This window comes from Rhodanobacter terrae (assembly GCF_042657005.1).
GTDB lineage: Bacteria > Pseudomonadota > Gammaproteobacteria > Xanthomonadales > Rhodanobacteraceae > Rhodanobacter > Rhodanobacter terrae.
Genome location: NZ_JBHSNG010000004.1, coordinates 1 through 57,671 on the forward strand (window position 1 = coordinate 1; position 57,671 = coordinate 57,671).

The window sequence follows — 57,671 nt, forward strand, 5'->3', positions numbered from 1 at the left end:
GACCTGCTTCAGCGTCGCGACGATCTGACTTTCGGTGAACTTGCTCTTGCGCATCGTGGGTCTCCTTGGGGCTAGTTTGCCCGGAGACCTCTGCTTATGCCTGGATCAAGTTTACGGGGAGTCGACAAAGGTACGGATCCCTTGCAGATATTCAACGCGGTGGCGGCGACCCCAATCGCACGCCGGCTTTTGCGCCAGTTTTCCCGTCGGCATGGTTGGAGCGCCGCCGCCTAAAAGGGGTTTTCGCGTTCAACCGCGCAGACGGCGGGCAATCGAGTCGCGCGAAACCAGCGCAAACACCAGGCCGAACAGAAAGCCGCCGATGTGTGCCCACCAGACATAGGCGCCATAGCTCGGTCCTGCGTAGCTGAACAGCAATTGCAGCAGCACCCAGATGCCGATCAGCAGGAACGCCGGCACGCGAACGAACTCCAGGTACAAGCCCAGCGGCAGTACCAGACCCAGCTTGGCTCTCGGAAACAACGCAACATACGTGCCCACAACTGCTGACACGGCACCGCTGCAACCGATAATGGGAAGGCGCACGCCCGTCAGCGACAGCGCACCGATCAAGTTCGCTACAACGCCACCGATCACGAACAGCAACAAGAACCGCAGAGAGCCCAGCGCGCGCTCGCCCGGCAATCCAAAGATCACCAGGAATAGCAGGTTGCTGAGCAGGTGCAGCCACGTGACGTGGATGAACAGCGCGGTGAACAATCGCAGCAGTGCCGTGTCGGTCAACTGCGGCAGCAGCGCCTCATGCGGGTCGAAGATGTTCGCCGGTACCGTACCCCATTCCAGCAGAAATGAAATCCGTTGCGGCGGCGGGGTCAACGCCAAGCCAACAAAGCACAGTACACAGACAGTCACCACCAGCAAGGTGGCCCAATGCCAACGAGGACGACGACGCGTTTCGACGTGAACAAACAAGAGCCGCTCCCTCAGGCGCCGACTGGACGCAGCGCACTCGTCATCATAGGCGATGACGGACAGCCCGGGTTCTTAGACGCGGCCTGCAAGAGCAAACCCCGATGAGCGTGAGGGATGTCCTGGATTGAAAGCCACCGGGCAGGCAGAGCCGTCGCGACCGTCGACCGCCGCGGGAATATCCGGACAAGAAAAAACCCCCACCGTTTCGGGTGGAGGTTTTTAGGAATAAAGCCCCTGGCGGTGACCTACTCTTGCATGGCAAAGCCACACTACCATCGGCGCATGCGCGTTTCACTTCTGAGTTCGGGATGGGATCAGGTGGTACCACGCCGCTATGGCCGCCAGGGAAGGGGTGGGAGCAGCGCGTAAGCGCCGGCTCCACATACTTTGAAGAGTCCGGCCACGGATGGCCGGTTGTTGACTCTTCCGTGAGAGGGATCTCACGTGGAATACATCGTAAACGAGTGACAAGCGTCGAGGTGAATGTGAATCGAGACGGTGTCAAGGAGATCGCTCTTTCGAGGAGTCCAGCCAAGGATGGCCGGGCTCTTCGCAGAGGGATCTGCAAACAAAGCGTCTTGGGGTTATATGGTCAAGCCTCACGGCTCATTAGTATCAGTTAGCTCAACGCATTGCTGCGCTTCCACACCTGACCTATCAACCACCTGGTCTTGATGGTGCCTTAAGGAGAGTCAAGCTCTCGGGAGATCTCATCTTGGGGCGTGCTTCCCGCTTAGATGCTTTCAGCGGTTATCACTTCCGTTCGTAGCTACCGGGCAATGCCATGGGCATGACAACCCGAACACCAGCGGAACGTCCACTCCGGTCCTCTCGTACTAGGAGCAGCCCCCCTCAAATCTCCAACGCCCACGACAGATAGGGACCGAACTGTCTCACGACGTTCTGAACCCAGCTCGCGTACCACTTTAAATGGCGAACAGCCATACCCTTGGGACCGGCTACAGCCCCAGGATGTGATGAGCCGACATCGAGGTGCCAAACACCGCCGTCGATATGAACTCTTGGGCGGTATCAGCCTGTTATCCCCGGAGTACCTTTTATCCGTTGAGCGATGGCCCTTCCATACAGAACCACCGGATCACTATGACCTACTTTCGTACCTGCTTGATCCGTCGATCTCGCAGTCAAGCACGCTTATGCCATTGCACACAGTGCGCGATGTCCGACCGCGCTGAGCGTACCTTCGTGCTCCTCCGTTACTCTTTGGGAGGAGACCGCCCCAGTCAAACTACCCACCATACACGGTCCCTGACCCGGATTACGGGTCGAGGTTAGAACGTCAAGCACTTCAGGGTGGTATTTCAAGGATGGCTCCACGCAAACTGGCGTCTGCGCTTCAAAGCCTCCCACCTATCCTACACAGAAGAACTCAACGTTCAGTGTAAAGCTATAGTAAAGGTTCACGGGGTCTTTCCGTCTTGCCGCGGGAACGCTGCATCTTCACAGCGAATTCAATTTCACTGAGTCTCGGGTGGAGACAGCGCCGCTGTCGTTACGCCATTCGTGCAGGTCGGAACTTACCCGACAAGGAATTTCGCTACCTTAGGACCGTTATAGTTACGGCCGCCGTTTACTGGGGCTTCGATCAAGAGCTTCGCCTTGCGGCTGACCCCATCAATTAACCTTCCAGCACCGGGCAGGCGTCACACCCTATACGTCCACTTTCGTGTTTGCAGAGTGCTGTGTTTTTGATAAACAGTCGCAGCGGCCAGGTTACTGCGACCCATCGACGCTCAGTCACGCACGTGACCACGCCAATGGGCGCACCTTCTCCCGAAGTTACGGTGCCATTTTGCCTAGTTCCTTCACCCGAGTTCTCTCAAGCGCCTTGGGATTCTCACCCTGCCTACCAGTGTCGGTTTACGGTACGGTTTTTCTTAAGCTGAAGCTTAGTGGCTTTTCCTGGAAGCGTGGTGTCAGTCACTTCGCCCAATAGGGCTCGTCTCGGTGCTCGGCATAAAGCATCCCGGATTTGCCTAAGATGCATGCCTACCTCCTTTCCCCGGGACAACCAACGCCCGGTAGACCTAACCTTCTCCGTCCCCACATCGCACTTAAGAAAAGTGCAGGAATATTAACCTGCTTCCCATCGACTACGCATTTCTGCCTCGCCTTAGGGGCCGACTCACCCTGCGCCGATGAACGTTGCGCGAGGAAACCTTGGGCTTTCGGCGTGGGGGCTTTTCACCCCCATTATCGTTACTCATGTCAGCATTCGCACTTCCGATACCTCCAGCAGACTTTACAATCCACCTTCACAGGCTTACGGAACGCTCCTCTACCGCGTACACATAAATGTGCACACCCCGAGCTTCGGTGCATAGCTTAGCCCCGTTAAATCTTCCGCGCAGACCGACTCGACCAGTGAGCTATTACGCTTTCTTTAAAGGGTGGCTGCTTCTAAGCCAACCTCCTGGCTGTCTATGCCTTTCCACATCGTTTTCCACTTAGCTATGACTTTGGGACCTTAGCTGCGGGTCTGGGTTGTTTCCCTTTTCACGACGGACGTTAGCACCCGCCGTGTGTCTCCCGTGTAGTACGTGTTGGTATTCGGAGTTTGCCATGGTTTGGTAAGTCGCGATGACCCCCTAGCCATAACAGTGCTCTACCCCCAACAGTATTCGCACGAGGCGCTACCTAAATAGCTTTCGAGGAGAACCAGCTATCTCCGAGTTTGTTTAGCCTTTCACTCCTATCCTCAGCTCATCCCCATCTATTGCAACAGATGTGGGTTCGGTCCTCCAGTGCGTGTTACCGCACCTTCAACCTGGCCAAGGATAGATCACTCGGTTTCGGGTCTACTGCCAGAGACTATGCGCCCTATTCAGACTCGATTTCTCTTCGCCTCCCCTATACGGTTAAGCTTGCCACTGACAGTAAGTCGCTGACCCATTATACAAAAGGTACGCAGTCACCCTTGCGGGCTTCCACTGCTTGTACGTATACGGTTTCAGGGTCTATTTCACTCCCCTCTCCGGGGTTCTTTTCGCCTTTCCCTCACGGTACTAGTTCGCTATCGGTCAGTCAGTAGTATTTAGCCTTGGAGGATGGTCCCCCCATGTTCAGACAAGGTTTCACGTGCCCCGCCTTACTCAATTTCACACAAAGTGCCCTTTCGTCGACTGGGCTATCACCATCTATGGCCGGCCTTTCCATGCCGTTTGACTAGAACACAATGTGCTTTTGGGCTAGTCCCCGTTCGCTCGTCGCTACTCAGGGAATCTCGGTTGATTTCTTTTCCTCCGGGTACTTAGATATTTCAGTTCCCCGGGTTCGCCCTGCATGGCTATGTATTCACCATGCAGTACTCCTTGCGGAGTGGGTTTCCCCATTCGGACATTGCCGGATCAAAGCTTGTTGCCAGCTCCCCGACACTTTTCGCAGGCTGCCACGTCCTTCATCGCCTCTGACTGCCAAGGCATCCACCGTATACGCTTAGTCGCTTGACCATATAACCCCAAGTCGCCTCGGGATCACACGTCCAAACCACTTCGTTACTTGCCTTAACACTTGTCTCGGTTCGGTTCGAACCAAGACGCTTGTCACTCGTTTACAAATTTTCAAAGAACATCATGCCGGCCTCAATGCCGGTTGATTTCAAAATCTTTTGTGTGCTGGTTATTTCACGCGTTCGACGATCCATGGTGGAGCCAGTCGGGATCGAACCGACGACCCCCTGCTTGCAAAGCAGGTGCTCTCCCAGCTGAGCTATGGCCCCAAGGAATACCTGGGATAACTGGTGGGTCTGGGAGGACTCGAACCACCGGCCTCACCCTTATCAGGGGTGCGCTCTAACCACCTGAGCTACAGACCCGGAACGTCGTCCAGCGCACTCCACTCGAAGCGGCTGTCATTGAAGAGTCCGGCCATGGATGGCTGGTTTTGCTCTTCGCGAAATGGATTTCGCGTGAAATACAGGTGTCTTGTGTGGACGTCTTGCGAGGAGAGCTCGCGACCGTCTTTCTCGAAAGGAGGTGATCCAGCCGCACCTTCCGATACGGCTACCTTGTTACGACTTCACCCCAGTCATGAACCACTCCGTGGTCGTCGTCCCCCTTGCGGTTAGACTAACGGCTTCTGGAGCAACTCACTCCCATGGTGTGACGGGCGGTGTGTACAAGGCCCGGGAACGTATTCACCGCGGCATAGCTGATCCGCGATTACTAGCGATTCCGACTTCACGGAGTCGAGTTGCAGACTCCGATCCGGACTGGGATCGGCTTTCTGGGATTGGCTCCACCTCGCGGTATTGCAACCCTCTGTACCGACCATTGTAGTACGTGTGTAGCCCTGGCCGTAAGGGCCATGATGACTTGACGTCATCCCCACCTTCCTCCGGTTTGTCACCGGCAGTCTCCTTAGAGTTCCCGACTTTACTCGCTGGCAACTAAGGACAAGGGTTGCGCTCGTTGCGGGACTTAACCCAACATCTCACGACACGAGCTGACGACAGCCATGCAGCACCTGTGTTCCGATTCCCGAAGGCACTCCTGCATCTCTGCTGGATTCCGGACATGTCAAGGCCAGGTAAGGTTCTTCGCGTTGCATCGAATTAAACCACATACTCCACCGCTTGTGCGGGCCCCCGTCAATTCCTTTGAGTTTCAGTCTTGCGACCGTACTCCCCAGGCGGCGAACTTAACGCGTTAGCTTCGACACTGATCTCCGAGTTGAGACCAACATCCAGTTCGCATCGTTTAGGGCGTGGACTACCAGGGTATCTAATCCTGTTTGCTCCCCACGCTTTCGTGCTTCAGCGTCAGTGTTGTCCCAGATGGCCGCCTTCGCCACTGATGTTCCTCCCGATCTCTACGCATTTCACCGCTACACCGGGAATTCCACCATCCTCTGACACACTCTAGCTAGCCAGTTTCCATCGCCATTCCCAGGTTGAGCCCGGGGATTTCACGACAGACTTAACTAACCGCCTACGCACCCTTTACGCCCAGTAATTCCGATTAACGCTTGCACCCTTCGTATTACCGCGGCTGCTGGCACGAAGTTAGCCGGTGCTTATTCCTCAGGTACCGTCAGCCCCACAAGTTATTAACCCGTGGTATTTCGTTCCTGATAAAAGTGCTTTACAACCCGAAGGCCTTCTTCACACACGCGGCATTGCTGGATCAGGCTTGCGCCCATTGTCCAATATTCCCCACTGCTGCCTCCCGTAGGAGTCTGGGCCGTGTCTCAGTCCCAGTGTGGCTGATCATCCTCTCAGACCAGCTAGCGATCGTCGCCTTGGTAGGCCATTACCCTACCAACTAGCTAATCGCACATCGGTCCGTCCAACCGCGCGAGGCCCGAAGGTCCCCCGCTTTCTCCCGTAGGACGTATGCGGTATTAGCGTAAGTTTCCCTACGTTATCCCCCACGTCTGGGTAGGTCCCGATGCATTACTCACCCGTCCGCCACTCGCCACCCATCGTATTGCTACGACCGTGCTGCCGTTCGACTTGCATGTGTTAGGCATGCCGCCAGCGTTCAATCTGAGCCAGGATCAAACTCTTCACTTAAGTTTTCGACAACCTCACCCTCGCGGGCTCGGCCATCTATCTTTCCGAAGCGTATGTCCCAACCGGATAAAACTCATTACTGACTTTTTCTCTAGTTGGACGCTTGCATTGCTTGGACAGGTCGTAACCCTCCAGCGCAAGACGTCCACACAATTCACCTGCGCACACTGTCAAAGATCAACCACTTGCCACCGATTCCTCGATCGCGTCCAGAACGTTTCGTCCTAGGTGAGCCGCCCATTCTACATCGCTTTTCCTGACCGTCAACACCTGCGAAGAAGAAATTCTCGTCGTGGTTTGTCGTGGGGCTTTCGCGAAAGCGACGTTTCGTCGAAGGGGCGAGAATCATAGCGCCGTGGCGATCTTCTGTGAAGAGGGCGCGAGGATTTTATTTGTGACGAAGGCCCGCACAACTGCGGCGCTACACTTCCCGGCCATCTATCCACACGTGATGAGCGCTCATGATGAAACGATGGCTTGTGCCGATGCTCTTCCTGCTGGCCGGTGGCACCGGCGCTGCGCCGGTGATAGCCGCGGCGCCCGCCGTGGAACTGCACGGACACCGCTTCTCGGTGGAATTCGCCACTGACGACGCCAGCCGCGAACACGGCTTGATGATGCGCACCACGCTGGCGTCCGACCACGGCATGCTGTTCGTCTTTCCCTACCAGGCCTCGCAGGGGTTCTGGATGAAGAACACGCTGATGCCGCTCGACATCCTGTATTTCAATACGGATCGTCGTCTGGTATCGATCCGGTCGAATGTGCCGCCATGCAAGGCCGATCCCTGCCCGGTCTATCCCAGCAACGCGCCCGCGCGTTACGTGCTGGAGCTGTCCGCGGGCACGGCGAATCGCATAGGCGTGCGGGTGGGCGATGAGCTGAAGATCGACGGCGACGTCGGAACGGTGCGCTGAGCGACCGGGCCGGATTTGTCCAGCAGCCCGACGCGATAAGGAATCAGATCTTCAGGACGCAGATTTTCCAATGCGTCCCAGTCGTCTTCGAACGGAATGAACTGTTGCATGGGATGCTCCTTGTATAGCGTGGCACTTGATAGTGCACAGGAACATCAGAGCAGACGGCCCGGTCATTACGGTGACGGGATCGGGCCGTTTGCGGGCAGGAATCGGCCTTCAGTCGATTTCGATCATCTCGAAATCGTCCTTGGTGGTACCGCAGTCCGGACAGGTCCAGGTTTCGGGCACATCCTCCCAGCGCGTTCCGGCGGCGATCCCTTCGTCGGGCACGCCGATGGCTTCGTCGTAGATATAGCCGCACACGACGCACATCCATTTGCGCAAGGCTGCGGGGGTTTCGGTGGAACTCTGGCTCATGGTCGGACTTCTTCGGATCGCTGTGGAGTGGCACATTCTCGCAACTCGCCCGGCAATGCGAAAGCATTGCAGCGGCGCCGGGTATCTCAATACATGCAACTGAGATCATGATTTGAATACGCTCGCCACATGGCCAGGCCGCGGCCTGTATGCCGTTACCGATGGACCGCGCACCGATTTGCTGGAGGCCGTCGCGCAGGCTCTGGCCGGCGGCGCGCGGCTACTGCAGTACCGCGACGAAAGTGGCGATGCGCCACGCCGCCATGCCGAAGCGACGGCACTCCTGCAGTTGTGCCGCACCCATGGCGTGCCCTTGATCATCGACGGGGATGTCGATCTGGCGCGGGCCATAGGTGCGCATGGCGTGCATCTGAGCGGGATCGAAGACGACATCGGCGCCGTCCGTGCCGAGCTCGGCGAGCACGCGATCATCGGTGTGTCGTGTCGCGGTTCATTGCCATGCGCTCGGGTGGCCGCCCGTGCCGGGGCAAGCTACATTTCGTTCGGCACGTTTTTTCTCTCGCCCACCAAGCCGCTGGCGCCTCGCGTTTCGATCGATCTGCTGAGGCAAAGCGCCGCGCTGGGTGTACCGCGTGTAGCGATCGGCGGCATCACGCCGGACAATGGCGGATCGCTGGTTGAAGCCGGCGCGGAATATCTGGCCGCGATCTCCGCCGTATTCCGTGCCACCGACGTACGCGCCGCCGCGCAACGCTTTACCGACATGTATTCCTCCGATTAAGAACATCCCCATTGAGAACATTCCCATTGAGAGCCGCACGATGACAAACCACGAACTCTTCCAGCGCGCCCGGCAACTGATGCCCGGCGGCGTGAATTCGCCGGTACGCGCGTTCAAATCGGTCGGCGGCGAGCCGTTCTTCACGGCACGCGCCGATGGGGCCTATCTGTGGGATGTCGAAGGTACGCGCTATATCGACTACGTCGGCTCATGGGGACCGATGATCGTCGGCCACAACCACCCGGCGGTGCGCGAGGCGGTCGAGCGGGCGGTCAAGCATGGACTGTCGTTCGGCACGCCCTGCCCGGCCGAAGTCACCATGGCCGAAACGATCATCCGGCTGATTCCGTCGATCGAGATGGTGCGCATGGTCAACTCCGGCACCGAGGCGACGATGTCGGCGATCCGGCTCGCCCGCGGCGCCACCGGACGCAGCAAGATCGTGAAGTTCGAAGGCTGCTACCACGGCCACGGCGACAGTTTCCTGGTGAAAGCCGGCTCGGGCGCACTGACTTTCGGCGTGCCGACCTCGCCGGGCGTGCCGAAAGCGAATGCCGATCTCACGCTGACCCTGCCATACAACGATATCGACGCGGCGAAAGCCTTGTTCGCCGAACAAGGCCATGACATCGCCGGGCTGATCATCGAGCCAGTCGCCGGCAACATGAACTGCATCCTGCCCGTGGACGGATATCTGCAGAGCCTGCGCGAACTGTGCACGCGGTCCGGCGCGCTGCTGATCTTCGACGAGGTGATGACCGGCTTCAGAGTCGCACTCGGCGGCGCGCAGGCGCATTACGGCGTGACGCCGGATCTGACCACGTTCGGCAAGATCATCGGCGGCGGCATGCCGGTAGGTGCTTACGGCGGCCGCCGCGATCTGATGGAGCAGATCGCACCGAGCGGTCCGATCTATCAGGCCGGCACATTGAGCGGCAATCCGGTGGCGATGGCGGCGGGCCTGGCCATGCTGGAACTGATCCAGGCTCCCGGCTTTCACGACCGGCTCGCCGCACGCACGCGTCTGCTGGCCGACGGTTTCCAGTCGGTGGCCGACGGCGAGAGCGTGGCGTTCAGTACCAATCGCGTCGGCGGCATGTTCGGCTTGTTCTTCAGCGCCGAAGAGGTCCAGACCTACGCGCAGGCTACCGCGGCGGACACCGCGCTGTTCAACCGCTTCTTCCACGGCATGCTGAAACGTGGCGTGTATCTGGCGCCATCCGCGTTCGAGGCCGGCTTCATGTCCGGCGCGCACAGCGAGCAGGACATTGCCGACACGCTGGAAGCCGCGCGCGGCGCCTTGCGCGACGCGAAAGGCTGATTCACCACTGGCCGGTATTGGGCATCGACGCCCACGGTTCGCGCGGCGGCATATGCCCGTCCTGCAGCAGCTCGATCGAGATCAGATCGGGCGAGCGCACGAATGCCATGTGGCCGTCGCGCGGCGGGCGATGGATGGTGCAACCCATCGCCTGCAGCCGGGCACAGGTCGCGTAGATGTCTTCCACGCGAAACGCCAGATGGCCGAAGTTGCGCGCCGAACCGTAGTCCTCCTGCGAACCCCAGTTCCAGGTCAGCTCGATCTCGGCTTCCGGACTGTCCGGTGCGGACAGGAACACCAGCGTGTACTTGCCCTCGGGGACCTCCGTCCGGCGCACCTCACGCAGTCCAAGACCTTCGCAGTAGAAGCGCAGCGAAGCATCCAGGTCGTGCACGCGGACCATGCTGTGCAGATATTTCATCGTGGTCGCTCCAATGGAAGGATTTTCTCCGGTTTATTCCGCGGTGAGGGCCTGCAATGCGGCGCGTAGGCGCGCAAGGCCCTCGGCCAGCTCTTCATCGGTGATGTTCAGCGGCGGCACCAGCCGCAACACGTCGGGACCGGCCTGCAGCAACAGCAGTCCATGAGCCGCCGAAGTATCGAGCATTTCGCCGGCACGGCCCTTGTATGCTTCGGCCAGCACCGCGCCGAGCATCAGGCCACGGCCTCGCACCTCGGTGAACAGGCCGAACTCCGCACCCAGCCGTATCAGTGCCGCCCGCAGCACCGCCGACTGGCGTTCCACATTCGCCAGCAGCTCCGGCGAACCCAGCTTGTGCAGCGCCACCCGGGCCACGGCCGCCGCCATCGGATTGCCGCCGAACGTGGTGCCGTGCGCGCCGTATTGCATCACTTCGGCCACTTTCGGCCCGGCCAGCATCGCGCCGATCGGAAAGCCGCAACCTAGCGCCTTGGCCAGGGTCACGATATCCGGCGTCACTTCATCCTGGGTGTGCGCGAACAGCGTGCCGGTGCGGCCCATGCCGCACTGGATTTCGTCCATCACCAGCAGCGCGTCGTGTTGATCGCACAGCTCTCGGACGCGTTTGAGAAAGCCCGGTGCAGCGGGCAGCACGCCGCCCTCGCCCTGCACCGGCTCCAGCATCGCCGCGGCAATATCGCCCGCGGCGAAGGCCTGCTCCAGTGCCGCCGCATCGTTGAAGTCCAGGTAGCGGAAGCCGGCCGGCAGCGGCTCATAGCCTTCCTGGTACTTCGGCTGCGCGGTGGCGGTGACCGTCGCCAAGGTACGGCCGTGGAACGAACCCTTGAACGTGATGATGGTGCGTTGTTCCGGTGGGCGACCTTTCGATGCCGCCCACTTGCGCACCAGCTTGATCGCCGCCTCGTTCGCCTCGGCGCCGGAATTGCACAGGAACACCCGCTCGGCAAAGCCCGAGGCGCGCACCAGTTCTTCCGCCAGCCGCAGCGGCGGCTCGGTATAGAACACGTTGCTGGCATGCCACAGCTTGTGCGCCTGCGCGGTCAGCGCCTCGAGCAGATCCGGATCCTGATGGCCTAGCGCATTGACCGCGATGCCGGCGCCGAAATCCACGTAGTCGCGGCCCTGCGTATCCCATACATGCGCGCCCTTGCCGTGATCTAGCACGAGCTCGCGCGGCCGATAGACGGATAGCCAATAAGACTTTCCCAGCTCCATCAAGGATGCGCTGGACGGCGATGGTTCGTGCATGTCTTGCTCCGGGCCTCGCCAACAGGCGACACCAGCGATGGGGATCCAAGGTGGGGATTCGGGCCGCCCTCAGCACATGGCCGGGGCGACGCACAACGCGCATCGTAAAACCTGGAGGCAGGTTTTGCACGGCTCCATGCGGCCGCGTTGTATACCAGCCGACACCTTGTATCACTTATGTTCCACACCAGCGGAAGCGCTTCACCGCGCCACTTGCCGACCCCGACCCTGGACGGCAAGCGGGTGCCCGGCTGTAACGCTGCGACAGTGCCGGCCGCGCGACAAATTGCGGAATCCGTCCCCAACCCGTGCTGTTGCTGCATTGCCTGTCATTGGCACAGACATTGCTCCCGCCTCTCGCTTGCCAGGGTCAAGGAAAGTCGCCGATGAATCCCCCCGTTTCGATCGCAATGGGCTTGTTGCAGTCGCGGCAGCTGGACAATGAAGCACCCTGCAGGCCGCCGAGCGCGGCGAACGAGGACGGTAACCCGGCATCCTGTAACCGGGCACCGCCGGAACCCCCGGCCCGTCCCCTGCGGGCCGGGGATTCCTTTGACAAGACCTATGACCTATGGCGCGAGGCTGACCCGAACGCCGCAAATCACGCATCCGCCTTCGAGATTCCCTACATACCCTGAGCCACCGCCGACTCATGGTCGTTCGCACCGTCTATCCGTCGTCCAGCACGGGACCCATCACCTTCGCGAAGCGCATCGAGCGCCACTTTGTGCTTCTTGCACAGACGATATACGGTGACCCGCGACACGTTGAGTCGTCGCGCACATTCGCTGATATTGAAATGACTTTGATGCAGGCAGTTCAGTATCGCCTCGCGCTCGGCTGAAACACGGGTCAGATCGAGGCTCGAACGTTTGGCGGATATCGCGGGCACGCTCTGAAAATCCAGGTCGGCTGCGCTGATCAGCGGGCCTTCGGCCACCACGGCGGCGCGTTGCACACGGTTGAGCAGTTCGCGCACATTGCCGGGCCATGCAAAACCGCGCAGTGCCTGCCTTGCGCCGTTGCTGAATGTACGGGCGCGGCTATGATGCCGCAGGCGGAATGCATCGAGAAAATGCTGGGCGAGCAATTCGACATCGTCTTCGCGCTCGCGCAACGCCGGCATGTGCAGTCGCAGGACGTTCAGTCGGTAATAAAGATCCTCGCGGAAATGCCCCTTCGCCACAGCTTTCTCCAGATCCACGTGCGTGGCGGCCAGTACACGCACATCCAGCTTGATCGACTGACTGGAACCTACCCGCTGCAGCGTACCCTCCTGCAGCAGACGCAACAGACTGGTCTGTGCATCGAGCGGCAGGTCACCCACCTCGTCGAGAAACACCGTGCCGCCGGCTGCCGCTTCGAAATGACCGACGCGCCGAACGTTCGCTCCGGTGAAGGAGCCACGTTCGTGACCGAACAGCTCGGACTGCACCAGATTCAACGGCAATGCCCCGCAATTGATGGCAACAAAGGGATGCTTGCAGCGGGCAGATAACCCGTGCAGTGCGCGGGCCGCCAATTCCTTGCCGCTGCCGGTCTCTCCGGTGATCAGTACCGGCAACTCCACCGGTGCGTATTTGCGCAGGCTGGCCATAGTCACGCGCATGCTCGGACTGACGGCACCGACGATACCGGGAATATCCGTATTTTCGGCCGCCTGCAGGCCGCCGTCGCCGATTCTCTTCAGCGTCTCGATCAGGCGTTTCATGTCGACCGGTTCGGTGAAGAAATCAGCACTGGCTCGGAGGATGCGCTCCACTTCCGGCGTGCTCGCCGCGGTCTCCTGCGGAACCATAGCTAGCCACGGCAGCCACGGATGATTGTCCATCAACCGCCCCACGGCCATGACTGCATCCGAATCGCTGCGCCGCAGATCGGCCATTGCAACCACGATATCGTCGCGCCGCATGCCCACACCGCCTTGCAGCTGGGCATCGCCGGTCCGTATGCACCAACCCGCTTGCGCCAGACCAGCACATTCCTCGGCGTTGGGCTTGCCAAACCAGACCACGCAACGCCTGGATGCCTGCTCACTAGTCATGACGCTGACCCCCTGCTTCCAAGGCCACTGGTGCAGTTCGAGACGACCACCTTGGCTGACGATGAATCCCTGCACTTTCGCAGCCGCATCCTGCGCCCTAGTTGCTACAAAAGCGTGATGTGCATCGCGCAATATACTCTCGCGGGGTAGGGAATAGGCGAAAACTAAGGCATACATCGTTAGCAATAACTGACGTCAAAACACGCGGTTGACGCAAAAAATCCCATGGCGCCCTTTCGCGAGAGTTTGTCGTGTCGCCGTCCCTGCCTGCCACGGGGCGCTCGTCTACACCCGGGATGTTTCAGTCCAGAAAAAGGTCCGGCAACAACGGCATGCCCGGTTGCACGGCGTAGCTGCCGAAGTCGACCACTCCCGCCTCGCGCAAGACGTTCTCGTCGATCGCGAAATGACCGGTATAGTCGTGCGCCGGACGGTTCAGGATGACGTGCGCGGCATCGGCGACGATCTCCGGCTTGCGGCAATGTTCGGCCTTCACGCCCTCGATCATGCCGATCGCGGCGGTAGCGATTACCGTACGCGGCCACAACGCGTTCACCGCGATGCCCAGCGGCGCGAACTCCGCGCTCATGCCGAGCACGCAAAGGCTCATGCCGTACTTGGCGATGGTGTAGGCAGTGTGCGGCGCAAACCATTTCGGATCGAGGTTCGGTGGCGGCGACAGCATCAGCACATGCGGATTTGCCGCCTGCTTCAGATACGGCAGGCAGCTCTGGGTCACCAGGAACGTGCCGCGCGTGTTGACCTGATGCATCAGGTCGTAGCGTTTCATCGGTGTATCGGCGGTACCGGCCAGCCAGATGGCGCTGGCGTTGTTGACCACGATGTCGATGCCGCCGAAGCGCTCGGCCGCCTGCGCGGCGGCAGCGCGCACCTGCGATTCTTCGCGAATATCCACTTGCAGCGCCAGCGCCTTGCCGCCGGCTTCTTCAACGGCCGCCGCCGCGGTATGGATGGTGCCGGGCAATTTCGGATTCGGCACGCCGCTCTTGGCCGCGATCACGATGTTGGCGCCGTCACGGGCCGCACGCAGCGCGATCGCCAGGCCGATCCCGCGCGAGGCGCCGGTGATGAACAAGGTCTTGCCGGCGAGGTTGCCCATGCGCATCGACTCCATCGCAAAACATCAGTCTACGACGTGTTCGCCCCGATGATGAGTCATGGCTTCTGGAAGCGCGGCAGAATATCGCGCAGTTCAGTCAGCCGCTGCACGGGATCGGTCAGTTCCAGCAAGCGTTGCTGCTCACTCACATCCAATGGCAGCAGCTCGGCTAGCCGAAAGCCCACCCAGCTGGCATCGTCGTAGGCGCTGCGCGAGGCAAGCCGCCATTGCGGCGCCATCGTCTCGATCAGCCGTTCGAGGATGCTCTGCAACAGCGCGAACTCCACCGGCACCACCTCTTCCGGTTCGGCCGGCCAGACTTCCACGTCGCCACGCAGCAAGCCGTCGGAACGCACACGGCTGCGCACCACGCGAAAGCGCGAGCCGCCCTCGGCCACGATACCGAGCAGGCCATCTTCGCCGCGATGGAAGTCGCTGATTCGTGCGATCGTGCCGATCGCCGCCGGAATCGCCGGTTCACCGGCTTCCTGCCCCGCGAGAATCAGGCATACGCCGAAACCGGTGCCTTGACGCGAGCACTCGCGCACCAGATCCAGATAGCGCGGTTCGAAAATGCGCAGTTGCAGCTTTCCGCCGGGAAACAGCACGGAGGCAAGCGGAAACAACGGCATCTCGATCAGCGGCGATTGGGCGGCCATGCGACGAGTGTACCCAGTGCACCGATCGGCGCGCGCAGGCTCAACCGCCCCGCAGTCTCTCGACAAAGCGCCGTGGCGCCGCTTCGAAGCCGCCGTTGGACATGAAGATCACCTGGTCGCCGGGTTGTGCCTGTGCATGCAAGGCCGCGATCAGTGCGTCGACCGTCGGCGCCGTGCTGCCTCGGCCACCCAAGGCCGCGGTGACGTGACTGGCATCCCACGGCAGTCCGGGGCGATGCAGGAACACCACCGCGTCGGCGTCGGCCAATGATGGTGCCAGCGCTTCGGCATGTGCGCCCTGGCGCATCGAGTTGGAGCGTGGCTCCAATGCCACCAGGATGCGCGCACCCCCGATCTTCGCGCGCAGACCGGCCAGCGTGGTGGCGATCGCGGTGGGGTGATGGGCGAAGTCGTCGTAGACGCGCACCCCATTCACTTCGCCCACCAGTTCCATCCGCCGCTTGACGCTCTCGAACGTGGCAAACGCGGGCAGCAGCCCGCGCGGGTCGGCACCGGCCGCCGTAGCGGCCGCCAGCGCGGCCAGTGCGTTCATCACGCTGTGGTTGCCGAGCAGCGGCCAGCGCACGTCACCGATCAGCTCGCCACCGCGGTGCACCGTGAACGCCGAGCCGTCCGCTTCGACCAGCGTCGCCTGCCAGTCGCCGCGGCCGATGCCGAAGGTTTCCACCGGCGTCCAGCAGCCCATGGCCAGCACTTCGGCCAGCCGCACATCGTGCGCGTTGACGATCAGCCGGCCATTGCCTGGCACCGTGCGCACCAGATGATGGAACTGGCGCTGGATGGCAGCCACGTCCGGGAAGATGTCCGCGTGGTCGTACTCGAGATTGTTGAGGATCGCGATGCGCGGGCGGTAGTGCACGAACTTGCTGCGCTTGTCGAAGAATGCGGTGTCGTATTCGTCCGCCTCGATCACAAACGGTGCAGCCGACGGCTGCTCGGAAGATCCTTCTCCCACCGGGAGAAGGTGGCGCGCAGCGCCGGATGAGGGTCCGCCCTTGCGCTGACCGCCCACTCGCCCCAACCGCGCCGACACGCCGAAATTGCCCGGTACGCCGCCGACCAGGAAGCCCGGCGCGAGGCCGATGCTTTCCAGCAGATGCGCCAGCAGGCTGGTGGTGGTGGTCTTGCCATGAGTGCCGGCGACCGCCAGCACGTCGCGATCGGCCAGCAGCGTCTCGCCCAGCCACTGTGGACCGGAGATGTAGCTCAGGCGGTGATCGAGCATGTATTCGACGGCGGGATTGCCGCGGGTCATGGCATTGCCAACCACGACGAGGTCGGGCGCGGGCTGCAGGTGTTCCGCCGCGTAACCGCTCATCAACCCGATGCCGAGCGCTTCCAGCTGCGTGCTCATCGGCGGATAGACGTTGGCGTCGGAACCTTCGACCGTATGGCCCAGCTCGCGCGCCAACGCGGCGACACCGCCCATGAAGGTGCCGCAGATGCCGAGGATATGCAGACGCATGGTGGGACGGATTCCTTGAAACCGCTCGACGGGAGCGGGATGTGCTCAGCCGTTCGCTGCCGCCGGTCCGTTCTGCAGCGCCTGCTTGACCCGCGCGCTGACCTCGCCTAGCTCGCCGACGCCATCGACGATCTGCAGCTTGCCGCGCCTGGCATAGAACTCGGCCACCGGCGCGGTCTGCTCGGCGTAGATCGCCAGACGCTTGCGCACGGTGTCGGGGTTGTCGTCGGCGCGGCCTTCGGCCTTGAAGCGGATCTCGCAGCGGCCGATGATCACTTCGCTGGGTACCTTGAGCTTCACCACCGCATCCAGTGGCTGGCCGATCTTCGCCAGCAGCTGGTCGAGCGCGTCGGCCTGGGCCAGGTTGCGCGGGTAGCCATCGAGGATGAAGCCGGCCTTCGCGTCGGCCTGGGTCAGCCGGTCTTCCAGCATGCCGAGCAGGATGTCGTCGGAAACCAGCTGGCCGGCGTCCATCACCGCCTTGGCCTTCAGTCCCATCGGCGTACCGGCGGCGACCGCGGCGCGCAGCATGTCGCCGGTCGAGATATGCGGCACGCCGAACTCCGTCTTCAGACGCGCAGCCTGCGTGCCTTTGCCCGAGCCGGGCGCACCAAGTAGGACGAGTCGCATAATGCTCCACAAGTTCGGCGGGCTGCCGCACACTACGGAGCCCGCCAGATTCCCAGAATTGGCTGTCAAATTAGCGGCTGTACCCGGTGCCGTCAAACGGCGCACTTCGTTGCCTATCGCCAAGTGTCTGTTACGAAAAGATTTGCCGCCGATCGCGGCCACTCCAGTCACCGCCCGATTGAGGATCGCCATGAGCCCGAACCGCCGTCCGCCCGCCCCTACCGGCAACCTGCTGTACGCCCAGTCCGGCGGCGTCACCGCGGTGATCAATGCCACCGCCGCCGGCGTGATCGAGGCGGCGCGCGGCCAAGGCGTGAAAGTGTACGCCGCGCGCAACGGCATCCTGGGCGCGCTGCGCGAGGAGCTGATCGACACTTCGAAGGAATCGGCCGCCGCGATAAGCGCGCTGCGGCACACGCCCGGCGGTGCGTTCGGCTCATGCCGCTACAAGCTGAAATCGCTGGAAGACAACCGCGCCGAGTACGCGCGGCTGATCGATGTGTTCAGCGCACACGACATCCGCTGGTTCCTTTACAACGGCGGCAACGACTCGGCCGACACCGCGCTGAAGATTTCGCAGCTGGGCGAGGCGATGGGTTACGACATCCGCTGCATCGGCGTGCCGAAGACGGTGGACAACGATCTCGCCGTCACCGACTGCTGCCCCGGCTTCGGCTCGGTGGCCAAGTACACCGCCATCTCCACGCTGGAAGCGAGCCTCGACGTGGCCTCGATGGCCGAAACCTCGACCAAGGTGTTCATCCTCGAAGTGATGGGCCGCCACGCCGGCTGGATCGCCGCCGCGGCCGGGCTCGCCGGCGAGGGTGAGGATGAGCCGCCGCATATCATCCTGTTCCCGGAGAACACGTTCGACGAAGCCGCGTTCCTGGCCAAGGTGAAGGCCACCGTCGAGCGCGTGGGCTGGTGCACCGTGGTGGCTTCCGAGGGCGTGCGCAACGCGGCCGGCCAGTTCCTTGCCGAGGCCGGCACCCGCGATGCCTTCGGGCATGCGCAACTCGGCGGCGTGGCGCCGGTGCTGGCGGCGCTGGTGAAGGAAAAACTCGGCTACAAGTATCACTGGGCGCTGCCTGACTACCTGCAACGTTCGGCGCGCAACATGGCTTCCAAGACCGATGCGAATCAGGCCTATGCAGTCGGCAAGGCGGCGGTGGAATACGCGCTGGCCGGCATGAACGCGGTGATGCCGGTGATCACGCGGACATCGGATGCACCGTATCGCTGGAAGATCGAGCCCGCGGCGCTGGACCAGATCGCCAATCGCGAGAAGAAAATGCCGGCCGATTTTCTCACCCTCGATGGTTTCGGCATCACGGCGGCCGCACGGCGTTATCTGGCGCCGTTGATCCAAGGCGAAGCGCACCCGCCCCATGGGCGTAACGGCTTGCCCAAGTACGGGCGGCTGAAGAACACGGCGGTGGCGAAGAAATTGCCGGCATTCAAGCACTGACCGGTCCACACGGACTTTTCCTCATCCGCCGATTTTTCCGGTTTCGTCGTCGTTTGGCTCAACGTTCGTTGGCTCGCGGAGGTGGTCATGGCGAAGATCGTCACATTGACGATGAACCCGGCGCTGGATATCGCGACATCGACCGATCAAATCGTCCCGGATCGCAAGTTGCGTTGCGATACGCCGCGCTATGACCCGGGCGGTGGCGGGATCAACGTCGCACGGGCCGCTCATGCGCTCGGCGTCGATGCACTTGCGGTCTTTCCCGCCGGCGGTGCGGCGGGAAATCTGATCGGCCATCTGCTGCGTCGAGAGGGCGTCGAGTACAAGGCCATCCCCATCACCGGATTCACGCGCGAGAGCCTCAACGTCATCGAGCGCGAGCACGGCGCGCAATACCGCTTCATTCTTCCCGGGCCCGAGATCGGCAGTATCGACCAGCAGCTGTGCCTCGACGAATTGGCGGCTGCTGCAGCCGACGCCACCTACATCGTCGCCAGCGGAAGCCTGCCGCTGGGCGTCCCCGAGGATTTCTACAGCCGTGTCGCGGAATTGGCCAGACGTCAGGGAAAGCGTCTGGTGCTGGATACCTCAGGACCGGCGCTCAAACGTGCCGGCCCCGGCGTCTATTTGCTGAAGCCGAGCCTCATCGAACTGGAGGGTCTGGTGGGCCGTCCGATCCGAGGCGAGCGCGCAGAGGAGCAGGCGGCTCGAGAGCTGATCGAGCAGGATCGTTGCGAGGTCGCCGTGGTGTCCCTCGGCGCGAGAGGCGCCGTTGTGGCGAGCAAGGACGCCATCGAGCGTCTGCCGTCCATCCCGGTTACCGTAAAGAGCGCGGTCGGAGCCGGCGACTCGATGCTGGCAGGCGTCCTGGTGGGATTGACCCGCGGCCTTTCCCTGAGGGAAGCGGCAGGTTTCGGCATCGCGGCGGGCACCGCGGCGTTGCTCGCCGCTGGCACCCAATTATGCCGGCTCGACGACGTCGAGCGTTTTTACCGGGAGTCCCATGGAACCGCATGACCCGGGTCCATGACTGGACCGGAGCACGCCGGTTTCAGCGGCAGATCGTCCCGCGGCAGAAGCCGGCGAACGGATCCAGCCGCGCATGTCGTTTCGAACCCACCGCACCCTGGAATACGTGCCGCGGCGCTGCGTCGCACAACGGTCCCTGCAACAAGGTCTGCCTATACTCCATGGGACCGCCCGTTCCGGACGGCCACTGACAATCATGGGGAGGTTCCGATGCTGCAGCAGTATGGCTGGATCGTTCTGGCGTGTGCGGTAGTGGCAATTCTATATGGCGCATTTTCCGCGCGCTGGATCCTGGCGCAATCGCCGGGCAACGATAGGATGCAGGAGATCGCGGCGGCCATCCAGGAAGGTGCGCGCGCCTACCTCAACCGCCAGTACGCCACCATCGGCATGGTCGGCGTGGTGCTGATGCTGCTGATCGGCTTTTTCCTGAACTGGTCGACGGCGATCGGCTTCCTGATTGGCGCCGTGCTCTCCGGCGCAGCCGGCTACATCGGCATGAACGTGTCGGTGCGCGCGAACGTGCGCACCGCCGAAGCCGCGCGGCGCGGCCTGAGCGCGGCGATGGACGTGGCCTTCCGCGGCGGTGCGATCACCGGCATGCTGGTGGTCGGGCTGGCCTTGCTCGGGGTCACGGGTTACTGGCTGGTGCTCAACCAAATGGGCATCACCGGCGAGCCTGCGCTGCATTCGCTGGTGGGGCTGGCTTTCGGCAGCTCGCTGATCTCGATCTTCGCGCGCCTGGGCGGCGGCATCTTCACCAAGGGCGCGGATGTGGGTGCCGACCTGGTTGGCAAGGTCGAGGCCGGCATTCCAGAGGACGACCCGCGCAACCCGGCTGTGATCGCCGACAACGTGGGCGACAACGTGGGCGACTGCGCCGGCATGGCGGCCGACCTGTTCGAGACTTATGCGGTGACCGTGATCGCCACGATGCTGCTGGCAGGCCTCACCTTTGCCAACAACCTCAACGCGGTGCTGTACCCGCTGGTCATCGGCGCCGTGTCGATCATCGCCTCGATCATCGCGACCTTCTTCGTGAAGGTGAAGCAAGGCGGTTCGATCATGGGCGCGCTGTACAAGGGCGTGATCGTGTCGGCGGTACTCTCGGCCGTCGCGTTCTGGTTCGTAACCGGCAACCTGCTGCCGCAAGGCCTGACCACCGGCGACGGCCTGGTGATATCCAACCACGCGCTGTTCCACTGCTCGCTGATCGGGCTGGTGCTGACCGGCCTGATCGTGTGGATCACCGAGTTCTACACCGGCACGCAATTCGGTCCGGTGCAGCACATCGCAGCGGCGTCGACCACCGGCCACGGCACCAACATCATCGCGGGCCTGGGCATCTCGATGAAATCCACCGCGCTGCCGGTGATCGTGATCTGCGCCGCGATCTGGAGCGCGTATGCGCTGGGTGGCCTGTACGGCATCGCGATCGCCGCCACGGCGATGCTGTCGATGGCCGGCATGATCGTGGCGCTCGATGCCTACGGCCCGATCACCGACAACGCCGGCGGCATCGCCGAGATGGCGGACCTGCCGCCGGAAGTGCGCGGCGTCACCGATCCGCTCGACGCGGTCGGCAACACCACCAAGGCGGTGACCAAGGGCTACGCGATCGGTTCGGCCGCGCTGGCTGCGCTGGTGCTGTTCGCCGATTACACCCACAACCTCGAAACGCATTTCGGCAGCGCCACCACGTTCGACCTGTCGAACCATTACGTGATCATCGGCCTGCTGATCGGCGGCCTGATCCCGTATCTGTTCGGCGCGATGGCGATGGAGGCGGTCGGCCGTGCGGCCGGCGCCGTGGTCGAGGAAGTCCGCCGTCAGTTCCGCGACATTCCCGGCATCATGGAAGGCACCGGCAAACCGCAGTACGACAAGGCGGTGGACATGCTGACCAAGTCCGCCATCAAGGAAATGATCGTGCCCTCGCTGTTGCCGGTGCTGGTGCCCATCGTGGTCGCGTTCGGCTTCAAGTGGCTCGCCGGCTCGTCCGTCGCCGGCGCGCAGGCGCTCGGCGGCGTGCTGATCGGCACCATCGTGACCGGCCTGTTCGTGGCGATCTCGATGACTACCGGTGGCGGCGCGTGGGACAACGCCAAGAAGTACATCGAGGACGGCCACCACGGCGGCAAGGGCTCCGAGGCGCACAAGGCCGCGGTCACCGGCGATACCGTAGGCGATCCGTACAAGGACACCGCCGGTCCCGCGGTGAACCCGCTGATCAAGATCATCAATATCGTGGCGCTGCTGCTGATTCCGTTGCTGTAGGACACGCATTCCACTTCAGCGAAAATCCCGCCGGCGAGGCGGGATTTTTGTTTGGTGGCTACGCGCAGATCGGCTCGCCCTGACTTTAGTCACAAGCACCCGTATCGTCGCGCCGTTACGCTCGACCGACGGCGGGCCCCGCCTGCCGATCCATTCGCACACGAGAGGCACACGATGAAATCGGTCTGGCTGATGCTGGCACTCGGCGTCACACTGGCGGGCATGAACGATACCCAAGCCCAAAACAGCCAACTCGAGAACCAACCCGCCAAGGCGTCCACGGATGCCCCATCGATGGACGACCCATTCCTATGGCTGGAGGACATCCACGGCGCCCGCGCGATGGACTGGGTGAAGCAGGAGAACGCGGTGACGACGAAGCAGTTCGTCGACAACACCGAGTTCGTCAAGACCCGCGACAGCATCCTCGAAGTGCTCGATTCGGATGCACGCATCCCCTATGTCAATCGCATGGGCGATGAGCTCTACAACTTCTGGCGCGACAAGGCGCATCCGCGCGGCATCTGGCGACGTACCACACTGGCCGAATACCGCAAGGCCGAACCGAAGTGGGAAGTGCTGCTGGACGTCGATGCGCTGAACAAGGCCGAAGGCAAGCGCTGGGTATACAAGGGCGCGCAATGCCTGAAGCCGGCATTCGAGCGCTGCCTGATCTCGCTGTCGCCCGATGGCGGCGACGCGACGGTGGTGCGCGAATTCAGCATTCCGCACAAGGCCTTCGTGAAGGACGGCTTCGAGCTGCCGGTAGCGAAAAGCCAGGTCGGCTGGATCGACGAGGACACCATCTACGTCGGCACCGATTTCGGCCCCGGCTCGATGACCGAATCGAGCTATCCGCGCATCGTCAAGCAGTGGAGGCGCGGTACGCCACTGTCGGCCGCCATCACCGTGTACGAAGGCAAGCCGACCGACCTCGCGATCAGCGCGTATCACGACCGCACGCCAGGCTATGAACGTGACTTCGTTTCCGTCGCCAAGGATTTCTTCCACAGCGAGCTGTACCAGCGCAACGGCGACAAGCTGACCCGGCTCGACGTGCCGACCGACGCCGACACCGACGCCCGTCGCGAATGGCTGATGGTGCGGATCCGTTCACCGTGGACGGTCGGCGGCACCACCTATCCCTCCGGCGCGCTGCTGGCGACGCGGTTCGACAGCTTCATGGCCGGCGAGCGCCACTTCACCGTGCTGTTCCAGCCCGACGCGCATACCTCGCTGGACTCGTACGCGTGGACCCGGCACCACCTGATCCTCAATCTGATGGACGACGTCAAGAGCCGGCTGGAAGTGCTGACCCCGCCATTGGCGGCGGCGCCGACCGGCGACTGGAAGCGCGAGGCGATGCCCGGCGCGCCCGCGATGAGCACGATCAGCGTGATCGACACCGACCCCGACCACAGCGACGAATACTGGCTCGACGTCGCCGGCTTCCTTGCGCCGGCATCGCTGGAGCGCGGCGTGCTGGGCAGTGCCGCAGCCGAGACGATCAAGCAGGAACCGGCGTTCTTCGACGCCGCGGCATTCGCGGTGAGCCAGCACTTCGTCTCATCGAAAGACGGTACCCGAGTGCCGTATTTCGAGATCACCCCGAAGGACATGAAGCTCGATGGTTCCAACCGCACGTTGCTGTACGGCTACGGCGGCTTCGAAGTCTCGCTGCAGCCGCATTACAGCGGCAGCATCGGCCGCGCCTGGCTGAACCGCGGCGGCGTCTACGTGATCGCCAATATCCGCGGCGGCGGCGAGTACGGCCCGCAGTGGCACCAGGCCGCGCTGAAGGCGAACCGTCCGCGCGCGTACGAGGATTTCGCCGCGGTGGCCGAGGATCTGGTCAAGCGGGGCGTGACCAGCGCAAAACATCTCGGCGCCGAAGGCGGCAGCAACGGCGGCCTGCTGATGGGCAACATGCTGACGATGTATCCGCAGCTGTTCGGCGCGATCGCGTGCGAAGTGCCGCTGCTCGACATGAAGCGCTACACCCACCTGTCGGCCGGCGCGTCGTGGATGGCCGAGTACGGCGATCCGGACACCGCGGACTGGAACTTCATCAAGACGTTCTCGCCGTACCAGAACCTGCAGAAGGACGCGCACTACCCGCCGGTGCTGTTCTACACCACCACCAGCGACGACCGCGTCGGCCCGGTGCAGGCGCGCAAGATGGCCGCGAAGATGAAGGCGATGGGCATGGCGAACGTGTGGTTCTACGAGAATCTCGAAGGCGGCCACGGCGCCGGTGCGGACAACAAGCAGGCCGCACTGATGCATGCGCTGGCTTACGATTTCCTGTGGGATCAGCTGAAGTAAGGCGACTCGCGTGCTTCATGCGGTACCGCAAGCAGGTCGTTGCCGGCTCGCGGCGTTTGGACGCGCCGCAGATCGCTCGTAAAGTAGACGCTCTTTCTCGCTCCCGATCCGCGCCGCCATGCAGTCACGCATCACGATCAGTCCCGAATTGCGCGAATGGATTCTTGCCACGACACGCGCAGGCCACGGCGTGCCGGAGGTGCTGCGGTTGATGAAGGAGAACGGCTACGATCCGCGGCAGAGTCGCGGCATCGTTGCCGAAGTGATGAAACTGCCGCTGGCCGCGCTGCACGCGACCACCGGCAACCCGGCGCCACGAGGCTTGCGCACCAGACCTCCGCAGGCACCCGAAGTCAGCATCGACGGGCATACCATCCGGATCCCGGTCAGCGTGGAGGCTCCCATGCTGCGGGTGCTGGACGGCGTGCTTACCGAACAGGAATGCGCCGAGCTGATCGGACTGGCGCGACCCCGACTGCAGCGCGCGCTCACCGTCGACAGCGACGGCCGCCATCAAGTCGATCAGCGGCGTACCAGTGAAGGCATGTTCTTCACCTTGAACGAGCTGCCCTTGGTCGGTCGCATCGAACAACGCCTGGCCGGCTTGCTCGGTGTGCCGGTGAATCATGGCGAAGGGACGCAGATCCTGCATTACTTGCCGGGCCAGGAGTACGAACCGCACTTCGACTGGTTCGACCCGGACCAGCCCGGCTACGGCGCGATCACGGCCGTCGGCGGGCAGCGCATCGCCAGTGTGGTGATGTATCTGAACACGCCCGAGCTAGGCGGCGGCACGGCGTTCCCCGAGATCGGCCTGACCGTCACCGCGCGCCGCGGTACGGCCGTCTATTTCGCCTACGAAAGCGGCGACTACAGCTCGCTGCATGCGGGTCTGCCGGTGCTGCGCGGCGAGAAGTGGATCGCCACCAAGTGGCTGCGCGAACGGCCCTACCGGATGCCGAAAAAGGCCTGACCCCGGTCCAGACAAAGCTATCGTTGCTGCGCCGCAGCAGCATTTGACGTATGCTTGCCGGCCAACTTTCTCCTCCGTAGCAAGGACATCCCATGGGTCTGCATCTCGTCCCCGCCGGCAGCGACGTGCCGCACGAAATCAACGTGGTCATCGAAATCCCGAAGGATGCCGAGCCGGTCAAGTACGAAGTGGATAAGACGAGCGGCGCGATCTTCGTCGATCGCATCCTGTCCACGCCGATGCGTTATCCGTGCAACTACGGCTACGTGCCGGGCACGCTGGGCGGCGACGGCGATCCGCTGGACGCGCTGGTGATCCTGCCGCTGTCGCTGATTCCCGGCTCGGTGATCCGCTGCGTCCCGGTCGGCATGCTCAAGATGTCCGACGAGGCCGGCAGCGACGAGAAGCTGATCGTGTTGCCGGCACCGAAGATCTTTCCCGGCTATGCGCACATCACCGACATGAAGGGCGTCTCCTCGCACTGGCTGGAGCGCATCGGTCATTTCTTCGAGCACTACAAGGATCTCGAGAAGGGCAAGTGGGTCAAGGTCGAAGGCTGGGTCGGCGCGGACGAGGCGAAGGCCGAGATCGTGGCCGGCATCGCGCGTTACCAGGCCGAGAATAAAGACTGAGTCCAGCCCGGGCGGCTGCGTGATCCGAATGGAGCGCGCAGCCTGTTTCGCAGACCCGGCGGATCGCTATGCCGCCGCGGCGGGGGTCTTCCCATGACGCCCGTACGCCGCTCAGTTCTCCCACGGCGGATGATCCCCCAGCCGCTCGGCCAGAAAATCGACGAACGCGCGTACCCGCGGCGGCACCAGCCGGCGCTGCGGCATCACCGCGTGGATGCCGGTGGCGGCCAGCGGATAGTTCGGCAACAGCACCTGCAGCTGTCCCGTGCGCAATTCTTCGTGCACATGCCAGATCGAGTGCATCGCGATACCCAGGCCGGCCACCACGGCGTCGCGCAGCAACTCGCCGAGATTGCTCTCGAAGCGGCCATCCACCCGCTGTGCGATCTCGCCGCCTTGGCCATCGCCGAAACGCCACACGTCCTGGCGACCCTGACTGCCGACCAGCAGCAGGCAGTCGTGCGCGGCCAGATCCTCCGGCGTGCGCGGCATGCCGCGCCGGCACAGGTAATCGGGCGATGCGCACAGCACGCGCCGGTTCACCGCCAGCTGGCGCGCCACCAGGCCGGAGTCGCCCAGCGCGCCGACGCGTATGCCCAGATCGAAACCGGAACCGACCAGATCCAGCATCTGGTCGTTGAGATTCACGCTGAGCCTCACCCGTGAATACCGCGCCAGGAACTCCGGTAGCAGCGGCGAGATGTACTGACGCCCGAACGACGCCGGCAAGGTGACCCGCAAGGTTCCGGCCACTTCGGTGGCGGTCTGGCGAATGCCGCCGGTCAGCGCTTCCAGATCCTCCACCAGCGTACGTCCCTGTTGGGCCAGGGCGGCGCCTTCCGGCGTGGCATGCAGCTGGCGCGTGGTCCGGTGCAGCAGGCGCACGCCGAGGTCGCGCTCCAGCCGCTTCAGGCGCTGGCTGGCCACCGCCACCGACAGGTCGAGGCTGCGCGCGGCCGCGCTGATCGAGCCCAGGTCGAGCACGCGCAGGAACAGGCTGAGATCGCCGACGCGGTCCATGACTATCAATCATTTATTGAAAATGATTAGTCATCTTGGCGGTTTTTGACAAAAAAGCAACTGCCTAAGCTGGTGCATCGTTTCTGCCTGGATCGTCGCCATGCCCTCCACTGCCATCACCCGCACCCGCACGCCCCTGGCGCTGTATGCGCTGACCGCCGGCGCGTTCGGCATCGGCACCACCGAATTCGTGATCATGGGCCTGCTGCTGCAGGTGTCGGCCGACCTGCATGTCAGCATCGCCGCAGCCGGCCTGCTGATTTCCGGCTACGCGCTGGGTGTGTTCTTCGGTGCGCCGCTGCTGACCGCGGCGAACAGCCGGCTGCCCCACAAGACCGCGCTGATCGCGCTGATGGTGATCTTCACCATCGGCAACCTCGCCAGCGCGCTGGCGCCGAACTACGCTGTGCTGATGCTCGCCCGGGGGATCACCTTGCTGGCCCACGGCACCTTCTTCGGCGTGGGCGCGGTGGTGGCGACCGGGCTGGTGGCGGAGGATCGCAAGGCCTCGGCGATCTCGATCATGTTCACCGGCCTGACCGTGGCGACCCTGCTCGGCGTGCCGGCCGGCGCATGGCTGGGGCTGCATTTCGGCTGGCGCGCCACGTTCTGGGCGGTCAGCGCGATCGGCGTGCTCGCCACCGCGATCATCGCCATGCTGGTACCGGCCGACCGCGGCGACAGCACACCGATGAATTTCGTCGAGGAACTGAAAGGCATCGCGCATCCGCAGGTGCTGCTGGGCCTGCTGATGACCGTGCTCGGCTTTGCCGGCGTGTTCGCGGTGTTCACCTATATCCAGCCTATCCTCACCCGCGTCACCGGCTTCGCCGACAGCGCGGTGTCACCGATCCTGCTGGTGTTCGGCGGCGGCACGGTGATCGGCAACCTGCTCGGTGGCCGTCTCGCCGACCGCCGGCTGGTGGCGACCCTGCTGGGTACGCTGGCCGCACTGGCGATCGTGCTCGGCACGATGACGTTCGCGCTGCACAGCAAGCCGGCGATGATCGCCTTCAGCGGCCTGCTCGGCATCGCCGCCTTCGCCACCGTGGCCCCGCTACAGCTGCGCGTATTGCAGAAGGCCACTGGCGGTCTGGTACTGGCGTCGAGCTTCAACATCGCTGCGTTCAACCTCGGCAACGCGATCGGTGCATGGCTGGGCGGCGTGGTGATCAGCCTTGGCCCGGGCCTGGCCGCGGTGAGCTGGGTGGCGGCGCTGCTGCCGGTGCTCGGGCTCGTTGTCGCGCTATGGAGCGTACGGCTGGACATCCAACCGTCACGGCGGATAGCCGTCGTGATCTGTACCGAAACCCCTCTCTGAGTTTCACAAGGACCGCCTTCATGGAATACCGCTATCTCGGCAACTCCGGCTTCAAGGTGCCCGCGCTCGGGTTCGGTGCCGGCACGTTCGGCGGCAAGGGGCCGTTGTTCAGCGCATGGGGCGACACCGACGTCGAGGAGGCGAAGCGGCTGGTCGGCATCTGCCTCGATGTCGGAGCGAATTTGTTCGACACAGCGGACGTCTATTCGGACGGTGCATCGGAAGCCATCCTCGGCGCCGCGCTGAAGGGCCGACGCGAGCGGGCGATCATCTCGACCAAGCTCACCTTGCGCGCGGGCGATGGCCCGAACGATGTCGGCGCCTCGCGCCATCACCTGATCGGCGGCGTGGAACGCGCACTGAAGCGGCTCGGTACCGACTACATCGACCTGCTGCAGCTGCACCATTTCGATGCGATGACGCCGGTGGAGCAGGTGATGTCGACGCTGGACGATCTGGTGCGCGCGGGCAAGGTGCGCTATCTGGGCGCGTCGAACTTCTCCGGCTGGCAGCTGATGAAGTCGCAGGCCGCGGCCGACACGCATGGTTATTCGCGCTTCGTGGCGAACCAGGCCTACTACTCGCTGATCGGGCGCGACTACGAGTGGGAGTTGATGCCGCTGGGGCGGGACCAAGGTGTCGGCGCGGTGGTGTGGAGTCCGCTGGGCTGGGGCCGGCTCACCGGCAGGATTCGTCGCGGCCAGCCGCTGCCCCAGGGCAGCCGTCTACACGAGACCGCGGACTTCGCGCCACCGGTCGACGGGGAGCGGCTGTATCGCGTGATCGATGCGCTGGAAGCCGTCGCCGCGGAAACCGGCCGCACGATCCCGCAGATTGCGCTGAACTGGCTGCTGACGCGGCCCACGGTTTCCACCGTGCTGATCGGCGCGCGCAATGAAGCCCAGCTACGCGACAACCTCGGCGCGGCCGGCTGGACGCTCGGCGCCGCAGCACTCGCCCGGCTCGACGCGGCCAGCGCGGTCACCCCGCCTTATCCCTACTACCCTTACTGGAATGGCATGTTCGCCGAGCGCAATCCGCCACCGGTACCGTTCAACCTCGCCACGGAGCCGCAAGCATGAAAGCCGTCGCACTCACACGTTACCTGCCGATCGACGATCCGCAATCGCTGGTCGATGTCGAACAGCCCAAACCCGCGCCCGGCGAGCATGACCTGCTCGTGCGCGTCGAGGCCATCTCGGTGAATCCGGTCGATACCAAAGTCCGTTCGCCGAAGCCGCAGATCGAAGCCCGGCCGAAGGTGCTCGGCTATGACGCCGCCGGCACGGTCGAAGCGGTCGGTGAATCGGTCAGCGGATTCGAGCCGGGCGACCGCGTCTACTACGCCGGCGATATCACTCGCCCGGGCAGCAACGCCGAGTACCAGCTGGTGGACGCGCGCCTGGTCGGCCATGCGCCACGGTCGATCGACCTGGTTGATGCCGCAGCGCTGCCGCTGACCACGATCACCGCGTGGGAACTGCTGTTCCAGCGCATGCCGTTCGACAGCGAAAAGGGCGGCGCTGGCAAGTCGCTGCTGATCGTCGGCGGTGCCGGCGGCGTCGGCTCGATCGCGATCCAGCTGGCGCGGCGTGCGGGCTTCACCGTCATCGCCACCGCTTCGCGCGTCCAGACCATAGCCTGGTGTCGCTCGCTGGGCGCGCAGCACGTGATCGATCATCGCCAGCCGTTGGCACCGCAGCTGGCCGTGCTGGGTTTCGACCAGGTCGATGCCGCACTCAATCTCGCCGATACCGCACTCTACTGGGACATTCTCGGCGAGATCCTCGCGCCGCTGGGCCACGTCGGCCTGATCGTAGAGCCGAGCAGTGCGCTGAAGATCGGCGATCCGTACAAGGCCAAGTCGATCGGCATCCACTGGGAAATGATGTTCGCCCGACCGCGCTTCAAAACCGCCGACCAGGCCGAGCAAGGCCGCATCCTCGAGCGCGTGGCCGCGCTTATCGACGCCGGTGAATTGCGCGGCACGCGCACCGAGACGCTCGCGCCGATCAACGCCGCGAACCTGCGCGAAGCGCATCGCCGGCTGGAGTCGGGCACGATGATCGGCAAGCTGGCACTGGCCGGCTGGTGAGCGCGGAACAAATGGGCGCACGCATTGCATTCGTTCGTGGCGATCAACCCTGTTTGCTGGCAGCCGGCTTCTTGCCCGGCGCCGGCTTCGCGGGTTCGCCCTTCTTGCCAAGCTGTTCCAGCAGCGTGTTCATGTCTTCGGCGTGTTCCTCTTCCACCGCCAGGATACTTTCCAGCACGCGGCGCGTGGTCGGGTCGTCGGTACCGATGTAGGTGATCATTTCGCGATAGCTGTCGATAGCGATGCGCTCGGCAACCAGATCCTCCTTGATCATGTCGACCAGGTCCTCGCCCTCGACGTAGTCGGAATGGCTGCGGCTGAGCAGACCCTCGGGCGACAGGTTCGGCTTGCCATCGAGCTGGGTGATGCGCTCGGCGATCTGGTCGGCGTGGCCTTGCTCCTCGTTGGCGTGCTCGAGGAATTCGGCCTTGATCGCCTGCGAGTTGATGCCCGACGCCATGTAATAGTGATACTTGTAGCGCAGCACGCAGACCAGTTCAGTGGCCAGCGCATGATTGAGCAGCTTGACCACGGTGGCCCGGTCGGCGCTGTAGCCCGCTGTCATCGCGCCTTTGTCGATGTCCTTGCGTGCGCGCTTGCGGATGTTCTCGATGTCGCTGACGAACGGTTTGGTCTTGGCCATGACTTGCTCCTGCGTAGATGGAAAGGGACCCGGGCGGGACATCGACATGCCAGTGCCACCGAGACCTCCCCAGCGTAGAAATGCGCATGAAAAAGCCAGGTGAAGATCAGCCCGCCTGGGGCGGCGGAGTGTGCTGCGCAGCGAACCGTTCTGCCCGCTGGATGATCCGCTGCAAGCCTGGCAATACCGCGTCGATCTGCCCGGCATGCCGGCGCCACTTGTCGGGCGCGGGTGCGGAAAGGGTGAAACGCGACAACGGCAGCGCGGCATCGAGCGGACGATCCCAGTCGAACCCGAGTGCCGCGCACAGGCGCGCCACTTCCGTCGCTGGATCGGCGAGCAACGCGTCATAGTGGACAACTTGGCGGCGCTCGGCCGGGAGTGCATCGAAATCGTCCAGCAAGATGCGCGTGGTGGTACTCCACTGCGTGGCGACGATGTCGGGCAGCGAGCGCCCGCTCAATTCACGCCAGCCGGGAACCAGCAGCAGCGACCATGGCGGGCCGTCCCATCCGGGCAGCTGCGGATAGGTGCGAAAGCGGCCCGATTGCCACGCATCGAGCATGCTGCCCAGCGTCTGGCGCGGGTCGCGGTGCAGATAGACGAAGTGCGCCTCTGGGAAAATTTTTGCCAGAAACGGCACGCGCAGCGCGTTCTTCGGGGTCTTCTCCAGCAGACGTACCGGTGACGTTTTCGCCGGGTGGCCATCGCGATCGCGCAGTTCGGCGTGGAAACGCCGCCGTAATTCCGCTGCGAGTTCCGGCGTCACCGCGGTCGCATCGAGCCGGTTGGAATCGAAGCCCTGGCTGGCGGGGTGCAACTTCTGCAGGCCTTCGATCAGCGCATGGCTCTCGTGGCCGATCGTGTACAAGCCCGGCGCCTGCGCCAGCGTCTCGAACAGCAACGTCGAACCCGCGCGTGGCGGCGAAATGATGAAGACCGGACGGTCGAACAGGGGATCGCCCCCGCTGTGATCGCTGCGTGCCTGAATCACTGTCGACGCCATCGGCGTTCGCGGTTCGCCGGCGTCCGCGACCGCGGCGTTATCGATCAACGCCACCTGCAGGATCATTCCTCGCAACGTGTTCATGAACAGCGCGCCATTGACCATCTGGAGTGGCACTGCGTAGCGCTCCATGTCGTCCGAGAACGCATCGAGCGCTACGCGGTAGGCCGGCCAGCCGGCCTGATCGGTACCGTACTGTGCCCACAATGCCCGCCAGACATGCAGGAACCGTATGGCGATCTGGTGCGCCAGTTCCAGTTGCGGGTGCGCACGCGCCTCGCCAAACAGGAAGCTGACGTGTTCGCGCAGCTCCCACGGCGTCATCACCACCGGTACGTTGACGGCTTCATAGCGCAGCGAGAACAGGGCGCCGGCCTGCGGCGCAGTGGGCTCCGCGCGCCAGCCGTCGAAAGCGCCGTGACCGGGCGCGCGACCGCGCCTGACCAGGTCCGCGAACGGCTCGCCGCCGACCGTGTCGGCCACCAGGTGGATGCGCTCGTCGTCGGCCGCATTGATGACCTGATGCGTGCGCCAGGTGTCGAAGACCCAGCACTCGCCCGGCGCCATGTTGACCTCGGCGTCGCCACACAGAAAGCGCACCGTGGGTCGGGTCACTATCGGCACGTGTACGCGCGCTCGCTCACGCCAGTAGTAGTTGATGTCGGCATGCGGACTGACCTCGGCCTGGCCAGTCAGCTTCATCAGCCGCGTGCGTCCCCACACTCCTCCGATCCGCGCCAGCACCTGCATCAGGTACGGGCATTGCGCGAGATATGGGGTAGGGCGCATCGCGCCGGCTACCGCGTCGTTGTCGGGATTGCCGCCGGCCGAGATCAGCGGCAGGGCGTAATTGCCCGGGAATTTTTGCGGGTGTTCGCGCCAGTGCTCGCTGCCGAGGGCGGCGATCTCACGCGCCAGCACATCGGCATCGAACTGCAACGGTAACTGGACAAACGGCACCTGCAGCTTCATCGGGCAACCTTTACTCGGATCTGTGAGGCATTATCACGCACCCTGACACCGGATGGCTGTGCAGGCCGACGCGGTAAAAACGGAAGCGTACGGGTCCGAATCGCCACCGAACCTGGACTGGTAGATCGCCCGCGTTGTCGAACATCGGCGCCTGACCGATTTCGCATAACGGCACGCACAGACCTGCCTGCATCGGACGCGTCCGGTGAATGCCCTCAGGCCGATGGATTGCCGCGCGGCAGGAAGGCGCGCAGGAACATGCTGACGCCGGCTCTCGCCGTGGTCTCGATTTCCTGGGCATAACTCTCGGGACATTCGGCGCAGCCGAACATCTGACGCATCATCAGATTGCCCTTGATCAGCGTCAGGAACTGCGCACTGGCCCGCGGCACGTCGTCGATGTCGAGCTGGCCGGCGTCAACCGCCTGCCGCAGCAGACGTTCCATCAAGCCATGCGTGCGCATGGCGCCCTCTTCCCAGATCAACTTGCCGTAGCGCGGGTTGCCTTGCCGGCAGTCGCTGAGGATGGCGCGGAAGGTGCCCACGGTTTCGGCGTTGCAATCCAGATGGGCGTGGGTCAGCGCCACCCGCAGCAAGGTGGTCTTGATATCGACCTTCGGATCGAAGAAGTAGGTCTCTTCCGGCAACAGGTCCTGGATGCGCGAGCGGATCACTTCGCGGAACAGGTTGTCTTTGTCGCCGTAATGGCTGTAGACGGTGAGCTTGGATACTCCGGCGTCGGCTGCGATCGCGTCCATGCTGGTGCCGGCAAACGCATTGCGGATGAACAACGCCTTGGCCGCCGCCAGAATCGCCGCACGCTTCTCCATGTCCTTCGGGCGACCGGGGCCCTGGGGTTTGATCGGCGCGCTGGTATTCATGCCTCCACCTTCACAAAAAGGAATTCGAGCTTTATTATACGCAGCGGTTCAATTATTTTCCAGAATGGCGTCGGCTCGATGGTCCAGCGCCATTTCGGCTGCCATCCGGCGATGGGTGACGACCGTCAGCCCGTCGCGGTGACTTCCGGCACTTAGTAGGCCAACGCGCAACCGGCAGGCTTGTCACTGTCGGACCTGTCATTGTGGGAGCGAGCCGCAGCGCTTATTCTCTTTGACCTTTTTCGATCCGCACGGGACACGAGCAGATGGCGATGAATATCGAGCAGGCGCGACTGAACATGGTGGAAAACCAGGTGCGCCCATGGGACGTACTGGACGGCCGTGTGCTGGAAGTCATCGGCCGCGTGCACCGCGAGGATTTTGTCGCCGCCGAACACCGCCAGCTCGCCTTCGCCGACCTGTGCCTGCCGCTGGGCCACAGCGAAGTGATGATGAAGCCGGTGGTGGAGGGTCGCGTGCTGCAGGCGCTGGAGTTGCAGCCGACCGATCGCGTGCTGGAAATCGGCACCGGCTCGGGCTATCTCACCGCTTGCCTGGCCATCTTGTCCGCGCAGGTGACCAGCGTGGACATGCATGCCGACTTCACCGCGGCGGCGGCGCAACGACTGCAGGCGGCCGGCATCGTCAACGCCAGCCTGGTCACCGCCGAGGCCGTCCAGGCGTGGCAACCCGACGGCTTGTTCGATGCATTGGTGGTAACCGGCGCTGTCTTCGAGATTCCTCCGCACTGGCTGACCTGGCTCAAGCCTGGCGCCCGTTTGCTGGCCGTGCGCGGGCTCTCGCCGGCGCAACAGGCCACCTTGCTGACCCATGAAGGTGCCGGGCGTTATCGCGAGGAAACCTTGTTCGAGACCGACCTCCCCTATCTGACTCATGCCGAACCCCCGCAACGGTTCGTCTTCTGACTACGCCCCGACCGATCCCCATGAGGCAATCCATGCGTTTGAAGCTGCTCTCCCTGGCCCTGGCCATGGCCGCCATATCGCTGCCCAGCCACGGCACGGATCTGCTCGATGCCTACCACGACGCACGCGCCAACGACCCGGTGCTGTCCCAGGCCGACGCCACCCGGCTGGCCATCGGCGAAGATGTGGCTCAGGCGCGCGCGGCGCTGCTGCCTCAGATCAACGGAAGCATGAGCCTGAGCCAGACCCAGGGCGGCCATCTGGTGGGGCATAGCCGCTCGCGCAACATCAGCGGCACGCTGAGCCAGACCGTGCTCGACTTCAGCAAGTACGCCAGCCTGAAGGCCGCACACTCCGCCTCGGATGCCCAGGACGAGCTGTACCAGGCGGCGGCCCAGGAATTGTACGTGCGGGTGGCCACGGCCTATTTCGGCGTATTGACCAGCGAGGACGAGCTGACCTACGCCAAGGCCAACGAGGATGCATTCCGGCAGCAGTACGAACAGTCCGACCAGCGCTACAAGGTGGGCCTCTCGGCGATCACCGACGTTTACCAGGCGAAGGCTTACTACGAGGCGGCCAAGTCCCAGACGATCGCCGCGCAGAACGCGCTCAACGATGCGCGCGAGGCGCTCACCCAGATCACTGGCAAGCCGACCGGCGATCTAAAGAAACTGCGCGACGACCTGCCGATGGAGCCGCCGACACCGGCCGATCAGGACAGCTGGGTCAAGCAGGCCCTGCTGACCAATCCCAACCTGCTCGCGCAGAAAAACAACGTGGAGGCCGCGGAGCACAACATCACCGCCGCGCGCGCGGGCCATCTGCCAACGATCAGCGCAGGGGTAACTTACGGCAAGGGCGCCAGCTGGTCGGAAACCGACGCCAACAGCCGTTTCCGCGACCCGTCCTCGACCACCATCGGACTGACGCTGAACGTGCCGATCTTTTCCGGCGGCGCGACCCAGTCGCATGTGCGCCAGTCGATCTACCAGCGCGATTCCGCCACCGACGCGATGGAATCGCAGCGCCGCCAGGTGGTGCGCGATACGCTCAACTACTACCGTTCGGTGATCGCCGGCATCGCCCAAGTGGAGTCGGCCAAAGCCTCGGTGGACTCCGGCCAGAAGGCGCTTGAAGCGACCCGCGCGGGCTTCGAGGTGGGCACCCAGACGATGACCAACGTGCTGCTGGCGATCCAGACCCTGACCTCTTCGGAAAGCAGTTATTCGCAGGCCCGCCACCAGTTCATCCTGAACAAGCTGCTGCTCAAGGAAACCGCCGGCACCGCCGACGTGAAGGATCTCGAGACGATCAACGCCTTGCTGCAGTAAAAAGCCGCCACTCGTTGCACCCGTCGCACGGGGGCTATTCCTGCAGCGCCGTATCGATCAGCCGCATGATCCGCTGCACCGCGCCGCGTTCGCGCTCGAACACTTGCTGCGCGGCCTGCCCCATGCGCGCGCGCTTGGCGGCGTCGAGCAACAGCTTCAGCACGTCCGGGCCGAGCCGATCGGCGTCAGCCACGCGTTCGGCGCCACCTTGCTGGATCAGGCTGTGGGTGATCTCCTCGAAGTTGAAAGTATGCGGACCTACCAGGACCGGAACGGACAGGGCTGCAGGCTCCAATACATTGTGGCCGCCGATCGGCACCAGGCTGCCGCCGACGAAGGCCACCTCGGTCGCCGCGAAGAACGGCATCAGCTGCCCCATCGCATCGATCACGAAGACCTGATGCGATGGCGACGGCACGTCATCGCTACTGTGTGTGGCGACCGTGAAGCCCAGGCTGCGTACCGCTTGTTCGACGACCCGGAAGCGCTCCGGATGACGCGGCGCGAGCAGCAGCAGGGCATCGGGCAATCGATGCAATACCTGCAGGTGTGCCTCGAGTACCGCCAGTTCTTCGCCTTCGTGGGTGCTCGCGGCCATCCATACCGGCCGCCGCGGTCCCCAATGGCTGCGCATGACTGCACCCTTCGCCACAGCGCCATCCGGGATCGGCATGTCGAACTTCATGTTGCCAGTGACCAGTATCTGCTGCGGGTCGGCACCCAGCAGCCGGTAACGGGCGGCATCGGTGCGCGACTGCGCGGCAATCACGCGGACGCAACGCAACGCCGAACGCGCCAGCCCGCGCAGCGGCTTGTAGCCGCGCAGCGAACGCTCGGACAGCCGCGCATTGACGATCATCAGCGGAATTCCCCGCCGCCGGCAGGCGAAATAGAGGTTCGGCCATATCTCGGTTTCCACGATCAGTGCCAGTCGCGGCCGTATCCTTTTCAGGAATCTGCCCACGGCGAACGGCAGGTCGTACGGCAGGTAGACATGGAATACGCTGTCGCCGAACAGCTGATGTACGCGCGCGGTACCGGTCGGCGTGACCGTGGTGATCACGAGCGGCGCGTTCGGATAATCCCGGCGCAATGCCTTGATCAGCGGCTCGGCCGCGTTCACCTCGCCGACCGATACGGCATGCACCCACAGGCTTCCGATGAACCCTGGCGGATCGAAAAAACCGAACCGCTCCGGCCAGCGGCGATGGTATGGCCGCGAACGCACCCCGCGCGCCAGCAGCCGCAGCACCAGCAGCGGCGTCGCCAGAAACATCGCGAGGGTATAGAGATAACGCAACCGTGGATCCTTGCAGCGGACGCGCGAGTATAGCGAGACCCGTCGAACCCAACTGACTCGCTGTCGAAGGCGGCCCGCTACAATGCCGACGATGCCCGGCATGCCCCGCCCCCACTTCACCCACTCCCTGCTCGCGCCGCGCCAATGGCCGGCATGGCTGGGCGTGGCTGCGATCTGGCTGATCGCGCGACTGCCACAGCGCTCGCTGATGTGGGTGGGCCGCCGTCTCGGCGCGCTGGTATGGCGAATTCCCTCCGAGCGACGGCATATCGCCGAGACCAATATCGCGCTGTGCTTCCCCGAACTCGATGCCGCCGGGCGGGCCGCGCTGGTCGACGCCAACCTGCGCGACATCGGCCTGATGCTGGTGGAATTCGCGCTGGGCTGGATGGGCAGCGATCGCCGCATCGCCGGCATCCCGACCCGCATCGAGGGACTGCGGCATCTCGAGGCGGCGCGGGCGCAGGGCAAGGGCGTGTTGCTGGTGGGCGGTCACTTCTCGCATCTGGAGTTGTGCGCGCGGCTGGTTTCGCAACGGATCCGCATCGCCGGCATGTATCGCCGGATGGACTCGGCCGCGTTCGAATGGATCGTGCTGCGGGCGCGGCTGCACTATGCCGACGCGATGTTCGACAAGGACGATATCCGCGGCACGGTGAAATACCTGCGCGGCGGCGGCACGCTGTGGTACGCGCCGGATCAGGACATGCGCAGCAAGGACACCATGTTCGTGCCGTTCTTCGGCGTGCCGGCAGCGACCATCACCGCCACCCATCACCTGGCCCGGATGTCCGGTGCAGTGGTGATTCCGTTCTTCCATCGCCGCCTGCCCGACGGCAGCGGTTACGAGCTGCGGCTCGGCGCACCGCTGGAACACTTCCCCGGCACGGACGTGCTGGACGATACCGCCCGGGTCAACGCCTGCATCGAGCAGATGGCGCGCGAGGCACCGGCGCAATACCTGTGGGTGCACAAGCGCTTCAAGACACGACCGGACGACGGGCCATCTCCATATTGAAGCCGCCATATTGAAGCGTGCCGTACTGTAGTTGGCGCGCTTCGTGCGAAAATGCCGCATGAACCCGCGCCGGTTTCCGGAACTCCCACGAACGACGATGTCGATCAGCCACGCATGACACGTACTGCATCGGAGCGGGCAGCCGCACTACCAATCCTCACCTACCACAACATCGCGCACGCACCGCGCGACATTCGCCGTTGGCGCAGCCTGTACGTCGGCCCTGCCGCATTCGCGCGGCAAATGTGGCTGCTGCGGCAGTTCGGCTACCGCGGACTCTCCATGTCCGACGCGATGCCGTACCTGCAAGGCGAGCGCAGCGGCCGCGTCGCCGTCGTCACGCTGGACGATGGCTATGCGGACAATCTGGAGTCTGCGCTGCCGATACTGCAGCGTCACGGCTTCAGCGCCACCTGCTATGTCGTCAGCGGCAGCATCGGTCGATACAACGAGTGGGACGACGAGCGGCTGGGCGTGCGCAAGCCGCTGATGTCGGTGCAGCAACTGCGCGACTGGCGGCACGGCGGCATGGAGGTCGGTGCGCATACCGTCAGCCATCCCCGGCTGACCCAATGCAGCGATGCGCAGCTGCGCGACGAGATCCGCGGCAGCAAGGCCACGCTGGAAGATCGTCTCGGCGTGCCGGTCACCCAGTTCTGCTACCCGTACGGCGACGCCGACGACCGCGTGGCCGGCGCGGTACGCGAAGCCGGTTTCGCCGCCGCCACCACGACCCGCCGCGGCCGGGCCGTCGCCGGCATGGATTTGTGGCAGCTGCCGCGGGTGCAGATCGCGCGCCATCACCTGTTGCCGCAATTCGCGATGCGGGTGATGTCGGGTTACGAGGATCGCCGCGCGTGAAACTGCTCTTTGTCGGTACCAATCCCGAGAACACGGGTGCCGCCAGTCATTTCGTCGCCCTGGTGCAGGCGATGGCCGAGGCCGGGCACGAAGTGAGCGCGGTGATCTACCCCGACGGCCTGATCTGGCAGGGGCTGGCGCGGTCCCGCGTGCGCCTGTACAAGGCGAAATTCCGCAACGTGCTCGACCTGCGCGGCTATGCCGCGGTCTTCAGGGCCGCGCGCGAACTGAAGCCCGACTGGCTGGTCGGAAACTTCGGCAAGGAATACTGGCCGCTGATCGTGGCCGGTCGGCTGCTGCGCGTGCCGGTGGCACTGTTCCGGCACCGCACGCCCCCTATGAAGGCGGTTTCCGCCTACCTGATCCCCCGTCTCGCGCAACACTTCTTCGCCGTCTCCAGGCACGCCCGCCAGGCCTACCTGGATCGCGGCGTCCCCGGCCATCTGGTGCGTGTGCTGTACAACCCGGTGAACATGGAGCTGTGCCGCTTCGATCCGCAACAGCGCAGCGAGATCCTGCGTTCGCTCGGCCTGGGCGAGGACGCGATCGTGCTCGGTTATACCGGTCGCATGCACACCGGCAAAGGCATCTTTCCCCTGTTCGATGCCGCCACAGCGGCGATGGCCGAACAGCCGCGGCTGCACTGCCTATGGCTGGGCGATGGCCCGGACGCGCAAACCCTGCGCGAGCGTGCGGCCGCAACCGCGACCGCGAGCCGGCATCACTTCCTGGGCTGGATCCATGACATCCACCCGTATTACAGCGCGTTCTCCATGCTGGCCTTCCCGTCGATCGCGACGGAAACCTTCGGCCGGGTTTCGGTCGAGGCGCAGGCCGCCGGCGTCCCCGTGCTGGGCAGCGATATCGGCGGGATCCCCGAGACACTGGATGTCGGCGTGACCGGCCTGCTGCTGCCGCCGGGCGACGTCGCCGCGTGGCGCGACGCGATCCTGAAGCTGTGCGACCCCGTCTTGCGCAAATCAATGGGGGCGGCGGCGCAGGACTACGTGCAGCAGCACTTCAGCACGCCGGTGATCGCCGAGGAATTTCGGCGCAGCCTGCTTGGGGATCGATGCGGCGCCGATTGATGCGACGTCGCTTCAATCCTGTCGCCGACGCTGCAGCTCGTACAGCTTGGCGTATTTCAGGAACGCGTAGAACGCATGGATCCGCGCCGCGATGAAACCGGCCCAGCCGGAACGCCAATGCCCCCGCAGCGCGTAGTAACGCAGAAACGCCACCGCCGGATACACCACCATGCGCAGCCGCAGCCAGCTCACCTCGCGCCGGGCCAGATCGGTCAGCTGCATGCTGGAATAGCGGTTCGCCTTGGCCACGCGTCCGCTGATGTCGGGCTCGCCATGGTGATCGATGACCACGTCCAGCACTCCCATCGAGCCGTCCACCTGCACCTCTTCGTGCACCTCGTGCTCGCTCATCCGCGCACGCTGCCGATCGAACAGGCGCACGTAGTGGTTGAGCCGGCTGCGCCGCGACTGCCAGCGCCAGAACTGCCACTCGCGCCGCCACAGCTGATAGCCCGCGTGCTGCGGCGCCCGCAACGCCTGCTCCAGCTTTGCGGCGGATTCCGCGTCCAGCGATTCATCGGAATCCAGCAGCAGTACCCAGCGATGACTGGCCAGGTCGATGGCCGCCTGCTTCTGCGCGCTGTATCCGACAAATGTCTGAGTGTGGATGCGGGCGCCGTAGTGCGCGGCGATTGCCGTGGTGGCATCGGTCGAGCCCGAGTCCAGCACGACGATCTCGTCGGCCCAGCTCACCCCTCGCAGGCAGGCGTCGAGCGTATCGGCGTTGTTGAACGTGGTCACCACCACCGACAGCAGCTCACGCCCCATCGAGCGTCTCCCCCGGGCGTGCTTCTTTGAGGAGTCCGGCAGGGATGCCGGTTTCTGCTGTGCCGGCAGGGATGCCGGCTACAAATAGACTCGCGCACCACAACCCGAGCAGCCACGCGAACAACAGGCCCCACCATGCCGAATAGAACGCCAGATGGGTGTTCAACGGAAACAGCATCACGCCAAGCGCCAGCGTGGCCGGGAACGCCCGCGTGCGCGCCGCCGCACCGACCCGGCGCCAGGCGCGCCATGCCACCACCACGGCGGCCAGCCACAGCAGCAGGCCGATCGCGCCGGTCTCGGTGAGCACCTCCAGTAGCACCTGGTGCGCATGGCAGGCACCCTCGCCGACGCCGCAGGCTTCGCCGGTCGCCACGAACCGATCGTTCGCCGGTGCGTACTGCGGGTAGGCATAGCGAAAACCTCGCACGCCGACGCCGTTGACGGGATGCGCCGCGATCATGCCGAGGCTGGCGTGCCAGATCTCGAGCCGGCCGCTGAGCGCGGTATCGATCGACTGGTCGGTGCCATTCAATACGAGCAGGGTGCGCTGCATCCGATCGTGGAAACGCACGGAGGTTTTCCAGGCGACCCCGCCGGCCAGGGCCAGCAGCGCCGCCGCGAGCACGCAGAGTCCGGCAAAGCGCAGCGGCGAGCGGGCCTCGCGCCAGGCAAAGCCCAGCGCTACCAGTGCGTAGCACAGCCAGGCCGCACGCGAGCCGGCCAGCAACACCGGCCCGAGTATCAGCACGAAGGCGAGCAGCAGGCCCGGCAAACCCCAGCGTCGCCGCGCCGCCCACAGCGCAAACGGCGACAGCACCGCCAAGGTCGGGCCCAGCTTGAGATTGTCGGCGCCGAAAATGCCGGAGACCCGCTCGGCCTCGGCGTGGCCGCCCAGGCTCCAGCCGGTCAGCGCCTGCAGCCACGCGTCGGCGCACCACAGCGCCAGCACCAGGGCGACGGCCACATACAGCGCCTGCAACTTGTGCTCGCGCCGGATCGCGAAGCACGCATACAAGCCCAGCGGGACGTAGCGCAGCAGCGCGGCCACCGTGCTCCAGCTCTTGCCGGGCATGATCGCATCGACGGCGGACACCAGCGCCGCGCCGACATAGGCAGCCAGTAACCACAGCAGCAAACGCGCGCCGGCATGCTGCTGCAGCGCCTGCGGGTCCCGCGCAAACACCATGATCACGCCGAGCAGGCACAGGAACGTGCCCAGCTCCGAACTGCGCCCGAACGGAAGCAACGCGATCACCAGCCAGAAGGGCAGCAATGGGGAACGCAGCGCGGCCTTGAGTGAGGTGCCGAAAGAATTCATGGGCGGACCGGAACGGAGGCGGTCACGCATTGTAGGCGAGCGCGAACGTTCGCGGTCCCGAGCTGGTTCTCAGCCGGCAGCCACTTCGTCGTACAGCGCCAGGGTGGCCTGCTGCATGTCGGCCAGGCGGTAACTCTGCAGCGGCGAAATCGGCGGCGCCACGCGCAGCAGCTCGGCCGCGCGCTCGACCAGCCGCTCGCGATCGCCCGGCGGCACCCGACCGGCGGGATACAGTTCGGCCAGCAACTCGCCGACGCCGCCGTGCGCGTAGCCGAGCACCGGGCGGCACAGCGACAACGCCTCGATCACGGTGCGCCCGAACGATTCGGGCTTGTTCGACAGTTGCAGCATCAACGCCGATATCGCATAGACGTCGCGGACGTCGTGGCGCGGGGGCGTCAGCACCACCTGCGAGGCGACGCCGCGTACGCGGATCAGCTCGCGCAGCTCGGCCGCATACGCCTCGCGACCGGGCTCGATCACGCCCAGCAGCAGCAGGCGCGCCTCGATGCCGCGGCGCTTGAGATCGACCAGCAGCTCGATCGCGTCGTGATGCCCTTTCAGGCGCGTGCCGCGCCCGGGCAGGGTCAGCAAAGGCGCGCCGGTCAATGCCGGGTATTCGGCAAAGAAGGCCTTCTGCCACGCATCGTCAGGCCGATGTCCGTAGGGGAACGCGTCCGGGTCGATGCCACGCGGAATGACCCGAACCTTGGCCGGCTCCAGCCAGGGGTAGTGGCTCAGCACAAAATCACGCACGGTCTGCGAGACCGCGACCACCCGCTCGCCGCGCAGCAGGATCGCGCTGTAGCGCCCCGGCGAATTGAGCCCATGCACCGTGGTGATGAAGTGCGGCCGTGGCGCCATCCCCTTCATCGCCCACCAGCCCAGCCAGGCCGGCAGCCGCGAACGGGCGTGCACGATGTCCGGTTTCAGTTCGCGCAATACCCGCCGCAATGCCCCGAGCCGGCCCAGCGTGCGCAGCGACTTGCGGCCCAGGTCGAGTGTGACGTGCTCACTCCCCTCGGCATGCAGCCGCTCGACCAGCCGCCCCCCGGCCGAGATCACCACCGAGCGGTGACCAGCCTGTACCAGCGCCCGGGCGATCTCCAGGGCCGAACGCTCCGCTCCACCGGAATGCAGCGCGGGGATCAGTTGGACCACAGTCAGCAGCTTGGCGGGGACGGCAATGCTGGACATGAGCTCTGGGCTGGAGGCTTTCATTCAACCAAGGCAAGCAAAAACGGTGCCGCCAGCGGTTCGAATACATCCAGAGGATCAGTCGCGCAGCACGTATTGCGCGCCGCAGTAGGCACAGGTTGATTCCCCGCCGTCATCGACGATCGGCAGATACACCTTCGGGTGCGAATTCCACAGCGCCATGCCGGGCATCGGGCAGGACAGCGGCAGGTCGGCGCGCGTCACTTCATAACGATTTTCGGCATTTGCCGGCACCAGCGGCACCATCGCGGACGAGGGGGGCGACATCAGCGGACTCCAGACTGGACATCAGGCCGGGAATGGTAGCAGGCTGCAGCCTTCTGTCGGGGGGCGGAAGGGGTTTGGAGCGGGGAATCAGCCGCGGCTCTCGGCCGAGAGGCTGTTGCGGGTTTGGTCACGAAACGGGTACATCACTCTCGACCCGGCGCACCGCGCCGGGCCCACTGCAACTGCTTTGGGAGCAGACCATGAATTTCGGAAAAATCGTCGAACGCGTCAAGGCCATCCTGATGGCACCCAGGACCGAGTGGCCCGTCGTCGCCACCGAGCCGGCCACGACCAACAGCCTCTACGCCGGTTACATCGCGATCGTCGCGGCCTTCCCGATCGTCGCCGGCTTCATCAAGGGCAGCCTGATCGGCACCAGCGTATTCGGCATCACCGTGCGCACGCCGATCGGCATGGGCATCGTCGGCATGCTCCTGCATTACATACTGACTCTGGTGCTGGTCTACGTGATGGCCCTGATTATCAACGCGCTGGCGCCCACCTTCGGCGGCCAGAAGGACATGGTGCAGGCGCTCAAGACCGTCGCCTACTCGTGGACCGCCAGCTGGGTCGCCAGCATCGCCGTGATCGTGCCGTGGCTGGGCTGGCTGATCGCGCTGGCGGGGGCCGTCTACGCCATTTACCTGCTGTATCTCGGCCTGCCGCATACGATGAAATGCCCGGCGGAGAAGGCCGGCGGCTATACCGCGGTCAGCGTGATCATCGCGATCGTGCTGAGCTGGATCATTGCCCTGATCGTCGGCGGCGTGATCGGCACCGCCGCGATGACCGGCGCGGCGATAAGCGAGCTGCACCTCACCGGCAGCAACGGTGACAGCGTCACCGTCGACAGCAACAGCGCACTCGGCAAACTCGCTGCGATGGGCCAGCGCGCCGAGCAGGCCGGCAAGGAACTCGATGCCGCGCAGAGGTCCGGCGACAACGCCGCGCAGTCGGCCGCGATGGGCAAGATGATGGGCGCCGTGGCCGGTGGCGGCACCGTCGAGGCGCTCGCGCCGGATCAGATCAAGGCGTTCCTGCCCGACAGCCTGGGCAACCTCAAGCGCACCAGCAGTTCCGCCCAGCGCAACAGTGCGATGGGCATGCAGATTTCCGAAGCCAGCGCCGACTACTCCAGCGACAGCGGCCAGCACATCACCCTGGAAATCACCGACACCGGTGGCGCCAAGGGCTTCATGGCGATGGCCGCGGCAATGGCGCCGGAGGAAGAAAAGGAAACCGATCACGGTTACGAGAAGACCTACACCGCGAACGGCAACATGGTCCACGAAGCATGGAACACCGAGTCCAAATCCGGTGAATACAGCGTGGTGCTGGGCAAACGTTTCACGGTCAAGGCCAGCGGCACGGCCGACAGCATCGATCAGCTGAAACAAGCCGCCACCAGCGTCGACATGGGCAAGCTGGAATCGCTGAAGAATGCCGGCCTGAAGGCCGACTGACACCGCCCGGACGCGGCCACAAAAAAACCGCGCCGTTTCGGGCGCGGTTTTTTTGTGGCCGCCGAAGCTTACTTGGCCGCGCCGGCCTTCGGCACGGAGCCTTCCGTGGTGATGCGAATGCTGATCTCGTCGCTGACCATCGGCACATACGCACCGACGCCGAAGTCCGAACGCTTGATGCTGGCGGTGGCATCGAAACCGATCGACTGCGCCTTGGTCATCGGGTGCGTACCGACTTTGTTCAGCGTGGCGGCCAGCACCACCGTCCTGGTCACGCCGTGCACGGTGAGATCACCGGTGACGTTGAATTTATGCCCGTCCAGCGGCTGCACCTTGGTGCTCTTGAACGTCACCGTCGGGTACTTGTCGGCGTTGAAGAAATCGGCTTCCTTCAAATGCTTGTCCAGCGCCGGCACGTGGGTGTCGAGTTTGTCCAGCGGCAAGGTCACGTCCACACTCGACTTCGCCGGATCCTGCTCGTCGAATACCAGGGTTCCCTCGCCCAGGCCGAAGTCGGCGGTGGGATTGGAATAGCCGAAGTGGTTCCAGCTGAACAGCACCATGGTGTGGCTCGGATCGAGCTTGTAGGTGACCGGCGCCGCCTGCACCGATACGGCGGCGCCGAGCAGGCCGGCGAGAGCGAGATATTTCAATGCACGCATGAGGTGAGTCCTTGAAAGGTTGAAGGTGGGGTGGTTTCAGGCGATCGTGCAGGCTTCGTCGAACGAAAGCCGGGGACTGCGCGGGAACAGATTGCGGCTGGCATCGCCGTGGCCGATGCTGATCAGGAAATTCGACTTGATGGCGGTACCGGAAAAGAATGCCGCATCCACGCCGGCGTTGTCGAAGCCGGACATCGGCCCGCAATCGAGCCCGAGCGCACGTGCCGCCATCAGCACATAGGCACCTTGCAGGGTCGCATTGCGAAACGCAGTGGTGTCGATGTGCGGCTGGTTGCCGACGAACCAGCTGCGCGCATCGGCGTGCGGAAACAACCTCGGCAGCTGCTCGTAGAACTCGTGGTCGGTGGCGATGATCGCGGTCACCGGCGCTTCCATGGTCTTGGCGCGGTTGCCTTCGGACAGGAACGGCGCCAGCTTCGCCTTGGCGTCCTTCGACTTCACGAACACCACGCGCATCGGCGAAGAGTTCGCGCTGGTCGGGCCGAACTTGGCCAGTTCATAGAGCTGACGCAGTTGCTCGTCGCTCACCTCCTTCGGCAACCAGGCATTGAAGGTTCGGGCTTCGCGGAACAACTGGTCGAGGCTGGCCTCGGAAAGCAACTCGGTCATGAGTATCCTCTGCTGCAGGGATGGGCCGACGGCGCCATGGGCGGCAAGTGTATAGGCGAGCGTACGCCAGCAGATAACGGTTACGGGGAACGTACTGTGCTCATTTGGGAAACAATGCCGGGGCACCCACGCCCATGCTGAAGCTGCACGGCGAATGCTGGGTGATCACCGACGCCGCCGCCGGCAATCAGCGCCAGGCCCTGGCGCTGGCCGAGCGCCTGCAGATGCCGATCCGCCACCTGCTGCTGGAGCCACGCGCGCCATGGACATGGCTGGCGCCGCGTCTCGCGCTCGGCGGCCGATTCGCGCTGGCCGCTGGCCAGCGCGAACTGTTTGCACCGCCATGGCCCCACGTGGCGATCGGCTGCGGCCGGGCAGCGGCACTGTTCACCCGCCTGTTGCGTGGGCTGTCCGATCATCAGTGCTACACAGTGCAGATCCTCGATCCGCGTATCGATCCTGCCCACTGGGATACGGTGATCGCGCCGCGGCACGACCAGGTCGACGGCGCCAACGTGCTGCGCCCGCTGGGCTCCTTGAATTCGGTGGACGACGCGTGGCTCGCCGACGGGCGCGAATCCTGCCCCCACTTCGCCGAGCTGCCGCAGCCGCGCGTCGGCGTGTTGCTCGGCGGCCCGCGCAAGGGCATCGCGCTGAATGCGGACTATGCAAGCCAACTGGCCAAGCGTCTGCTGCGACGCCAGCGCCAGGAAGGCGGCAGCCTGCTGGTGCTGGCCTCGCGGCGCACCTCGCCCGCGCTGATCGAGGTTTTTCGCGATGCCCTGAAAGGCGTGCCAGGCCTGCTTTGGGCCGGTCGCGACGACGGCCGTAACCCGTATCCCGGCGTGCTCGGCTGGGCCGACCGGCTGATCGTCACGCCCGATTCGGTGAACATGCTCAGCGAGGCCTGCGCCGTGGGCTGCCCGGTGCAGACCTTCGTCAACACGCCGCTGCCGGCGAAGATCGAACGGTTTCATCAGGCATTGCGCAGCGCCGGCTTGCTGCAGGATATCGACGACGTGGACATGGCGAGACGCGCACCGCCGCTGCGCGAGACCGACGCGATCGCAAGCGCCCTGCGCGACCGGATATGCAGCCACAACCACGGTTGAGCGACGCGACCGGAACGCGCACGGGCGATGCGCGCATCTGCGGCGGACGCTAAGAAGCGTCGCGCACCCAGCGCAGGTGGCCCGAGGCCAGCAGCGCATCGAGTTGCGGCGCCAGCGGGGTGCGCAGAACTTCCGCCGGTATCGGCGCGGCGGCGACCAGCCCGACGCTGACGTTGCGCCCATCCTGCTTGGCCCGATACAGGGCCAGGTCGGCCAGTTCCAGCGCCGCGTCGAAAGTGGAGCCATCGACGTGCTCGGCGACCGGATGCAGACTGAAGCCGATCGAACAGCTCAGCTTGATCTTGCCGCCGCGGCCATCGACGAAGTCCTGCGCGGCGATATCGCGGCGCAAGCGTTCGGCGATGGCCAGCGCGCTCGCCGCATCGACGTCGCGCAGCAGCAGCAAGAACTCCTCGCCGCCCCAGCGCACGGTGATGTCGCTGTCGCGTCGCGCGGCCGTGAGCAAGCGGCCAAGCGCACGCAATACGGCATCGCCCACCGCATGACCGTACCGGTCGTTGACCTCCTTGAAATAGTCGATGTCCAGTTGCAGCACCGCGACGCTTTCGTCGCCGGCAAGCACCTCGGGCAGCCGCATCAGCAGGTAGCGCCGGTTGTGCAGCGCGGTCAAGGCATCGGTATGGCTTTCCTCGGCCAGCGCCAGGTTGGTCACACGCAGGCGTTCCAGGGCCCGCGCAAGCTGTTCGGTGCGCCGGGCGACTTGTTCTTCCAGCCGCGCACTGCGGCGGCGCTGCGCGCGCATGCTCAACGCCACCAGCAAGATGATGCTCAGGCACAGGAGCAGCAACGCCAAGCCGCGCACCAGTACGCGTTCGTACCAGCGCGGTTCGATCCGGATCGTCAGATCCGCCTCCGGGCCGAACCCGGAAGCACCGGCGAGCGTGGCGGCAACCCGGAAACGGTACTTGCCGGGCGGCAGGTGCGTGTAGAACGCGCTGCGCCGGACACCCGCGTCCTGCCACTCCGTGTCGTAGCCTTCCAGCTGATAGCGGAACTTCAATGTGCCGATGCGCAGATAGGGCGCGGTGTATTGAATCGCCAGGTCGCGCGCTCCCTCGCGCAAATCCAGGGGTTCGTCCGGCAGCAATGCGCCGGCATGTACGATGGATTCGATCGCCGCCGCCGGCGGCTCCGGCTTGGCGCCGAGCGTGCGCGTATTCAGCCCAAGCGCGCCGTCGGTCGTGCTGTACCAGATGACGTCGCCGGCGGCCACGCTGCGCGAGCCGGCACCGCCGTTGCAGCAATGCGCGCCGCGCAAACTGGTGGCGCGCGCCTCGCCGGCGATCAGTTGCGGCACCACCTGGCGCGCCGGCGAACCCGGCAATGGCAGCTGCGCCAGCGGCAGCCGCCACGCACCGACCACCGAACCGACGTAGAGCTCGCCGTCGAGCACGTCGAGCGTCCAGGCGTTGTCGCTGGGCAGGCCATCTTTCTCGCTGGTCATGCGCAACTGTCCATCGACCATGACGCCCACGCCGGCATCCGTGGTGGCGACACCCAGCTTGTCGCGGTCCAGCATGGCCACGCGAGTGACGAAATGGCCATGCAGCGGCTCTGCCCATGCCGGCTGCGTCAGATGGCCGTCGCGCAGTTCGCGTACACCATCCTCAGTGCCCAGGTACAAATGGTCCGGCGCCAGCGGCAGGATCGAACGGATCGACCCGGCGGCACTCGACGCGCCCGGATCGGCGCGACTGAGCACACCGGCATGCCAGCGATACAAGCCGCCGGAAGTACCGATCCAGAAATCGTCATCGGCGACTTCGCGGATGTCGTTGACCTGCCAGTTGCCCAGCGCGGACAGGGCGGACGGAGTGACGTTGCTGTCCTGGTCGTAGACCGCGATGCCCGCCCGGGTGCCGATCCAGAGCCGGCCTCGATGGTCGTAGTACAAGTCGTAGGCCGACGGGTTCGGCAGCGCGCTGCCCGGAATCAGCGGGTGTACCCGCTGCCCGTCGAAGACTTCCACGCCGGAATTGGTGCCCAGCACGATCTCGCCGTGCGGCCCCCGCACGACGCTCCAGACCAGTGGGTCCGCCACGCCGTCGCGGATCGACACCCGCCGCGCCCAGCCATTCCAGACCCGGTACAGGCCGCCGATATGCGTGCCCAGCCACAGGTTGCCCGCGCGATCCTCGTATAGCGCCTGGATCCATGGGTTGTGCATGATGTCGCCATCGTCCACCCGCTCCAGACCGGTATCGGGCAAGCGTCGATAAAGCGCCGGCACGGTGCCGATCCACAACGTACCGCCGCGATCGGTCAGCAGGCTTTCGATCGAGATGGTGTCGAGCTCGCCGCTCAGCCCGGAGGGAACCATGCGATTCCCGTCCATGCGCATCAGCCCCAGGCGCGTGCCGAGCCACAGCACACCATGAGTGCTGGCCATGCTGGTGACGCCTACGGGCTGGTGCGGCACGACGCCCTGCTTCACGCATGCCACGGTCGGCTGATCCAGCGTTCCTGTGAAGCGGCATACGCGACCCAGGCCACCGATCCACAGCAGCTTGCCTTCGCGCAGCAGACTGAACGCGGGGCCGCCATAGCCGGGAACCGTCACGATCCGGCCATCCCGCACCCGCGCCAGACCATTCGAGGTGGCCAGCAGCGGCGTGCCGTCCCCCGCATCGATGATCGCATTGACCGCGTCGCCGCCAAGAGCCGTGAAATGCCCGTCGCGTTCGCGCAACAAGCCGTGTGCGCCGCCGAACCAGACTTGACCCAGCGGATCCGCCCAGACCGCGGTGAGCATGCTGGTATCGACCCCGGTGCCGCCGCGGTCAAACGTCACAAACTGCTTGCCGTCGAAACGAGCCACTCCGAGCTGGGTGTTGATCCACAGGAAGCCCGCGCGGTCCTCCGCGATGCCGAGCACGGTGATCTGCGGCAGACCCTGCCCGACGCTCCAGTGATCGAGAATCAAGGCGTGGAATGGCGTCTGTGGATCCAATGCGGCGGCTGACCGCATACCGGATATACAGATCGAGATCGCGAACAGAATCGCGGGCAACCGCCTTGTCATGTCCCCCCTTGCGAACGACGTCGATTCTTCCGGGTGACGTTAGCCTTGCGCCGATCTTGCCCTGTCAACGAGGTGCCCGACAAGTTTCGCCGATGGGTTTCGTTCACCAGGGCCGCGGCGGGACCGTCACTCTCGTCCGGACTATCTGGGGCTGCCCGATGCATCGAAGGCGAAACCGAGCGCATCGGTGACTCCACGCACACCCGCGCTCAGCTGTTCCAGCCCGGCATCGCGGGGCGCGACGCGGGGACGCAAATCCAGCGTGCAGGCCAGCGCACGCTGCAGCAGGTCGGCGTGCGCCACGGTCAGGACCGCGGCCTGGGCGGCATCGAGCCAGCCGGCCGTGCGACACGCCTCGATCAGGCCGGCATTCGCGGTGACGCCCAGCAGGTCGGGCCGTTGCGTCGCGTGCGCCAGCACCAGGCCTTGCAACGCGAACTCGATATCGAGCAGGCCGCCGTGGCCCTGCTTGAGGTCGAACTGGCGCGCGTCGGAGCGATCGCGCTCGGCACGCCAGCGTTGGCGCATGTTGCTGACGTCGGTCAGCACCGCGGAGAGATCGCGCGGCACGGCAAGAATCTCGCGGCGCACGTTGGCCAGCTCGCGGTTGAGTGCCGCATCGCCGGCCACCGGGCGCGCGCGCAGCAAGGCCTGATGCTCCCACGTCCAGGCGCGGCTTTTCTGGTACGCGACGAACGCGTCCAGGCTGCTGACCAACAAACCCTTCGAGCCGTCCGGACGCAGCCGCGTATCGACCTCGTACAGGCGGCCGCCGCGGGTCAGTATGGTGAGCCAGTTCATCACCCGCTGGGCCAGCCGCTGGTACCAGCGCGAACCCTCGATCGGGCGTGGACCGTCGCTCATCGCCTGTGCGCGGCGGCCGTCGAAGACGAATACCAGATCCAGATCCGAGGCGAAGCCCAGCTCCTCGCCGCCCAGGCTGCCGTAGCCGAGCACGCCGAAGCCGGAGCCCTCGCCGGGCAGCCGCCCATGCTGGGCGATCAGCTCGCGCTCGGCCAGCGCCAGCACCGCGCCCACCACCGACTCGGCCAGGGCAGCGAGCCGCCGTGCGGTGGCAACCGCATCGGCGCGGCCGTCGTTGAAGGCCAGCCCCAGACGGAACGCGGTGGACGCCTTGAATTCGTTGATGCGGTCGAGCTCGGCCTCGGCCTCGCGCTCGTCCAGCGTGGTCAGCACGCGGGCGATCTCGGCGGCGATGTCGGCGCGCTTGAACGGCAGTTGATCGATACGCGGGTCGAGCACGTCGTCCAGCAGCAGCGGCTGGGCGATCACGCACTCCGCCAGGAACGCGCTTTCGGCGAACAGGCACACCAGCCGTTTGCGCGCGGCCGGCTGTTCTTCCAGCAAGGCCAGATACGACGAGCGCCGCGCCACTGCCTGCATCAGCCGGCAAAGGCGCAGCAGGCTGGGCACCGGTGCCACCGTGTCGCGAGCGGCGCCGAACAACTGCGGCATCAAATGGTCCAGCCGCTCGCGCGAGCGCGCGGACATCGCCCGCACCGATGCAGCCTGCGGCAATTTCAGCAGGACGTCCGCGAGTTCGGCGCCGGGTACGAAACCGGACGCTTCCAGCACCGCGGCATCGAGCGATTCGTCGCAGGCGCTTTGCCACAGGACCATGTCCGCCGCCGGCACACTGGCGGCGCGGCCGCCTTGCGGCATCAGCACGGCGGCGAATTCCTCGCTGACGATGGCGCGCTGTTTCGCCAGCGCCGCGTCCAGCGTGTCCCAGTCGGGATAGTCCAGGCTCAGCGCGATGCGCTCGCGGCTGAGGGCGTCATCGGGAATGTCGTGGGTCTGGGCATCCCGCAGCATCTGCACCCGGTTTTCCACGCGGCGCAGCAGCACATACGCCTCGCGCAACATGCGCGCACGGGCGGCACCGATGTGCCCACGCGCCTCGCATGCGGTCAATGCCGGCAGCAGGCCGCGCACCCGCAAGCTGGGCTCGCGGCCGCCGCGGATCAGCTGGGTCAGCTGCACGATGAACTCGATTTCGCGGATGCCGCCGGGGCCGAGCTTGAGGTTGTCGGCCAGATCCTTGCGGGCGACTTCCGCATCGATCAGCGCCTTCATCTCGCGCAGGCCGGCGAAGGCCGTGTAATCGAGATACTTGCGGTAGACGAACGGCCGCAGCAGTTCCTGCAGCTGCTTGCCGGCGGCCCGATCGCCCGCCACCGGTCGGGCCTTGATCCAGGCATAGCGTTCCCAGTCGCGCCCCTCGCTCTGGTAGTACTGCTCCATGGCGGCAAACGACAGCGCCAGCCGCCCGGCATTGCCGAACGGACGCAGGCGCAGGTCGACCCGCGCACAGATGCCGTCCATGGTCGGCTCGTTCAGCAGCCGCACCAGCTGGCGGCCGAGCCGGATGAAGTATTCGCTGTTGTCCAGCGGACGCGCGCCATCGGTCTGGCCGCCGTGCGGATAGGCCAGCACCAGGTCGATGTCGGAGGAGAAATTCAGCTCGCTGCCGCCAAGCTTGCCGAAACCGATCACCAGCAGTCGCTGCCGCACTCCTTCATACGTGCGGCTGTGACCGTAGCGCGCCGCCAGCGCGTGTCCGGACCAGTCCAGCGCCATACCCAGCAGCGCCTCGTACAACACGCTGGTGGCCGACAGCGTTTCCGGCAGATCGTCCAGTCCGTTGATGTCGCGGAACACCAGCCGCAATGCCTCGGCGTGGCGGAAGCGGCGCAGCGCGGCCATGCAGGCGGCTTCATCGCCGGGCAGCTTCAGCGCTTCGATGCGCGCGCTGGCATCGCTGCCGGAGCGCAGCCGCTCCAGCCCCTGCGGCGCCAGCAGCTGCGGCTGGCGCCGCCAGACCTCGAAGGCGAAGTCGCTGGCCAGCAAGGTGCGCCGGATCCGTTCGGCCACACCGGCGTCGTCGTGCAACGGTACGCCGGCGACGCGGCAGCGGACGGCAAGGTCGCTGTAGCGATCGTCGATCAACGCTCGCAGCGCGGGGGATTCATGGGCAGGCATCGGACCATTGTGCCGCAAAGGGCACGCGACCGACCCGAGCCGGCATGCGCGACCCGCCCGGTGCACCGGCTCGGGTGTTGCGCGTTGCTTAACCCGCGGACAAGCCTGAAACGCACCATTCGCTGCTACACCTTGTTCATCCGAATCCCGTTACATTCTTGTGTCCACCCCATGACAGCCCCAGCAGGACGGCCATGCCCCTGAGCTTCGCAAACACGCCCGGTCGTTGGCGCATGTGGACTCCACGTGTCGCACTGGTACTGCTGCTGGCATTGGCGTTCGTGCTGCTGACTGGCGTGGTGGACGGCGGCATGGGCGTCTCCCCGCTGCGGCTGCTCGACCAACCCCGGTTTCCGCTGGCGAACGCGTGGCCGGGCCTGCTGCTCGCCGGCCTGCTGCTGGTGATCAGCCGCCGGCTACTGCTGTCGTTCGGGCTGACGTTCCTGCTGCAGGGACTGGTGTACAGCGTCAATGTGCTGAAAATCGCGAACCTCGGCACGCCGCTGCTGCCCGACGATTTTCGCATGGTCGGCCAGTTGCGCCGGGGCGGTATGCACCTGCTCGCCGGCTATCTGCCGCACAGCCCGTGGCCGTATCTGGGGCTGCTGACCGGCGTGGCCCTGGCCGTCGCGATGTGGCGCTACGAGCCGCCGCTGTTCCCGCGGCGCACCCACGGCAAGCGGCTGCTGGCCGGTAGCGTGTTGACGCTGGGGCTGATCAGCCTGCTGGCCGGCCTGCCGGTCTGGGGAAAAATCTACAACGGCCAGGTGCTGTGGCTGGAACCTTGGTCGGCTTCGGCCACCAGCACCCATTCGGGCCTGCTCAGTTCGCTGATGATGTTTCATCTGCACTACGGTCACGGCAAGCGCAAACCGGATCGCGTGGCCGCAGCGCAACTGATCAATCAGTCTGCGGCATCGCTGCAACAGTCCATGCAGGCGCCGGCGACAAACGGTCCGCTGCCCGACATCGTGGTGGTACAGAGCGAATCGTTCTTCGACCCCACCATCTTGCGTGGCTACGAAACCAGCAACTTCGCACCGAACCTGCGCCGTCTGGCCGCGCATGGAATCAGCGGCAAGCTGCATGTGCCGACCTTCGGCGGCGGCACCATCCGCACCGAGTTCGAGGTGCTCACCGGATTGTCGCTGCGCTACTTCGACAATCTGCAATTCCCCTATCTGCAGATGAGTCACAAGGCAGTGCCGAGCCTGATGCGCACGCTCAAGAGGCACGGCTACGAAACCATCGCGCTGCACGGCAACGAGCCGGCATTCTGGAACCGCAGCACCGCATTCAAATTGCTGGGCTTCGACCGCTTCGTGTCGCAGTCGTCGTTTCCCGCCAACGCGGCGATGGACGGCAAGTACATGGCCGACAGCGCGATGACCGACGAGATCATGCGCCAATTGAAGGACACCGGGCCGCCACAGTTCCTCTTCGCCATCAGCATCGAGGCGCACGGCCCGTACGACGTCGAGCCGGCCAACCGCGCCGAACGCGATGCCATTCCCGTGCCCGACGGCATCACCGGCCTCGACAAGCGGGAACTGCAGACCTATCTCTACCATCTGCAGCACGCCGACGCCGAACTCGGCCGGCTGGTGGCATGGCTGGCTCGGCGCCAGCGGCCGTGCCTGGTGCTGTTCTACGGCGATCACCTGCCGGGGCTGAGCAACAGCTACCGCATCGCCGGCTTCGTCGACAACAAGGACATGCTGGCCCAGGCGGGCACCTGGCTGCTGGTCGATCCGCACCGGCAGGGTCCGTCCAGACAGGAAGACACTGCTGCGTGGCTGCTGCCCGGCATCTTGCTGGAACAGGCCGGCATCCATGACGACGCCTATTTCGCCCTGACCGGACTGATCGGCCCGCAGCTCGCTCCGCTGACCGAAGCCCCTGGTGCGCCGCCGCCGCCCGAAGACAGCGAGCAACAGCAGATCGATCAGGCCATGTCCAGCATCGGTCAGCTGCGCATGGACGGCAAGCTCGACAAACTGCTGCCGAAGCCCTCCTCGCCGCCGGCCTCCGGCGTCGCCCATGGCGGCACCGAGCCGGCGCAGGCGCGGGGCGCCGCCACGGTAATGCCGCGGTGAACACGGCGCGATGCAAGACGCCGTGCGTGTGTCGTTGTGAAAACGGCGTCATCGCCGCATCGAGATATGGGCGGCGATTCAGTGAGCTGTCTGCGGGCTGAAGTGTCGGCAAATGCGTTCATGCATGGGTGGGGTATCGGCGACTAGCGTCGTCCCAGCGCTGGAGCAGCAGGCTTCATCGCACCCACTTCTCTGAAGGAAAACATGCCATGCACAAGACCATGCTTGCCGCCCTCATCGTTGCTACCAGTGCGCTCAGCATTCCTGCGTTCGCCCAGGTCCACGTCGGCGGCGTGGGGCACGTCGGCGCCGGCGTGAATGCCGGTGCAGCCATGCCTGGCGCAATGCCCAACGCCATGCACGCGGTCGACCAGACCGAGTCGCAGACCACCCAAACCCTGCGTCGTACCGACCATCGGACGAAACATATGACGCACAAGGCCGTCAGCCAGACCCGTTCGACCCTCACGGACAGTGACAGCGTCCATGCCGGCATGAATGCCAGCGGCTCGGCCGGGGCCGGCGCAGGCGATACACATGCCGGCGCCCACGCCAACGTCGATACCGCCGCAGGCATCAACACCGCCGACACCGTCGGCAAGGCTGGTGAAGCCGGTCAGGGCGCGGGTGGCGCCGTGCGCGACACCGCACATTCCGCGATCCAGTCCGCCGACCGCACCGCCGGCTCGGTCGGCACCGCCGTCAAGCAGACCGCCACCGAGCAGTCGGTCGGCGCCGATGCCAAGGTAGACGCCAAGACGAAGGCTTCCACGCAGGGGCATTGAGTTCCACGACCTTGCATAAGACTAGGCCCCGGGTGGCGACGCCCGGGGCTTTCTTGTGTCCTAGGTCGAATGGAAATTCAGGCCATTCCCGGTCGGGTCTTTCGGACCATTTTTCCCCGTGACGACGGCGGCATCTTGACCCATTGTTGAACGCGCTGTGTCGGTCATCCGGATGATCTTCGGAGGGGAGAGCATCGCCCGCGAGCGGGCTCCTACAATGGAGCCGCGGGCGCCATTTCGATGACCGAGATGCGCTCAAAAGAAAACCCCGCCAGGCGGGGTTTTCTTCCATGCAGCGAGGCAGCGGGGACTTAGAAGTCCATGCCACCCATGCCGCCCATGCCGCCGCCCATGCCGCCAGCACCGTGGCTGTGGCCTTCGTCCTTCTTCGGCAGCTCGGCGATGATCGCTTCGGTGGTGATCGCCAGGCCGGCGACCGACGAAGCGTGCTGCAGCGCGGTGCGGGTCACCTTGGTCGGATCCAGGATCCCCATCGCCACCATGTCACCGAACTCACCGGTGGCCGCGTTGTAGCCGAAGTTGCCCTTGCCTTCCTTGACCTTGTTGAGGATCACGGACGGCTCTTCGCCGGCGTTGGCGACGATGGCGCGCAGCGGCGCTTCCAGCGCACGGCGG

General features: G+C 64.7%; 44 protein-coding genes, 2 tRNA genes and 3 rRNA genes (1 of these 49 running past the window's edge). 21 read left to right on the forward strand and 28 right to left on the reverse strand.

The features are described 5' to 3' along the window. Positions 1-249: 249 nt before the first annotated feature. From ACFPPB_RS05195 to ACFPPB_RS05220, 6 genes are all read right to left on the reverse strand, one after another. Complete coding sequence (locus ACFPPB_RS05195; RefSeq protein ID WP_377325058.1) at positions 250-933, reverse strand: rhomboid family intramembrane serine protease; 684 nt, start codon at positions 931-933, stop codon at positions 250-252. Positions 934-1,165: 232 nt separating this feature from the next. Then, positions 1,166-1,279, reverse strand: a 5S ribosomal RNA gene (gene rrf, locus ACFPPB_RS05200). 242 nt (positions 1,280-1,521) lie between these two features. Further along, a 23S ribosomal RNA gene (locus tag ACFPPB_RS05205) occupies positions 1,522-4,403 on the reverse strand. Positions 4,404-4,596: 193 nt separating this feature from the next. Beyond that, a tRNA-Ala gene (locus ACFPPB_RS05210) sits at positions 4,597-4,672 on the reverse strand. Positions 4,673-4,691: 19 nt separating this feature from the next. After that, positions 4,692-4,768 (reverse strand) — tRNA-Ile (locus tag ACFPPB_RS05215). Positions 4,769-4,921: 153 nt separating this feature from the next. After that, positions 4,922-6,466, reverse strand: a 16S ribosomal RNA gene (locus ACFPPB_RS05220). Together the 16S, 23S and 5S rRNA genes with 2 tRNA genes alongside form the textbook arrangement of a ribosomal RNA operon. Before the next feature lie 464 nt (positions 6,467-6,930). On the opposite strand from ACFPPB_RS05220, the gene ACFPPB_RS05225 reads away from it, so the two are divergent. Beyond that, positions 6,931-7,383 carry a DUF192 domain-containing protein gene (locus tag ACFPPB_RS05225; RefSeq protein ID WP_377325462.1) on the forward strand — a complete coding sequence of 151 codons (453 nt, stop codon included), beginning with the start codon at positions 6,931-6,933 and terminating at the stop codon, positions 7,381-7,383. Between the two features lie 219 nt (positions 7,384-7,602). Here the strand turns inward: ACFPPB_RS05225 and ACFPPB_RS05230 are convergent, their stop codons facing one another. Next, entirely contained in the window at positions 7,603-7,803 is a 201-nt protein-coding gene (locus tag ACFPPB_RS05230; RefSeq protein ID WP_072762234.1) for a rubredoxin, read from the reverse strand. Positions 7,804-7,915: 112 nt separating this feature from the next. Between ACFPPB_RS05230 and thiE the strand changes: the two genes are divergently transcribed. After that, the gene (gene thiE / locus ACFPPB_RS05235; RefSeq protein ID WP_377325060.1) at positions 7,916-8,545 is read left to right on the forward strand and encodes a thiamine phosphate synthase; all 630 of its coding nucleotides are present in this window, start codon (positions 7,916-7,918) and stop codon (positions 8,543-8,545) included. 40 nt (positions 8,546-8,585) lie between these two features. After that, positions 8,586-9,866: a glutamate-1-semialdehyde 2,1-aminomutase gene (hemL, locus tag ACFPPB_RS05240; RefSeq protein WP_377325062.1), complete on the forward strand. Its 1,281-nt coding sequence runs from the start codon at positions 8,586-8,588 to the stop codon at positions 9,864-9,866. A 1-nt stretch (position 9,867) separates the two neighbouring features. On the opposite strand, the gene ACFPPB_RS05245 is transcribed toward hemL, so the two are convergent. The 7 genes from ACFPPB_RS05245 to ACFPPB_RS05275 all read right to left on the reverse strand — a co-directional run bounded on the left by ACFPPB_RS05245 (position 9,868) and on the right by ACFPPB_RS05275 (position 17,495). Beyond that, complete coding sequence (locus ACFPPB_RS05245; RefSeq protein WP_377325064.1) at positions 9,868-10,287, reverse strand: VOC family protein; 420 nt, start codon at positions 10,285-10,287, stop codon at positions 9,868-9,870. Between the two features lie 33 nt (positions 10,288-10,320). After that, on the reverse strand, positions 10,321-11,556 hold the full coding sequence (locus ACFPPB_RS05250) for an acetylornithine/succinylornithine family transaminase (RefSeq protein ID WP_377325066.1): 1,236 nt from the start codon (positions 11,554-11,556) through the stop codon (positions 10,321-10,323). 625 nt (positions 11,557-12,181) lie between these two features. Further along, positions 12,182-13,600 carry a sigma-54 interaction domain-containing protein gene (locus ACFPPB_RS05255; protein WP_377325464.1) on the reverse strand — a complete coding sequence of 473 codons (1,419 nt, stop codon included), beginning with the start codon at positions 13,598-13,600 and terminating at the stop codon, positions 12,182-12,184. Between the two features lie 301 nt (positions 13,601-13,901). Next, positions 13,902-14,720, reverse strand: coding sequence for an SDR family oxidoreductase (locus ACFPPB_RS05260; RefSeq protein ID WP_377325068.1), 819 nt, complete (start codon positions 14,718-14,720; stop codon positions 13,902-13,904). 56 nt (positions 14,721-14,776) lie between these two features. Further along, positions 14,777-15,379: an LON peptidase substrate-binding domain-containing protein gene (locus tag ACFPPB_RS05265; protein WP_377325070.1), complete on the reverse strand. Its 603-nt coding sequence runs from the start codon at positions 15,377-15,379 to the stop codon at positions 14,777-14,779. Between the two features lie 40 nt (positions 15,380-15,419). Then, on the reverse strand, positions 15,420-16,865 hold the full coding sequence (gene mpl / locus ACFPPB_RS05270) for a UDP-N-acetylmuramate:L-alanyl-gamma-D-glutamyl-meso-diaminopimelate ligase (RefSeq protein WP_377325072.1): 1,446 nt from the start codon (positions 16,863-16,865) through the stop codon (positions 15,420-15,422). Positions 16,866-16,910: 45 nt separating this feature from the next. Continuing rightward, positions 16,911-17,495 (reverse strand): adenylate kinase, encoded by a 585-nt coding sequence (locus tag ACFPPB_RS05275; RefSeq protein ID WP_377325074.1) that lies wholly within the window; start codon positions 17,493-17,495, stop codon positions 16,911-16,913. Positions 17,496-17,685: 190 nt separating this feature from the next. On the opposite strand from ACFPPB_RS05275, the gene ACFPPB_RS05280 reads away from it, so the two are divergent. The 6 genes from ACFPPB_RS05280 to ppa all read left to right on the forward strand — a co-directional run bounded on the left by ACFPPB_RS05280 (position 17,686) and on the right by ppa (position 26,202). After that, the gene (locus ACFPPB_RS05280; RefSeq protein WP_377325076.1) at positions 17,686-18,963 is read left to right on the forward strand and encodes a 6-phosphofructokinase; all 1,278 of its coding nucleotides are present in this window, start codon (positions 17,686-17,688) and stop codon (positions 18,961-18,963) included. 87 nt (positions 18,964-19,050) lie between these two features. Then, on the forward strand, positions 19,051-19,983 hold the full coding sequence (locus ACFPPB_RS05285) for a 1-phosphofructokinase family hexose kinase (protein WP_377325078.1): 933 nt from the start codon (positions 19,051-19,053) through the stop codon (positions 19,981-19,983). 222 nt (positions 19,984-20,205) lie between these two features. Further along, positions 20,206-22,272 carry a sodium-translocating pyrophosphatase gene (locus tag ACFPPB_RS05290; RefSeq protein ID WP_377325080.1) on the forward strand — a complete coding sequence of 689 codons (2,067 nt, stop codon included), beginning with the start codon at positions 20,206-20,208 and terminating at the stop codon, positions 22,270-22,272. 222 nt (positions 22,273-22,494) lie between these two features. Beyond that, positions 22,495-24,597, forward strand: a complete 2,103-nt coding sequence (locus tag ACFPPB_RS05295) for a prolyl oligopeptidase family serine peptidase (protein ID WP_377325466.1) — start codon at positions 22,495-22,497, stop codon at positions 24,595-24,597. 118 nt (positions 24,598-24,715) lie between these two features. Then, positions 24,716-25,570 carry a 2OG-Fe(II) oxygenase gene (locus ACFPPB_RS05300; protein WP_377325082.1) on the forward strand — a complete coding sequence of 285 codons (855 nt, stop codon included), beginning with the start codon at positions 24,716-24,718 and terminating at the stop codon, positions 25,568-25,570. Positions 25,571-25,662: 92 nt separating this feature from the next. Beyond that, positions 25,663-26,202, forward strand: coding sequence for an inorganic diphosphatase (ppa, locus tag ACFPPB_RS05305; RefSeq protein WP_377325084.1), 540 nt, complete (start codon positions 25,663-25,665; stop codon positions 26,200-26,202). A 111-nt stretch (positions 26,203-26,313) separates the two neighbouring features. Here ppa and ACFPPB_RS05310 read toward each other — a convergent pair whose 3' ends face one another. After that, positions 26,314-27,222: a LysR family transcriptional regulator gene (locus ACFPPB_RS05310; protein ID WP_377325086.1), complete on the reverse strand. Its 909-nt coding sequence runs from the start codon at positions 27,220-27,222 to the stop codon at positions 26,314-26,316. Positions 27,223-27,322: 100 nt separating this feature from the next. Here ACFPPB_RS05310 and ACFPPB_RS05315 point away from each other — a divergent pair, with 100 nt between their 5' ends. Genes ACFPPB_RS05315 through ACFPPB_RS05325 form a run of 3 tightly spaced genes read left to right on the forward strand, consistent with a single transcriptional unit; the run spans position 27,323 to position 30,638 of the window. Then, the gene (locus tag ACFPPB_RS05315) at positions 27,323-28,543 is read left to right on the forward strand and encodes an MFS transporter (RefSeq protein ID WP_377325088.1); all 1,221 of its coding nucleotides are present in this window, start codon (positions 27,323-27,325) and stop codon (positions 28,541-28,543) included. Positions 28,544-28,563: 20 nt separating this feature from the next. After that, the gene (locus ACFPPB_RS05320; protein ID WP_377325090.1) at positions 28,564-29,625 is read left to right on the forward strand and encodes an aldo/keto reductase; all 1,062 of its coding nucleotides are present in this window, start codon (positions 28,564-28,566) and stop codon (positions 29,623-29,625) included. Next, on the forward strand, positions 29,622-30,638 hold the full coding sequence (locus tag ACFPPB_RS05325) for a zinc-binding alcohol dehydrogenase family protein (protein WP_377325092.1): 1,017 nt from the start codon (positions 29,622-29,624) through the stop codon (positions 30,636-30,638). The genes ACFPPB_RS05320 and ACFPPB_RS05325 overlap by 4 nt, the downstream gene beginning before the upstream one ends. 43 nt (positions 30,639-30,681) lie before the next feature. On the opposite strand, the gene ACFPPB_RS05330 is transcribed toward ACFPPB_RS05325, so the two are convergent. The 3 genes from ACFPPB_RS05330 to ACFPPB_RS05340 all read right to left on the reverse strand — a co-directional run bounded on the left by ACFPPB_RS05330 (position 30,682) and on the right by ACFPPB_RS05340 (position 34,140). Continuing rightward, the gene (locus tag ACFPPB_RS05330; protein WP_377325094.1) at positions 30,682-31,281 is read right to left on the reverse strand and encodes a ferritin-like domain-containing protein; all 600 of its coding nucleotides are present in this window, start codon (positions 31,279-31,281) and stop codon (positions 30,682-30,684) included. Between the two features lie 106 nt (positions 31,282-31,387). After that, positions 31,388-33,259, reverse strand: coding sequence for a sulfotransferase (locus ACFPPB_RS05335; protein ID WP_377325096.1), 1,872 nt, complete (start codon positions 33,257-33,259; stop codon positions 31,388-31,390). A gap of 215 nt (positions 33,260-33,474) precedes the next feature. Beyond that, entirely contained in the window at positions 33,475-34,140 is a 666-nt protein-coding gene (locus ACFPPB_RS05340) for a TetR/AcrR family transcriptional regulator (RefSeq protein WP_377325098.1), read from the reverse strand. Positions 34,141-34,406: 266 nt separating this feature from the next. On the opposite strand from ACFPPB_RS05340, the gene ACFPPB_RS05345 reads away from it, so the two are divergent. Further along, positions 34,407-35,066: a protein-L-isoaspartate O-methyltransferase family protein gene (locus ACFPPB_RS05345; protein WP_377325100.1), complete on the forward strand. Its 660-nt coding sequence runs from the start codon at positions 34,407-34,409 to the stop codon at positions 35,064-35,066. Between the two features lie 32 nt (positions 35,067-35,098). Continuing rightward, complete coding sequence (locus ACFPPB_RS05350; protein WP_377325102.1) at positions 35,099-36,400, forward strand: TolC family outer membrane protein; 1,302 nt, start codon at positions 35,099-35,101, stop codon at positions 36,398-36,400. A 34-nt stretch (positions 36,401-36,434) separates the two neighbouring features. Here the strand turns inward: ACFPPB_RS05350 and waaA are convergent, their stop codons facing one another. After that, on the reverse strand, positions 36,435-37,700 hold the full coding sequence (waaA, locus tag ACFPPB_RS05355; protein ID WP_377325104.1) for a lipid IV(A) 3-deoxy-D-manno-octulosonic acid transferase: 1,266 nt from the start codon (positions 37,698-37,700) through the stop codon (positions 36,435-36,437). Positions 37,701-37,800: 100 nt separating this feature from the next. On the opposite strand from waaA, the gene lpxL reads away from it, so the two are divergent. The 3 genes from lpxL (at position 37,801) to ACFPPB_RS05370 (ending at position 40,667) form a co-directional block, all read left to right on the forward strand. After that, a complete protein-coding gene (lpxL, locus tag ACFPPB_RS05360; protein WP_377325106.1) occupies positions 37,801-38,718 on the forward strand; it encodes an LpxL/LpxP family Kdo(2)-lipid IV(A) lauroyl/palmitoleoyl acyltransferase in 918 nt (305 codons plus the stop codon). 114 nt (positions 38,719-38,832) lie between these two features. After that, positions 38,833-39,579, forward strand: coding sequence for a polysaccharide deacetylase family protein (locus ACFPPB_RS05365; protein WP_377325108.1), 747 nt, complete (start codon positions 38,833-38,835; stop codon positions 39,577-39,579). Next, on the forward strand, positions 39,576-40,667 hold the full coding sequence (locus ACFPPB_RS05370; protein ID WP_377325110.1) for a glycosyltransferase family 4 protein: 1,092 nt from the start codon (positions 39,576-39,578) through the stop codon (positions 40,665-40,667). The genes ACFPPB_RS05365 and ACFPPB_RS05370 overlap by 4 nt, the downstream gene beginning before the upstream one ends. A 12-nt stretch (positions 40,668-40,679) precedes the next feature. On the opposite strand, the gene ACFPPB_RS05375 is transcribed toward ACFPPB_RS05370, so the two are convergent. The 4 genes from ACFPPB_RS05375 to ACFPPB_RS05390 form a co-directional block, all read right to left on the reverse strand. Next, entirely contained in the window at positions 40,680-41,435 is a 756-nt protein-coding gene (locus ACFPPB_RS05375) for a glycosyltransferase family 2 protein (protein ID WP_377325112.1), read from the reverse strand. Continuing rightward, positions 41,425-42,756 carry an O-antigen ligase family protein gene (locus ACFPPB_RS05380; protein WP_377325114.1) on the reverse strand — a complete coding sequence of 444 codons (1,332 nt, stop codon included), beginning with the start codon at positions 42,754-42,756 and terminating at the stop codon, positions 41,425-41,427. The genes ACFPPB_RS05375 and ACFPPB_RS05380 overlap by 11 nt, the downstream gene beginning before the upstream one ends. A 69-nt stretch (positions 42,757-42,825) precedes the next feature. Further along, positions 42,826-43,953: a glycosyltransferase gene (locus ACFPPB_RS05385; RefSeq protein WP_377325116.1), complete on the reverse strand. Its 1,128-nt coding sequence runs from the start codon at positions 43,951-43,953 to the stop codon at positions 42,826-42,828. Positions 43,954-44,031: 78 nt separating this feature from the next. Further along, positions 44,032-44,241: a zinc-finger domain-containing protein gene (locus tag ACFPPB_RS05390; protein WP_377325118.1), complete on the reverse strand. Its 210-nt coding sequence runs from the start codon at positions 44,239-44,241 to the stop codon at positions 44,032-44,034. Positions 44,242-44,441: 200 nt separating this feature from the next. Between ACFPPB_RS05390 and ACFPPB_RS05395 the strand changes: the two genes are divergently transcribed. Then, positions 44,442-45,704, forward strand: coding sequence for a Yip1 family protein (locus ACFPPB_RS05395; protein WP_377325120.1), 1,263 nt, complete (start codon positions 44,442-44,444; stop codon positions 45,702-45,704). Positions 45,705-45,772: 68 nt separating this feature from the next. Here ACFPPB_RS05395 and ACFPPB_RS05400 read toward each other — a convergent pair whose 3' ends face one another. Both ACFPPB_RS05400 and ACFPPB_RS05405 read right to left on the reverse strand, forming a co-directional pair. Beyond that, entirely contained in the window at positions 45,773-46,366 is a 594-nt protein-coding gene (locus ACFPPB_RS05400) for a YceI family protein (protein WP_377325122.1), read from the reverse strand. Positions 46,367-46,402: 36 nt separating this feature from the next. Next, entirely contained in the window at positions 46,403-46,996 is a 594-nt protein-coding gene (locus ACFPPB_RS05405; RefSeq protein ID WP_377325124.1) for a malonic semialdehyde reductase, read from the reverse strand. A gap of 134 nt (positions 46,997-47,130) precedes the next feature. Between ACFPPB_RS05405 and ACFPPB_RS05410 the strand changes: the two genes are divergently transcribed. Beyond that, the gene (locus tag ACFPPB_RS05410; protein WP_377325126.1) at positions 47,131-48,108 is read left to right on the forward strand and encodes a mitochondrial fission ELM1 family protein; all 978 of its coding nucleotides are present in this window, start codon (positions 47,131-47,133) and stop codon (positions 48,106-48,108) included. Positions 48,109-48,157: 49 nt separating this feature from the next. On the opposite strand, the gene ACFPPB_RS05415 is transcribed toward ACFPPB_RS05410, so the two are convergent. After that, positions 48,158-51,097, reverse strand: a complete 2,940-nt coding sequence (locus ACFPPB_RS05415; RefSeq protein ID WP_377325128.1) for a diguanylate cyclase — start codon at positions 51,095-51,097, stop codon at positions 48,158-48,160. 195 nt (positions 51,098-51,292) lie between these two features. Continuing rightward, entirely contained in the window at positions 51,293-54,154 is a 2,862-nt protein-coding gene (gene glnE / locus ACFPPB_RS05420; RefSeq protein WP_377325130.1) for a bifunctional [glutamate--ammonia ligase]-adenylyl-L-tyrosine phosphorylase/[glutamate--ammonia-ligase] adenylyltransferase, read from the reverse strand. 233 nt (positions 54,155-54,387) lie between these two features. Here glnE and ACFPPB_RS05425 point away from each other — a divergent pair, with 233 nt between their 5' ends. Continuing rightward, positions 54,388-56,250 (forward strand): LTA synthase family protein, encoded by a 1,863-nt coding sequence (locus tag ACFPPB_RS05425; protein WP_377325132.1) that lies wholly within the window; start codon positions 54,388-54,390, stop codon positions 56,248-56,250. 209 nt (positions 56,251-56,459) lie between these two features. After that, positions 56,460-57,035, forward strand: coding sequence for a hypothetical protein (locus tag ACFPPB_RS05430; protein ID WP_377325134.1), 576 nt, complete (start codon positions 56,460-56,462; stop codon positions 57,033-57,035). A 311-nt stretch (positions 57,036-57,346) separates the two neighbouring features. Here ACFPPB_RS05430 and groL read toward each other — a convergent pair whose 3' ends face one another. Next, positions 57,347-57,671, reverse strand: the end of a protein-coding gene (groL, locus tag ACFPPB_RS05435) for a chaperonin GroEL (RefSeq protein ID WP_377325136.1). It continues 1,328 nt past the right edge of the window; the window shows 325 of its 1,653 coding nt (coding positions 1,329-1,653); its start codon lies beyond the right edge, outside the window; it ends in the stop codon at positions 57,347-57,349.

What these genes read in the sequence shown, in the direction of transcription:
- ACFPPB_RS05225 (WP_377325462.1), top strand. Translation starts at nt 6,931, where the DNA reads ATGAAACGATGGCTTGTGCCGATGCTCTTCCTGCTGGCCGGTGGCACC.
- ACFPPB_RS05230 (WP_072762234.1), bottom strand. Translation starts at nt 7,803, where the DNA reads ATGAGCCAGAGTTCCACCGAAACCCCCGCAGCCTTGCGCAAATGGATG.
- hemL (WP_377325062.1), top strand. Translation starts at nt 8,586, where the DNA reads ATGACAAACCACGAACTCTTCCAGCGCGCCCGGCAACTGATGCCCGGC.
- ACFPPB_RS05245 (WP_377325064.1), bottom strand. Translation starts at nt 10,287, where the DNA reads ATGAAATATCTGCACAGCATGGTCCGCGTGCACGACCTGGATGCTTCG.
- ACFPPB_RS05250 (WP_377325066.1), bottom strand. Translation starts at nt 11,556, where the DNA reads ATGCACGAACCATCGCCGTCCAGCGCATCCTTGATGGAGCTGGGAAAG.
- ACFPPB_RS05255 (WP_377325464.1), bottom strand. Translation starts at nt 13,600, where the DNA reads ATGACTAGTGAGCAGGCATCCAGGCGTTGCGTGGTCTGGTTTGGCAAG.
- ACFPPB_RS05260 (WP_377325068.1), bottom strand. Translation starts at nt 14,720, where the DNA reads ATGGGCAACCTCGCCGGCAAGACCTTGTTCATCACCGGCGCCTCGCGC.
- ACFPPB_RS05265 (WP_377325070.1), bottom strand. Translation starts at nt 15,379, where the DNA reads ATGGCCGCCCAATCGCCGCTGATCGAGATGCCGTTGTTTCCGCTTGCC.
- mpl (WP_377325072.1), bottom strand. Translation starts at nt 16,865, where the DNA reads ATGCGTCTGCATATCCTCGGCATCTGCGGCACCTTCATGGGCGGTGTC.
- ACFPPB_RS05275 (WP_377325074.1), bottom strand. Translation starts at nt 17,495, where the DNA reads ATGCGACTCGTCCTACTTGGTGCGCCCGGCTCGGGCAAAGGCACGCAG.
- ACFPPB_RS05280 (WP_377325076.1), top strand. Translation starts at nt 17,686, where the DNA reads ATGAGCCCGAACCGCCGTCCGCCCGCCCCTACCGGCAACCTGCTGTAC.
- ACFPPB_RS05285 (WP_377325078.1), top strand. Translation starts at nt 19,051, where the DNA reads ATGGCGAAGATCGTCACATTGACGATGAACCCGGCGCTGGATATCGCG.
- ACFPPB_RS05290 (WP_377325080.1), top strand. Translation starts at nt 20,206, where the DNA reads ATGCTGCAGCAGTATGGCTGGATCGTTCTGGCGTGTGCGGTAGTGGCA.
- ACFPPB_RS05295 (WP_377325466.1), top strand. Translation starts at nt 22,495, where the DNA reads ATGAACGATACCCAAGCCCAAAACAGCCAACTCGAGAACCAACCCGCC.
- ACFPPB_RS05300 (WP_377325082.1), top strand. Translation starts at nt 24,716, where the DNA reads ATGCAGTCACGCATCACGATCAGTCCCGAATTGCGCGAATGGATTCTT.
- ppa (WP_377325084.1), top strand. Translation starts at nt 25,663, where the DNA reads ATGGGTCTGCATCTCGTCCCCGCCGGCAGCGACGTGCCGCACGAAATC.
- ACFPPB_RS05310 (WP_377325086.1), bottom strand. Translation starts at nt 27,222, where the DNA reads ATGGACCGCGTCGGCGATCTCAGCCTGTTCCTGCGCGTGCTCGACCTG.
- ACFPPB_RS05315 (WP_377325088.1), top strand. Translation starts at nt 27,323, where the DNA reads ATGCCCTCCACTGCCATCACCCGCACCCGCACGCCCCTGGCGCTGTAT.
- ACFPPB_RS05320 (WP_377325090.1), top strand. Translation starts at nt 28,564, where the DNA reads ATGGAATACCGCTATCTCGGCAACTCCGGCTTCAAGGTGCCCGCGCTC.
- ACFPPB_RS05325 (WP_377325092.1), top strand. Translation starts at nt 29,622, where the DNA reads ATGAAAGCCGTCGCACTCACACGTTACCTGCCGATCGACGATCCGCAA.
- ACFPPB_RS05330 (WP_377325094.1), bottom strand. Translation starts at nt 31,281, where the DNA reads ATGGCCAAGACCAAACCGTTCGTCAGCGACATCGAGAACATCCGCAAG.
- ACFPPB_RS05335 (WP_377325096.1), bottom strand. Translation starts at nt 33,259, where the DNA reads ATGAAGCTGCAGGTGCCGTTTGTCCAGTTACCGTTGCAGTTCGATGCC.
- ACFPPB_RS05340 (WP_377325098.1), bottom strand. Translation starts at nt 34,140, where the DNA reads ATGAATACCAGCGCGCCGATCAAACCCCAGGGCCCCGGTCGCCCGAAG.
- ACFPPB_RS05345 (WP_377325100.1), top strand. Translation starts at nt 34,407, where the DNA reads ATGGCGATGAATATCGAGCAGGCGCGACTGAACATGGTGGAAAACCAG.
- ACFPPB_RS05350 (WP_377325102.1), top strand. Translation starts at nt 35,099, where the DNA reads ATGCGTTTGAAGCTGCTCTCCCTGGCCCTGGCCATGGCCGCCATATCG.
- lpxL (WP_377325106.1), top strand. Translation starts at nt 37,801, where the DNA reads ATGCCCCGCCCCCACTTCACCCACTCCCTGCTCGCGCCGCGCCAATGG.
- ACFPPB_RS05365 (WP_377325108.1), top strand. Translation starts at nt 38,833, where the DNA reads ATGACACGTACTGCATCGGAGCGGGCAGCCGCACTACCAATCCTCACC.
- ACFPPB_RS05375 (WP_377325112.1), bottom strand. Translation starts at nt 41,435, where the DNA reads ATGGGGCGTGAGCTGCTGTCGGTGGTGGTGACCACGTTCAACAACGCC.
- ACFPPB_RS05380 (WP_377325114.1), bottom strand. Translation starts at nt 42,756, where the DNA reads ATGAATTCTTTCGGCACCTCACTCAAGGCCGCGCTGCGTTCCCCATTG.
- ACFPPB_RS05385 (WP_377325116.1), bottom strand. Translation starts at nt 43,953, where the DNA reads ATGTCCAGCATTGCCGTCCCCGCCAAGCTGCTGACTGTGGTCCAACTG.
- ACFPPB_RS05390 (WP_377325118.1), bottom strand. Translation starts at nt 44,241, where the DNA reads ATGTCGCCCCCCTCGTCCGCGATGGTGCCGCTGGTGCCGGCAAATGCC.
- ACFPPB_RS05395 (WP_377325120.1), top strand. Translation starts at nt 44,442, where the DNA reads ATGAATTTCGGAAAAATCGTCGAACGCGTCAAGGCCATCCTGATGGCA.
- ACFPPB_RS05400 (WP_377325122.1), bottom strand. Translation starts at nt 46,366, where the DNA reads ATGCGTGCATTGAAATATCTCGCTCTCGCCGGCCTGCTCGGCGCCGCC.
- ACFPPB_RS05405 (WP_377325124.1), bottom strand. Translation starts at nt 46,996, where the DNA reads ATGACCGAGTTGCTTTCCGAGGCCAGCCTCGACCAGTTGTTCCGCGAA.
- ACFPPB_RS05410 (WP_377325126.1), top strand. Translation starts at nt 47,131, where the DNA reads ATGCTGAAGCTGCACGGCGAATGCTGGGTGATCACCGACGCCGCCGCC.
- ACFPPB_RS05415 (WP_377325128.1), bottom strand. Translation starts at nt 51,097, where the DNA reads ATGCGGTCAGCCGCCGCATTGGATCCACAGACGCCATTCCACGCCTTG.
- glnE (WP_377325130.1), bottom strand. Translation starts at nt 54,154, where the DNA reads ATGCCTGCCCATGAATCCCCCGCGCTGCGAGCGTTGATCGACGATCGC.
- ACFPPB_RS05425 (WP_377325132.1), top strand. Translation starts at nt 54,388, where the DNA reads ATGTGGACTCCACGTGTCGCACTGGTACTGCTGCTGGCATTGGCGTTC.
- ACFPPB_RS05430 (WP_377325134.1), top strand. Translation starts at nt 56,460, where the DNA reads ATGCACAAGACCATGCTTGCCGCCCTCATCGTTGCTACCAGTGCGCTC.